54 protein-coding genes (2 of these 54 only partly in view) are annotated in these 56,419 nt (G+C 71.4%); 37 read left to right on the top strand and 17 right to left on the bottom strand.

What is annotated here, in order from left to right; all coding sequences use genetic code 11:
• Positions 1-525: the 5' portion of an IclR family transcriptional regulator gene (locus tag AB0M92_RS13425; protein ID WP_366102262.1), read on the bottom strand. 243 nt of this gene lie to the left of the window's left edge; 525 of the gene's 768 nt are visible here — the first part of the coding sequence; its start codon is at positions 523-525; the stop codon falls past the left edge of the window.
• 252 nt (positions 526-777) lie between these two features.
• Here AB0M92_RS13425 and metH point away from each other — a divergent pair, with 252 nt between their 5' ends.
• From metH to AB0M92_RS13405, 4 genes are all read left to right on the top strand, one after another.
• Positions 778-4,290 carry a methionine synthase gene (gene metH, locus AB0M92_RS13420; RefSeq protein ID WP_366102261.1) on the top strand — a complete coding sequence of 1,171 codons (3,513 nt, stop codon included), beginning with the start codon at positions 778-780 and terminating at the stop codon, positions 4,288-4,290.
• A gap of 115 nt (positions 4,291-4,405) precedes the next feature.
• A complete protein-coding gene (locus AB0M92_RS13415) occupies positions 4,406-5,107 on the top strand; it encodes an HAD family phosphatase (protein WP_366102260.1) in 702 nt (233 codons plus the stop codon).
• 480 nt (positions 5,108-5,587) lie between these two features.
• Positions 5,588-7,192, top strand: a complete 1,605-nt coding sequence (locus AB0M92_RS13410) for an ABC transporter substrate-binding protein (protein ID WP_366102259.1) — start codon at positions 5,588-5,590, stop codon at positions 7,190-7,192.
• 87 nt (positions 7,193-7,279) lie between these two features.
• Positions 7,280-8,866 (top strand): ABC transporter substrate-binding protein, encoded by a 1,587-nt coding sequence (locus AB0M92_RS13405; RefSeq protein WP_366102258.1) that lies wholly within the window; start codon positions 7,280-7,282, stop codon positions 8,864-8,866.
• A 74-nt stretch (positions 8,867-8,940) separates the two neighbouring features.
• On the opposite strand, the gene AB0M92_RS13400 is transcribed toward AB0M92_RS13405, so the two are convergent.
• Together AB0M92_RS13400 and AB0M92_RS13395 are read right to left on the bottom strand one after the other, a co-directional pair.
• Positions 8,941-9,615, bottom strand: a complete 675-nt coding sequence (locus AB0M92_RS13400) for a response regulator transcription factor (RefSeq protein WP_366102257.1) — start codon at positions 9,613-9,615, stop codon at positions 8,941-8,943.
• A 66-nt stretch (positions 9,616-9,681) separates the two neighbouring features.
• A complete protein-coding gene (locus AB0M92_RS13395; RefSeq protein ID WP_366102256.1) occupies positions 9,682-10,623 on the bottom strand; it encodes a PD-(D/E)XK nuclease family protein in 942 nt (313 codons plus the stop codon).
• Between AB0M92_RS13395 and AB0M92_RS13390 the strand changes: the two genes are divergently transcribed.
• The 3 genes from AB0M92_RS13390 (at position 10,520) to AB0M92_RS13380 (ending at position 13,747) form a co-directional block, all read left to right on the top strand.
• Complete coding sequence (locus AB0M92_RS13390) at positions 10,520-12,010, top strand: site-2 protease family protein (RefSeq protein ID WP_366102255.1); 1,491 nt, start codon at positions 10,520-10,522, stop codon at positions 12,008-12,010. The two genes, AB0M92_RS13395 and AB0M92_RS13390, sit on opposite strands and share 104 nt — an antisense overlap.
• A gap of 18 nt (positions 12,011-12,028) precedes the next feature.
• Positions 12,029-12,925, top strand: coding sequence for a tRNA (adenine-N1)-methyltransferase (locus tag AB0M92_RS13385; protein ID WP_030157179.1), 897 nt, complete (start codon positions 12,029-12,031; stop codon positions 12,923-12,925).
• A 303-nt stretch (positions 12,926-13,228) separates the two neighbouring features.
• Positions 13,229-13,747 (top strand): hypothetical protein, encoded by a 519-nt coding sequence (locus tag AB0M92_RS13380; protein WP_366102377.1) that lies wholly within the window; start codon positions 13,229-13,231, stop codon positions 13,745-13,747.
• Between the two features lie 4 nt (positions 13,748-13,751).
• Here the strand turns inward: AB0M92_RS13380 and AB0M92_RS13375 are convergent, their stop codons facing one another.
• The gene (locus tag AB0M92_RS13375; RefSeq protein WP_366102254.1) at positions 13,752-14,072 is read right to left on the bottom strand and encodes a ferredoxin; all 321 of its coding nucleotides are present in this window, start codon (positions 14,070-14,072) and stop codon (positions 13,752-13,754) included.
• 264 nt (positions 14,073-14,336) lie between these two features.
• On the opposite strand from AB0M92_RS13375, the gene arc reads away from it, so the two are divergent.
• The 6 genes from arc (at position 14,337) to prcA (ending at position 20,465) form a co-directional block, all read left to right on the top strand.
• The gene (gene arc, locus AB0M92_RS13370) at positions 14,337-16,103 is read left to right on the top strand and encodes a proteasome ATPase (protein ID WP_366102253.1); all 1,767 of its coding nucleotides are present in this window, start codon (positions 14,337-14,339) and stop codon (positions 16,101-16,103) included.
• A 246-nt stretch (positions 16,104-16,349) separates the two neighbouring features.
• Positions 16,350-17,861 carry a depupylase/deamidase Dop gene (gene dop, locus AB0M92_RS13365; protein WP_366102252.1) on the top strand — a complete coding sequence of 504 codons (1,512 nt, stop codon included), beginning with the start codon at positions 16,350-16,352 and terminating at the stop codon, positions 17,859-17,861.
• A 170-nt stretch (positions 17,862-18,031) separates the two neighbouring features.
• Positions 18,032-18,244 (top strand): ubiquitin-like protein Pup, encoded by a 213-nt coding sequence (locus tag AB0M92_RS13360; RefSeq protein ID WP_030016348.1) that lies wholly within the window; start codon positions 18,032-18,034, stop codon positions 18,242-18,244.
• 188 nt (positions 18,245-18,432) lie between these two features.
• Positions 18,433-18,840, top strand: a complete 408-nt coding sequence (locus AB0M92_RS13355; RefSeq protein ID WP_366102376.1) for an endonuclease VII domain-containing protein — start codon at positions 18,433-18,435, stop codon at positions 18,838-18,840.
• Positions 18,821-19,660, top strand: a complete 840-nt coding sequence (gene prcB / locus AB0M92_RS13350; RefSeq protein WP_366102251.1) for a proteasome subunit beta — start codon at positions 18,821-18,823, stop codon at positions 19,658-19,660. The genes AB0M92_RS13355 and prcB overlap by 20 nt, the downstream gene beginning before the upstream one ends.
• Before the next feature lie 40 nt (positions 19,661-19,700).
• Entirely contained in the window at positions 19,701-20,465 is a 765-nt protein-coding gene (prcA, locus tag AB0M92_RS13345) for a proteasome subunit alpha (protein ID WP_366102250.1), read from the top strand.
• Positions 20,466-20,534: 69 nt separating this feature from the next.
• Here the strand turns inward: prcA and AB0M92_RS13340 are convergent, their stop codons facing one another.
• Positions 20,535-21,533: a LacI family DNA-binding transcriptional regulator gene (locus AB0M92_RS13340; protein WP_366102249.1), complete on the bottom strand. Its 999-nt coding sequence runs from the start codon at positions 21,531-21,533 to the stop codon at positions 20,535-20,537.
• Positions 21,534-21,679: 146 nt separating this feature from the next.
• Here AB0M92_RS13340 and AB0M92_RS13335 point away from each other — a divergent pair, with 146 nt between their 5' ends.
• The 12 genes from AB0M92_RS13335 to AB0M92_RS13280 all read left to right on the top strand — a co-directional run bounded on the left by AB0M92_RS13335 (position 21,680) and on the right by AB0M92_RS13280 (position 34,075).
• The gene (locus AB0M92_RS13335) at positions 21,680-22,966 is read left to right on the top strand and encodes an MFS transporter (protein ID WP_366102248.1); all 1,287 of its coding nucleotides are present in this window, start codon (positions 21,680-21,682) and stop codon (positions 22,964-22,966) included.
• A gap of 58 nt (positions 22,967-23,024) precedes the next feature.
• Entirely contained in the window at positions 23,025-24,386 is a 1,362-nt protein-coding gene (pafA, locus tag AB0M92_RS13330) for a Pup--protein ligase (protein WP_366102247.1), read from the top strand.
• A gap of 104 nt (positions 24,387-24,490) precedes the next feature.
• Entirely contained in the window at positions 24,491-25,429 is a 939-nt protein-coding gene (locus AB0M92_RS13325) for an FKBP-type peptidyl-prolyl cis-trans isomerase (RefSeq protein ID WP_366102246.1), read from the top strand.
• 42 nt (positions 25,430-25,471) lie between these two features.
• On the top strand, positions 25,472-25,849 hold the full coding sequence (locus tag AB0M92_RS13320) for an FKBP-type peptidyl-prolyl cis-trans isomerase (protein ID WP_366102245.1): 378 nt from the start codon (positions 25,472-25,474) through the stop codon (positions 25,847-25,849).
• 154 nt (positions 25,850-26,003) lie between these two features.
• Positions 26,004-26,960, top strand: a complete 957-nt coding sequence (locus AB0M92_RS13315; RefSeq protein ID WP_359166016.1) for a WYL domain-containing protein — start codon at positions 26,004-26,006, stop codon at positions 26,958-26,960.
• 128 nt (positions 26,961-27,088) lie between these two features.
• Complete coding sequence (locus AB0M92_RS13310; protein ID WP_030860247.1) at positions 27,089-28,057, top strand: YafY family protein; 969 nt, start codon at positions 27,089-27,091, stop codon at positions 28,055-28,057.
• 123 nt (positions 28,058-28,180) lie between these two features.
• Positions 28,181-28,429: a hypothetical protein gene (locus AB0M92_RS13305; protein WP_366102244.1), complete on the top strand. Its 249-nt coding sequence runs from the start codon at positions 28,181-28,183 to the stop codon at positions 28,427-28,429.
• A 26-nt stretch (positions 28,430-28,455) separates the two neighbouring features.
• A complete protein-coding gene (locus AB0M92_RS13300) occupies positions 28,456-28,656 on the top strand; it encodes a hypothetical protein (protein WP_366102243.1) in 201 nt (66 codons plus the stop codon).
• Positions 28,657-28,871: 215 nt separating this feature from the next.
• On the top strand, positions 28,872-29,168 hold the full coding sequence (tatA, locus tag AB0M92_RS13295; RefSeq protein ID WP_366102242.1) for a Sec-independent protein translocase subunit TatA: 297 nt from the start codon (positions 28,872-28,874) through the stop codon (positions 29,166-29,168).
• 73 nt (positions 29,169-29,241) lie between these two features.
• Positions 29,242-30,207, top strand: coding sequence for a twin-arginine translocase subunit TatC (gene tatC, locus AB0M92_RS13290; RefSeq protein ID WP_366102241.1), 966 nt, complete (start codon positions 29,242-29,244; stop codon positions 30,205-30,207).
• 43 nt (positions 30,208-30,250) lie between these two features.
• A complete protein-coding gene (locus AB0M92_RS13285; protein ID WP_366102240.1) occupies positions 30,251-31,156 on the top strand; it encodes a diacylglycerol kinase in 906 nt (301 codons plus the stop codon).
• Positions 31,157-31,234: 78 nt separating this feature from the next.
• Positions 31,235-34,075 carry a DEAD/DEAH box helicase gene (locus AB0M92_RS13280; RefSeq protein ID WP_366102239.1) on the top strand — a complete coding sequence of 947 codons (2,841 nt, stop codon included), beginning with the start codon at positions 31,235-31,237 and terminating at the stop codon, positions 34,073-34,075.
• On the opposite strand, the gene AB0M92_RS13275 is transcribed toward AB0M92_RS13280, so the two are convergent.
• The 4 genes from AB0M92_RS13275 to AB0M92_RS13260 all read right to left on the bottom strand — a co-directional run bounded on the left by AB0M92_RS13275 (position 34,072) and on the right by AB0M92_RS13260 (position 38,534).
• Positions 34,072-35,046 (bottom strand): pseudouridine synthase, encoded by a 975-nt coding sequence (locus AB0M92_RS13275; protein ID WP_366102238.1) that lies wholly within the window; start codon positions 35,044-35,046, stop codon positions 34,072-34,074. The two genes, AB0M92_RS13280 and AB0M92_RS13275, sit on opposite strands and share 4 nt — an antisense overlap.
• Positions 35,047-35,070: 24 nt before the next feature.
• Positions 35,071-36,612, bottom strand: a complete 1,542-nt coding sequence (locus AB0M92_RS13270; protein WP_366102237.1) for a serine hydrolase — start codon at positions 36,610-36,612, stop codon at positions 35,071-35,073.
• A 133-nt stretch (positions 36,613-36,745) separates the two neighbouring features.
• On the bottom strand, positions 36,746-37,579 hold the full coding sequence (locus AB0M92_RS13265) for a siderophore-interacting protein (protein WP_366102236.1): 834 nt from the start codon (positions 37,577-37,579) through the stop codon (positions 36,746-36,748).
• A 49-nt stretch (positions 37,580-37,628) separates the two neighbouring features.
• A complete protein-coding gene (locus tag AB0M92_RS13260) occupies positions 37,629-38,534 on the bottom strand; it encodes a 5'-3' exonuclease (RefSeq protein ID WP_366102375.1) in 906 nt (301 codons plus the stop codon).
• A 259-nt stretch (positions 38,535-38,793) separates the two neighbouring features.
• On the opposite strand from AB0M92_RS13260, the gene AB0M92_RS13255 reads away from it, so the two are divergent.
• The gene (locus tag AB0M92_RS13255; protein WP_048476971.1) at positions 38,794-39,405 is read left to right on the top strand and encodes an XRE family transcriptional regulator; all 612 of its coding nucleotides are present in this window, start codon (positions 38,794-38,796) and stop codon (positions 39,403-39,405) included.
• On the top strand, positions 39,402-40,154 hold the full coding sequence (locus tag AB0M92_RS13250) for a helical backbone metal receptor (RefSeq protein WP_366102235.1): 753 nt from the start codon (positions 39,402-39,404) through the stop codon (positions 40,152-40,154). The genes AB0M92_RS13255 and AB0M92_RS13250 overlap by 4 nt, the downstream gene beginning before the upstream one ends.
• Here the strand turns inward: AB0M92_RS13250 and AB0M92_RS13245 are convergent.
• Entirely contained in the window at positions 40,123-41,247 is a 1,125-nt protein-coding gene (locus AB0M92_RS13245) for a TDT family transporter (RefSeq protein WP_366102234.1), read from the bottom strand. The genes AB0M92_RS13250 and AB0M92_RS13245 overlap by 32 nt on opposite strands.
• A 70-nt stretch (positions 41,248-41,317) precedes the next feature.
• Here AB0M92_RS13245 and AB0M92_RS13240 point away from each other — a divergent pair, with 70 nt between their 5' ends.
• Both AB0M92_RS13240 and AB0M92_RS13235 read left to right on the top strand, forming a co-directional pair.
• Positions 41,318-42,241 (top strand): LysR family transcriptional regulator, encoded by a 924-nt coding sequence (locus tag AB0M92_RS13240; protein ID WP_366102233.1) that lies wholly within the window; start codon positions 41,318-41,320, stop codon positions 42,239-42,241.
• Positions 42,242-42,351: 110 nt separating this feature from the next.
• The gene (locus tag AB0M92_RS13235) at positions 42,352-42,702 is read left to right on the top strand and encodes a hypothetical protein (RefSeq protein WP_366102232.1); all 351 of its coding nucleotides are present in this window, start codon (positions 42,352-42,354) and stop codon (positions 42,700-42,702) included.
• Here the strand turns inward: AB0M92_RS13235 and AB0M92_RS13230 are convergent.
• Entirely contained in the window at positions 42,692-42,907 is a 216-nt protein-coding gene (locus AB0M92_RS13230; protein WP_366102231.1) for a DUF397 domain-containing protein, read from the bottom strand. The genes AB0M92_RS13235 and AB0M92_RS13230 overlap by 11 nt on opposite strands.
• Positions 42,908-43,038: 131 nt before the next feature.
• Between AB0M92_RS13230 and AB0M92_RS13225 the strand changes: the two genes are divergently transcribed.
• A complete protein-coding gene (locus tag AB0M92_RS13225) occupies positions 43,039-43,332 on the top strand; it encodes an ATP-binding protein (protein ID WP_366102374.1) in 294 nt (97 codons plus the stop codon).
• A gap of 98 nt (positions 43,333-43,430) precedes the next feature.
• Here AB0M92_RS13225 and AB0M92_RS13220 read toward each other — a convergent pair whose 3' ends face one another.
• The 4 genes from AB0M92_RS13220 to AB0M92_RS13205 form a co-directional block, all read right to left on the bottom strand.
• Positions 43,431-43,631 (bottom strand): DUF5988 family protein, encoded by a 201-nt coding sequence (locus tag AB0M92_RS13220; RefSeq protein ID WP_366102230.1) that lies wholly within the window; start codon positions 43,629-43,631, stop codon positions 43,431-43,433.
• Positions 43,632-43,676: 45 nt separating this feature from the next.
• A complete protein-coding gene (locus AB0M92_RS13215; protein WP_366102229.1) occupies positions 43,677-44,381 on the bottom strand; it encodes a gamma-glutamyl-gamma-aminobutyrate hydrolase family protein in 705 nt (234 codons plus the stop codon).
• A 32-nt stretch (positions 44,382-44,413) separates the two neighbouring features.
• A complete protein-coding gene (eat, locus tag AB0M92_RS13210; RefSeq protein WP_366102228.1) occupies positions 44,414-45,883 on the bottom strand; it encodes an ethanolamine permease in 1,470 nt (489 codons plus the stop codon).
• Positions 45,884-46,005: 122 nt separating this feature from the next.
• Complete coding sequence (locus AB0M92_RS13205) at positions 46,006-46,752, bottom strand: FCD domain-containing protein (protein WP_366102227.1); 747 nt, start codon at positions 46,750-46,752, stop codon at positions 46,006-46,008.
• A gap of 77 nt (positions 46,753-46,829) precedes the next feature.
• On the opposite strand from AB0M92_RS13205, the gene AB0M92_RS13200 reads away from it, so the two are divergent.
• The 4 genes from AB0M92_RS13200 (at position 46,830) to AB0M92_RS13185 (ending at position 51,824) form a co-directional block, all read left to right on the top strand.
• A complete protein-coding gene (locus AB0M92_RS13200; protein WP_366102226.1) occupies positions 46,830-48,194 on the top strand; it encodes a glutamine synthetase family protein in 1,365 nt (454 codons plus the stop codon).
• A gap of 75 nt (positions 48,195-48,269) precedes the next feature.
• Positions 48,270-49,649: an aldehyde dehydrogenase family protein gene (locus AB0M92_RS13195; protein WP_366102225.1), complete on the top strand. Its 1,380-nt coding sequence runs from the start codon at positions 48,270-48,272 to the stop codon at positions 49,647-49,649.
• A 7-nt stretch (positions 49,650-49,656) separates the two neighbouring features.
• Positions 49,657-50,448 carry a 3-oxoacyl-ACP reductase gene (locus AB0M92_RS13190; RefSeq protein ID WP_132760400.1) on the top strand — a complete coding sequence of 264 codons (792 nt, stop codon included), beginning with the start codon at positions 49,657-49,659 and terminating at the stop codon, positions 50,446-50,448.
• An 89-nt stretch (positions 50,449-50,537) separates the two neighbouring features.
• The gene (locus AB0M92_RS13185; protein WP_366102224.1) at positions 50,538-51,824 is read left to right on the top strand and encodes a haloacid dehalogenase-like hydrolase; all 1,287 of its coding nucleotides are present in this window, start codon (positions 50,538-50,540) and stop codon (positions 51,822-51,824) included.
• A gap of 4 nt (positions 51,825-51,828) precedes the next feature.
• Here the strand turns inward: AB0M92_RS13185 and AB0M92_RS13180 are convergent, their stop codons facing one another.
• Positions 51,829-53,034: an amino acid deaminase/aldolase gene (locus AB0M92_RS13180; RefSeq protein ID WP_366102223.1), complete on the bottom strand. Its 1,206-nt coding sequence runs from the start codon at positions 53,032-53,034 to the stop codon at positions 51,829-51,831.
• Between the two features lie 186 nt (positions 53,035-53,220).
• Between AB0M92_RS13180 and AB0M92_RS13175 the strand changes: the two genes are divergently transcribed.
• Genes AB0M92_RS13175 through AB0M92_RS13165 form a run of 3 tightly spaced genes read left to right on the top strand, consistent with a single transcriptional unit; the run spans position 53,221 to position 56,077 of the window.
• On the top strand, positions 53,221-54,009 hold the full coding sequence (locus AB0M92_RS13175) for a hypothetical protein (protein WP_366102222.1): 789 nt from the start codon (positions 53,221-53,223) through the stop codon (positions 54,007-54,009).
• Positions 54,006-55,328: a type VII secretion-associated serine protease mycosin gene (gene mycP, locus AB0M92_RS13170; RefSeq protein WP_366102221.1), complete on the top strand. Its 1,323-nt coding sequence runs from the start codon at positions 54,006-54,008 to the stop codon at positions 55,326-55,328. The genes AB0M92_RS13175 and mycP overlap by 4 nt, the downstream gene beginning before the upstream one ends.
• Before the next feature lie 2 nt (positions 55,329-55,330).
• Entirely contained in the window at positions 55,331-56,077 is a 747-nt protein-coding gene (locus AB0M92_RS13165) for an SseB family protein (protein ID WP_366102220.1), read from the top strand.
• Positions 56,078-56,140: 63 nt separating this feature from the next.
• Here AB0M92_RS13165 and AB0M92_RS13160 read toward each other — a convergent pair whose 3' ends face one another.
• Positions 56,141-56,419 carry the 3' portion of a DUF1844 domain-containing protein gene (locus AB0M92_RS13160; RefSeq protein WP_366102219.1) on the bottom strand. The gene runs 108 nt beyond the window's last position, so the window shows 279 of its 387 coding nt (coding positions 109-387); the start codon falls outside the window, past its right edge; its stop codon occupies positions 56,141-56,143.

Raw genomic sequence — 56,419 nt, 5'->3', positions numbered from 1 at the left:
CTCGAAGCCCGCGCCGTCGGTGACCGTCCGGGGGGTGAACGCCTCGCGCTCCGCCTCCAGTGCCTCCGTATGGGCGACCGGGTCGTACGCGGACAGCACCTTGCCCAGGGCCGTGGAGTGCAGCGGCTGCATGGCCCCCACCTCCAGCACCTGGCGGCTGTCGTCCGGACGGAACACGTGGTGCATGATCAGCACCCCGCTCTTGTGGAGCACGCCCACGTACACGCTCTCGCCGCTCGCCCGGGCCAGGTCGTCCGTCCAGACCAGCGCGCGGGCGCGCAGCTCGTGCACGTCCAGATAGCTGTTGCCCAGGCGCAGCAGCTCCGCGCCCAGCTGGTAGCGGCCCGAGGCGGGGTCCTGCTCCACGAAGCCCTCGGCCTGCAGCGTGCGCAGGATCCCGTGCGCCGTGCCCTTGGCCAGGCCCAGGGAGCTGGCCACGTCCGAGAGGCCCAGGCGGCGCTCACCGCCCGCCAGGAGTCGCAGCATCGCAGCGGCTCGTTCGAGCGACTGGATGTTCCGTGCCATCGCGCAGCCTCCTGCTGACGTAGTTCGACAATGCTGAACAGTATCGGTCCATGTCGACCTTGTGCATGGTTGGGCAACTGTTCAGGCCTCCGTCGGCCAGGACACCCCTGGCAGACCCCCGGGCACAGAATGCAGTCCGCCACGTGGGACGGCACCACCGGGTCCGGTGCCACGCGGTTACCCTGACCGCGTGCACCCTTGACACAGCGAGGGTGCAAAGCCGACAGCCGTCGCATCCCAGGGAGCACAACCATGGCCTCGTTGCCGAACCCGCCCGCTGACACCCAGACCCGGGCCGATGCCCTCCGAGAGGCACTGGCGACCCGCGTGGTCGTCGCCGACGGAGCCATGGGAACGATGCTCCAGGCGCAGGACCCCTCCATGGAGGACTTCCAGCAGCTCGAAGGCTGCAACGAGGTGCTCAACGTCACCCGCCCCGACATCGTGCGCTCCGTCCACGACGCGTACTTCGCGGTGGGCGTGGACTGCGTCGAGACCAACACCTTCGGCGCGAACTTCGCCGCCCTCGCCGAGTACGACATCCCCGAACGCAATTTCGAGCTTTCGGAGTCCGGCGCCCGCATCGCCCGCGAGGTCGCCGACGAGTACACCGCCGCCACCGGGCAGCAGCGCTGGGTCCTCGGCTCCATGGGCCCCGGCACCAAGCTGCCCACCCTCGGCCACATCGACTACGCGACGATCCGCGACGCCTACCAGGTCAACGCCGAGGGCCTGATCTCCGGCGGGGCCGACGCCCTGCTCGTCGAGACCACCCAGGACCTCCTGCAGACCAAGTCCTCCATCATCGGCGCCCGCCGCGCCATGGAGGCCCTCGGCATCTTCGTCCCGCTCATCTGCTCCGTCACCGTCGAGACCACCGGCACCATGCTGCTGGGATCCGAGATCGGAGCCGCGCTCACATCGCTGGAGCCGCTCGGCATCGACATGATCGGCCTGAACTGCGCCACCGGCCCCGCCGAGATGAGCGAGCACCTGCGCCACCTGGCCCGCAACGCGCGCATCCCGCTGTCCTGCATGCCCAACGCCGGCCTGCCCGTCCTCGGCAAGAACGGCGCGCACTACCCGCTGTCCGCCCCCGAGCTCGCCGACGCCCAGGAGACCTTCGTCCGCGAGTACGGCCTCTCCCTGGTCGGCGGCTGCTGCGGTACGACGCCGGAGCACCTGCGCCAGGTCGTCGAGCGGGTCCGCGAGCTCAGCCCGGCCGTCCGCGAGCCCCGCCCGGAGCCCGGCGCGTCCTCCCTCTACCAGACCGTCCCGTTCCGCCAGGACACCGCGTACATGGCGATCGGCGAGCGGACGAACGCCAACGGCTCCAAGAAGTTCCGCGAGGCCATGCTCGACGCCCGCTGGGACGACTGCGTCGAGATGGCCCGCGACCAGATCCGCGAGGGCGCGCACATGCTCGACCTGTGCGTGGACTACGTCGGCCGCGACGGCGTCGCCGACATGAAGGAGCTCGCCGGCCGCTTCGCCACGGCCTCCACGCTGCCGATCGTCCTGGACTCCACCGAGGTCCCCGTGATCCGGGCGGGCCTGGAGAAGCTGGGCGGCCGCGCCGTCATCAACTCGGTGAACTACGAGGACGGCGACGGCCCCGAATCCCGCTTCGCCAAGGTCACCCGCCTCGCCCGCGAGCACGGCGCCGCGCTGATCGCCCTGACCATCGACGAGGAGGGCCAGGCCCGCACCGTCGAGCACAAGGTCGCCATCGCCGAGCGCCTCATCGCCGACCTGACCGGCAACTGGGGCATCAACGAGTCGGACATCCTCATCGACACGCTGACCTTCACCATCTGCACCGGGCAGGAGGAGTCCCGGGGTGACGGCATCGCGACGATCGAGTCGATCCGCGAGCTCAAGCGCCGCCACCCGGACGTCCAGACCACGCTCGGCCTGTCCAACATCTCCTTCGGCCTGAACCCGGCCGCCCGCGTCCTGCTGAACTCGGTCTTCCTCGACGAGTGCGTCAAGGCCGGCCTGGACTCGGCGATCGTCCACGCCTCCAAGATCCTTCCCATCGCGCGCTTCGACGACGAGCAGGTCAACACCGCCCTCGACCTCATCTACGACCGCCGCGCCGAGGGGTACGACCCGCTCCAGAAGCTGATGGCCCTCTTCGAGGGCGTCAACACCAAGTCCCTCAAGGCCGGCCGCGCCGAGGAGCTCTTGGCGCTCCCGCTCGACGAGCGGCTCCAGCGCCGCATCATCGACGGCGAGAAGAACGGCCTGGAGGCCGACCTCGACGAGGCGCTCCAGGACCGCCCGGCCCTCGACATCGTCAACGACACCCTCCTGGAGGGCATGAAGGTCGTCGGCGAGCTGTTCGGCTCCGGCCAGATGCAGCTGCCGTTCGTGCTCCAGTCCGCCGAGGTCATGAAGACCGCGGTCGCCTACCTCGAACCGCACATGGAGAAGACCGACGACGAGGGCAAGGGCACCATCGTGCTCGCCACCGTCCGCGGCGACGTCCACGACATCGGCAAGAACCTCGTCGACATCATCCTCACCAACAACGGCTACAACGTCGTCAACATCGGCATCAAGCAGCCGGTCTCCGCGATCCTCGAAGCCGCGCAGGAACACAAGGCCGACGTCATCGGCATGTCCGGCCTCCTCGTGAAGTCGACCGTGATCATGAAGGAGAACCTGGAGGAGCTCAACCAGCGCAAGCTGGCGGCCGACTACCCGGTGATCCTCGGCGGCGCCGCCCTCACCCGCGCCTACGTCGAACAGGACCTCCACGAGATCTACGAGGGCGAGGTCCGCTACGCCCGCGACGCCTTCGAGGGCCTGCGCCTGATGGACGCCCTGATCGCCGTCAAGCGCGGAGTCCCCGGGGCCTCCCTGCCCGAGCTCAAGCAGCGACGCGTCGCCAAGCGCGACACGCCCGTCCTCCAGGTGGACGAACCGGAGGACAAGGGCGGCCGCTCCGACGTCGCCGTCGACAACCCCGTCCCCACCCCGCCGTTCTGGGGCACCCGCGTGGTCAAGGGCATCCCGCTCAAGGACTACGCCTCCTGGCTCGACGAGGGTGCGCTGTTCAAGGGCCAGTGGGGCCTCAAGCAGGCCCGCGCCGGCGGGGCCACGTACGAGGAGCTCGTCGAGAGCGAGGGCCGTCCGCGGCTGCGCGGCCTCCTCGACAAGCTGCACACCGAGAACCTGCTCGAAGCCGCGGTGGTCTACGGGTACTTCCCCTGCGTGTCCAAGGGCGAGGACCTGATCATCCTCGACGACGACGGCAACGAGCGGACCCGCTTCACCTTCCCGCGCCAGCGCCGCGGCCGGCGCCTGTGCCTCGCCGACTTCTTCCGCCCGGAGGAGTCCGGCGAGACCGACGTGGTCGGCCTCCAGGTGGTCACGGTCGGGTCGAAGATCGGCGAGGCCACGGCCAAGCTCTTCGAATCCGACTCCTACCGCGAGTACCTGGAGCTGCACGGCCTGTCGGTGCAGCTCGCCGAAGCCATGGCCGAGTACTGGCACGCCCGCGTCCGCGCCGAGCTCGGCTTCGGCGGCGAGGACCCGGCGGCCGTCGAGGACATGTTCGACCTGAAGTACCGCGGCGCCCGCTTCTCGCTGGGCTACGGGGCCTGCCCCGACCTGGAGGACCGCGCCAAGATCGCCGACCTCCTCCAGCCGGAGCGGATCGGCGTCCACCTCTCCGAGGAGTTCCAGCTCCACCCGGAGCAGTCCACCGACGCGATCGTCATCCACCACCCCGAAGCGAAGTATTTCAACGCACGCTGACGCGGACCGACGTACACTTGTCGGTCCCATACAGGCCGGTCGCCTGTTCCCCGGGGGAATGCCCATGGGGAAGAGGCGGCCGGCCTTCTCGTCCCCTGAGAGAGGTGTGTGCCGGATGACCAGCACCGTTCCCGCGCCCGTCGCCCGTACGGCCGACGGGCATGCCCTGCAGGCGGTGCTGCTGGACATGGACGGCACCCTCGTCGACACCGAGGGTTTCTGGTGGGAGATCGAGGTCGACGTCTTCGCCGAGCTCGGCCACCGCCTGGAGGAGGCCTGGCGCGACGTCGTCGTCGGCGGGCCGATGACCCGCTCCGCCGCCTTCCTCATCGAGTCCACCGGCGCCGCCATCACCCTTTCGGAGCTGAGCGTCCTGCTCAACGAGCGCTTCGAGGCGCGGATCGCCGATCAGGTGCCGATGATGCCCGGCGCCGAGCGGCTGCTGGCCGAGCTGGCCCGGCACAACGTGCCCACCGCCCTCGTCTCCGCCTCGCACCGCCGCGTCATCGACCGGGTGCTGCGCTCCCTGGGCCCCGAGCGGTTCGCGCTGAGCGTGGCCGGCGACGAGGTGGCCCGCACCAAGCCGCACCCCGACCCCTACCTGCTCGCCGCCCGCACCCTCGGCGCCCACCCCTCGCGCTGCGCGGTCATCGAGGACACCGCGACGGGGGTGGCCTCCGCCGAGGCGGCCGGCTGCCGGGTCGTGGCCGTGCCCTCCGTCGGGGTCATCGCGCCCGCCCCGGGCCGTACGGTCGTCCGCTCGCTGGAGGACGTGGACCTTCCGTTCCTGCGCTCCCTCATCACTCCGATGAACTGATCGCGTACGCTCAGTGCCGAACGGAATCGCGGTGTGACCGAGGTCCCACGGAAGGATCTTCCGTTCCATGGCCTGGAGGCTGAAATTCCATCCTTTCCGTGGCAGTTGGGTCGGGTGACCTTTGTCACCCGACCGGCCCCCGACGCACCTGTCCGGAGGCCTGGAAACCTGCCCTTGTGTCCGGATTGATCAGCTCCTGACCGAATCTGAGGCGACCGGCACATAAACAGCCAGTCCGCACCCATCACCGTGCGATTACGCCCCAACTCCTGCCAGTTCAAGCCATCCCCTCCCAGACCACTAATGTCGACGCGGGCACTACGCCGCACCTCTGCTGTCCCGGACGCACACCCATGTGCCGGAACCGCGTGGACCGATCGTCACAACACCGGCCCGATCGTTCCGCCCTGAACGGGCGACCGCCGCGAAGTGCCCTTTACGCCGCTTTGAGCAAGTGCCGGTCAAGGGAGTACTTCCAGCATGAACCGCAAGACCCTGGTGCTGACGGCCGCGGCCGGACTGCTCACCCCCACGCTCGCCGCCTGCGGCAGCACGAGCGGAGGCGCAGCCGGATCCGGAGTGATCGTCGTCGGAACCACCGACCGGTTCGAGGCGGCCGACTACGCCCCCGCACCGTTCGACCCGGCCTACGCGTACGACGCCGGCGCCTGGAACGTCCTGCGGCAGACCGTCCAGACGCTGATGCACACCCCCCGCGGCGGCGGCCAGCCCGTCCCCGAAGCGGCCTCCGACTGCCGCTTCACCGACGCCGGCAACGAGAGCTACCGCTGCACCCTGCGCCCCGGCCTCAAATTCGCGAGCGGCGAGCCCCTCACGGCCAAGGACGTCAAGTACTCCATCGACCGCGTCCTCGCCATCAAGGACGAGAACGGCCCCTCCTCGCTGCTCTCCACCCTCGACACCGTCGAGGCGAAGTCCGCCGACACCGTCGTCTTCCACCTGAAGACCCCGGACGCGACCTTCCCGTACAAGCTCTCCACCCCCGCCACCGGCATCGTCAGCGAGAAGAACTACGACGCCAAGAAGCTCCGCGAGGGCTTCGCCGTCGACGGATCCGGCCCCTACACGATGAAGGCCGAGGTCAAGGACAACCACCTCGTCCGCGCCGTCTTCAGCAAGAACCCGAACTACAAGGGCGACTTGAAGCTGCAGAACGACAAGGTCGAACTGCGCACCTTCGACGACTCCGCGGCCATGGGCAGGGCCCTGACCGCCGGAACCGTCCACATGGTCTCCCGCACCCTGTCGCCCGCCCAGATCACCGAGTTCGCCGCCAAGCCGCCCAAGGGCGTCAAGCTCGTCCCGATGCCCGGCCTGGAAATCCGCTACATCGGCTTCAACACCGATGCCCCCGGCGTCAAGGACAAGGCCGTACGCCAGGCCCTCGCCGCCGCCGTCGACCGCAACGCGATCATCGACAAGGTCTACGGCAAGGCCGCACAGCCGCTGTACTCCCTGGTCCCCTCCTCGGTCCCCGGCCACGTCAACGCCTTCTTCAACAAGTACGGCGAAGCCAACACCGCCAAGGCCGCCGACCTGCTGAAGACCGCCGGGATCAAGACCCCGGTCAAGCTGACGCTGAACTACACCAAGGACCACTACGGCGACGGCACGGCCACCGAGTTCGAAACCCTCAAGAACCAGCTGAACTCCACCCAGCTGTTCGACGTCACCGTCCAGGGCTCCGACTGGTCCGACTTCCGGCCCGCGCAGAAGAAGGGCGACTACGCCGCCTACGGGCTCGGCTGGTTCCCCGACTACCCGGACGCCGACAACTTCCTCGCCCCGTTCCTGGAGCAGGACAACTTCCTGGGCACGCCGTACGCCAACACCGCGGTGCGCACCAAGCTCATCCCCGAATCCCGGCGTGCCGTCGACCGCAACGTCGCCGCCCCCGCGATCACGGAGATGCAGGACATCGTCGCCGAGGACGTGCCCGTCCTGCCCCTGTGGCAGGGCAAGCAGTACGTCGCCGCACGCGACGGGATCACCGGAGTGGAGTGGTCGGTCAACGCCATCTCCGACCTCCAGCTGTGGGAACTCGGCCGGGGCGTCAGCGGCTGACACCGGCAGTACCGGCAGGACCGGCGGCGGGTGTCGCAGGCCGGCGAAAACGAAACAGTTCGACTGACTGTGAAGGACGTTCGCGTGATGAGACGTAACCAGTGGCTTGCGGCCCCGCTCGGCGCGGCCACCGCTGCCGCACTGCTCAGCGGTTGCGGTTCGACCGGCAGCTCCACCGCCGACGGCGGCGGCAAGGGCGTGGTCATGGGCATATCCGACAAGGTGCGGTCCACCGACCCCGCCTCCGGTTACGACGCCGGCTCCTGGCTGCTCTTCAACAACGTCTTCCAGTCCCTGCTGGCCTTCCCCAAGGGCGGCGGCACCACGCCGGAGCCCGACGCCGCGCAGAGCTGCAACTTCGAGGGCGGCGACAGCAAGCTCTACAAGTGCGTCCTGCGCACCGGCCTGAAGTTCAGCAACGGCCACCCGCTCACCTCCAAGGACGTCAAGTACTCCTTCGAGCGCACGCTGAAGATCAACGACGACAACGGCCCCGCCGTGATGCTCGCGTCGATCGCCGGCATCGACACCCCCGACGACAAGACCGTCGTCTTCCGCCTCAAGACCTCCGACGCGACCTTCCCCAGCAAGATCGCCTCCGGCGCCGGCTCCATCGTCGACCACAGCGAGTACCCCGCGGACAAGCTGCGCACCGACGACAAGGCGATCGGCTCCGGCGTCTACAAGCTGGACTCCTTCAACGAGAAGAGCGCCGGCTTCTCCGTCAACGAGAACTACAGCGGCAAGGCCAAGGCCAAGAACACCGGCGTCACGCTCAAGTTCTTCAACGGCGACCAGGCCGGCCTGAAGAAGGTCCTGGAAGGCGGCGACGTCGACTTCGCCTTCCGCGGCCTCGCCGCCAAGGACATCGCCGCCCTGTCCTCCACCAAGACCGGAGACCACAAGGTCGAGGTCGTCCAGGGCACCGGCGCCGAAGTCGAGCACCTCGTCTTCAACATGAACGACCCCGTCGCCGGAAAGCTCCCGATCCGCAAGGCCATCGCCTACCTCGTCGACCGCGAAGCGATCGTCAAGGAGGTCTACGACGGCACGACGACCGCCCTCTACTCGATCGTCCCGGCCGGCATCGCCTCCCACAACACCGCCTTCTTCGACCGCTACGGCGGCACCCCCCAGCCGAAGAAGGCCGAGGCCGTCCTGCGCGCCGCCGGCATCAAGGACAAGGTGAAGATCACCCTGTACTCGACGACGACGCGCAACGGCCCCTCCACCGACCAGCAGTTCCAGCTCATCGCCAAGCAGCTCAACGAGAGCGGACTCTTCGAGGCCGACGTCAAGTCCGTCGAGTACACGCAGTACGAGAAGGACGTCCAGGACGGCAAGTACGGCGTCTACGTCAAGGGCTGGGTCCCCGACTACCCCGACGCCGACAGCTTCACCCAGCCGTTCTTCGGCCCGGACAACGTCGTGCACAACAACTACGACAACAAGGAGATCAGCGGGACGATCATCCCGTCGACCTCCGCGAAGTCCGACCGCACCGCGGCCAACACCGACTACAACCGCCTCCAGGACATCGTCGCCGACGAGATCCCGCTGCTCCCGCTCTGGCAGAGCAAGCAGTACGCCGTCACCCGCCAGAACGTGACCGGCCTGCAGTGGTCCCTGGACGCCTCCACCGTCTTCCGCTTCTGGGAGATCAGCAAGGGCTGACCCGACCCGCAACGGCGAAGGGGCCGGCGGCCGCGCAACGCGGCCACCGGCCCCTTCGGCCGTTCCCGGCGGCGCTACGCCCCGGCCCCCGGCCGCACCAGACCGCTCTCGTACGCGTACACCGCCGCCTGCACCCGGTCGCGCAGACCCAGCTTCGTCAGCACGTGCCCCACATGCGTCTTCACCGTCGTCTCGCTGACGAACAGGTCCGCCGCGATCTCCGCGTTCGACAGGCCGCGCGCCACCAGCTTCAGCACCTCGACCTCCCGCTCCGTCAGCGTGCCCAGCGTGTCCGGCAGGCTCTCCTCACCCGACGGCAGATGGCCCGCGTACTTGTCCAGCAGCCGCCGCGTGATGCTCGGCGCCAGCATCGCCTCGCCGCCCGCCACCACCCGGATCGCCTGCACCAGCTCCACGGCCGGCGCGTCCTTCAGCAGGAACCCGCTCGCCCCCGCCCGCAGCGCCTCCACCACGTACTCGTCCAGATCGAACGTGGTCAGCACCAGCACCTTCGCCGGACCGTCCCGGCCCGGACCCGTGATCTGCCGGGTGGCCTCCACCCCGTCCATCCGCGGCATCCGGATGTCCATCAGCACCACGTCGGGCTGCAGCGCCCGCACCTGCTCCAGGGCCTGCAGACCGTCCCCGGCCTCGCCGACGACCGCCAAGTCCTGTTCGGCCTCCAGGATCATCCGGAAACCGGTGCGCAGCAGCGGCTGGTCGTCGACCAGTAGGACGCGGATCGCCACGGTGGGGTACCTCGTATTCGTACAGCGGCATCGACGGACGCCGCCCATTCTGCCCTGATCGGCCCCTCAGGATTCCCCGGCCCCGGCCCCGGGCCCAGCCTCAGGCCCGGCCCCGGCCCCGGCCTCGGGCGCGGCCGCGGGCCTCGGGACGATCACCAGCGGATACACCGGGGGAGTCCCGCCGAACTCCGGACACACCGCCCGGTGATCGCACCAGCCGCACAGCTTCGTCGGCCGCGGCCGCCACTCACCCGTCTCCGTCGCCTCCTTGATCGCCTCCCACAGCGCCAGCAGCTTGCGCTCCACCCGCTCCAGATCCGCGACCACCGGGTCGTACGTCAACACGTCCCCACTGCCCAGGTACACCAGCTGCAACCGCCGCGGCACGACCTGCTTCAGCCGCCACACCACCAGCGCGTAGAACTTCATCTGGAACAGCGCACCCTCGGCGTACTCCGGCCGCGGCGCCTTGCCCGTCTTGTAGTCGACGATCCGCACCTCGCCCGACGCGGCCACGTCCACCCGGTCGATGATCCCGCGCAGCCGCAGCCCCGACTCCAGCTCCGTCTCCACGAAGAACTCCCGCTCCACCGGCTCCAGCCGCGTCGGGTCCTCCAGCGTGAACCACCGCTCCACCAGCGCCTCGGCCTCCGTCAGCCAACGCGCCAGCCCCGCCCCCTCGTCCGCCTCGGGAAACAGCTCCACCAGCTCCGGCCTCGACTCCAGCAACCGGTCCCACTGACCCGGGATCAACGCCTTCGCCCGCGGCGCGGTCCGCTCCACCGCCGGATGATCGAAGAGCCGCTCCAGCACCGCGTGCACCAACGTGCCCCGCGTCGCCGCCGCACTCGGCTTCTCCGGCAGCTTGTCGATCACCCGGAACCGGTACAGCAGCGGGCACTGCATGAAATCGCTCGCCCGCGAAGGGGAGAGCGAGGAAGGCGCCACGGCGCGCGGCGCCGCATCCGCATCTGCTGTACCGGGAACCGGACCGGGACTCGTCGTCATGGACAAAACCCTACGACCCGCCGCCGACAGCGCGCGCATACCATCGACGCCGAGCCCCATCGCACTGCATGATCGGAGCATCACACCACGCCACCACGGACCCCACCCCGCACCGAACGTGCACCTGCACCACACTGAGAGAACCGCCGGCCGCAACCCGCCGGACAGCACCGAACGAAGGACAGCCGTGGCAGACACCGACGAAACCGGCGAGCGCGCAGACAAGCGCTCCGGACCGGGCGGCGGCATCCTCATGGGCCGCCCCTTCGGCGTGCCCGTCTACGTCTCGCCCAGCTGGTTCCTCGTCGCCGCCCTCATCACCTGGGTCTTCGGCGACCAGCTCGACCGCGTCCTACCCGACCTCGGCCCAGCCCGCTACCTCGTCTCCCTCTTCTTCGCCGTCGCCTTCTACGCCTCCGTCCTCGTCCACGAACTCGCCCACACCGTCGCCGCGCTCCGCTTCAAACTGCCCGTGCGCCGGATCCAGCTCCAGTTCTTCGGCGGAGTCTCCGAGATCGAGAAGGAGTCCGAGACCCCCGGCCGCGAATTCGTCCTCGCCTTCGTCGGCCCCCTCCTCTCACTCCTCCTCGCCGGCGCCTTCTACCTCGGCATGGAACTCGTCGACCCGGCCAGCGTCCCCGGAGTCCTGCTCGCCGGCCTGATGATCTCCAACCTGCTCGTCGCCGCCTTCAACCTGCTCCCCGGCCTCCCGCTCGACGGCGGCCGCATGCTCCGCGCCGTCATCTGGGGCATCACCGGCAAACCCATGACCGGCACCGTCGCCGCCGCCTGGGTCGGCCGCGCCCTCGCCGTCACCGTCCTCATCGGACTCCCGATGATCACCCACACGGGCATCCTCGGCGCGGGCACCGACGACATCGGCGGCATGAACACCGTCATGGACGCCCTGCTCGCCGCGATCCTCGCCGCCATCATCTGGACCGGCGCCGGCAACAGCCTGCGCATGGCCCGCCTGCGCGAGCACCTCCCCGAACTGCGCGCACGCACCCTCACCCGGCGCGCCGTCCCCGTGGAGAACGCCACCCCCCTCTCCGAGGCCCTGCGCCGCGCCAACGCCCACGGCGCCCGCGCCATCGTCGTCGTCGACGGCCACGGCGACCCGCTCTCCATCGTCCGCGAGAGCGCCATCGCCTCCGTCCCCGAACACCGCCGCCCCTGGGTCGCCGTCAGCACCCTCGCCCAGGAACTCGGCGACGGAATGAAGATCTCCGCCGAACTCTCCGGCGAGGAACTCCTCGACCACCTCCGCGCCACCCCCGCCACCGAGTACCTCGTCCTCGAACCCTCCGGCGAGATCTACGGCGTCCTGTCCACCCTCGACGTCGAGAAGGCCTTCGTGAAGGCCATGGCGCGGCCCCAGTCCTGAAGCCAATACACTGGTCACATGTCCGAACCGACCGGTGCCGCCCGCCGACGCGGGCCCTTCGAGGTCGGGGACCAGGTTCAGCTCACCGACCCCAAGGGCCGCCACTACACGTTCACGCTCGAAGCAGGGAAGAATTTCCACACCCACAAGGGTTCCTTCCCGCACGACGAGCTGATCGGCTCCCCCGAAGGAAGCGTCGTCCGTACCACGGGCAACGTCGCCTACCTCGCGCTGCGTCCCCTGCTCCCCGACTATGTCCTGTCCATGCCCCGCGGCGCCGCCGTGGTCTACCCCAAGGACGCGGGCCAGATCCTGGCCTTCGCCGACATCTTCCCCGGCGCCCGCGTCGTGGAAGCGGGAGTGGGCTCCGGCTCCCTGAGCAGCTTCCTGCTGCGCGCCATCGGCGACCAGGGCATGCTCCACAGCTACGAGCGCCGCGCGGACTTCGCCGAGATCGCCACCGCCAACGTCGAGCGCTACTTCGGCGGCCCCCACCCCGCGTGGCAGCTGACCGTCGGCGACCTCCAGGACAACCTGTCCGACACCGACGTCGACCGCGTCATCCTCGACATGCTCGCCCCCTGGGAGTGCCTGGAGGCCGTCTCCAAGGCGCTGGTGCCCGGCGGCATCCTGTGCTGCTACGTGGCCACCACCACCCAGCTCTCCAAGACCGTCGAGTCCATCCGCGAGATCGGCTGCTTCGCCGAGCCGCAGCCCTGGGAATCGATGATCCGCAACTGGCACGTCGAGGGCCTCGCAGTCCGCCCCGACCACCGGATGATCGGCCACACCGGCTTCCTCGTCACCGCCCGCCGCCTCGCCGACGGCGTCGAGCCGCCCATGCGGCGCCGCCGCCCCGCCAAGGGCGCCTACGGCGAGGACTACGACGGACCCGGCAGCGACCGCTCCGCCTAGACGCGACGGGGCCACCCGGCCCACCCAACACCGAGGCGCTGTGGCGCAGTTCCCCGCACGATCCGGGAACTGCGCCACAGCGCCTTTTCGTTGTCCCACCAGCGACCCCCCATACCGGCCCCAGCCGACACGGACCCGGCCGTTCCGCCCCGGTGTGAGGTGTGGCACGATGCTGGCTCCCCGTCACCCCTCGCACAGGAGACACCCCGCGTGCCGCACCGCCCCGCCGAGCTGACGCCGACACCGGAATTCCTGGCCCACAGCAGCGCCAGGCCGCTCCACTGGCTCGCCACGGCCACCGCCATGGCCGCCGTCGTAGCCCTCGCGGGAATCATCCAGCCGGACGCCTCCGCCACCGGCCACGCCGGCCCCGCAGGCACCTCCGCGGCCCCCGCGAGCGGCCCGCAGGCCACCGCCCCCGACCCGGCGGCCGTCACGTACCCGCTGGACTGCAAGGGCCTGCCGACGGCCGTCACCGCCACCGCCCGGGGCGACCTCGACGGCGACGGCCGCCCCGAGACCGTCGCCGCCGTACGCTGCGACGCCGGATCCGGCACCCCGCCCCACGCGATCTACGTACTCGCCCAGGACAAGACCCCCGGCGCCACCCCGAGGATCGTCGCGACCCTGCTGGAGGCCGGGAAACGACAAACCGCCGCCGATCTCACGATCAGCGACGGAGTCGTCACCGCCAGTCTCCTCGGTTACTCCTCGCCCCAGGTGCCCCGCTACAGCCCCGACGTGAAACAGCTCGCCAAGTGGCGCTGGAGCGGCGGAAAATTCCGCCAGGAGCTGACGAACTCAGACGCCAGGAGTGTTTGAACCGTCACTCCGCGTCTGGACCGAACACCTCGACCCTGTCCGAAACGCGCCTTACGTGAATGCAGTCACCCGGGCACTCCTTCGCCGAGTCCACCACGTCCTGCAGCAGCGTCAGGGGAACCGGAGTCGTCGCCCCCGCCTCCGCCAGAAGCTCGTCCTCGGGGCTCTTCACGTACGCCAGACCATCGATGTCCAGCTCGAACACCTCCGGCGCGTACTGCACACAGATGCCGTCACCGGTGCACAGGTCCTGGTCGATCCACACCTCAAGCGGCTCGCCGGCCTGCCCGGCACCACCCGTGGAAGCCTCCTGCTGCACGGTCATATCTCCTGCCGTTCCCTGCGCTCAGTGATCCGTTTCCGCCACGAGCCGCGGCAAGTCGCGCGAGCCCTGACGGGTGTTGAACACTTCGACCTTACAACCGGCTGCTTTCCGATGTTGATGGGTGGGTATTTCCTTGGCGTGAGGGAGTACGCAAGGGTGAAGATCGGACACACCTCTACCGTCTTTGTGATCTAGGGGTTTCAATCACCACCAGCCCAGGTAGGGTCAGGAAGCGTCCAGCTCCCCTTGGAGGAGGTGAGGACCGTGGCAGCCCACGACGACGACATCAACCGCGGCATCCGGCCGGGGCGAGGGTCTGAAGACCCCGCCGGTCAGGTTGCCTATCTCGAGCAGGAAATCGCCGTCCTGCGACGTAAGCTCGCCGACTCTCCGCGACACACGAGGATTCTCGAAGAGCGGATCGTCGAGCTCCAGACAAACCTGGCCGGCGTCTCCGCGCAAAACGAGCGACTGGCAAATACGCTCCGTGAGGCCCGCGACCAGATCATCGCACTCAAGGAGGAAGTCGACCGGCTCGCGCAGCCGCCGGCCGGCTTCGGTGTCTTCCTTCAGGCGAACGAAGACGGCACCGTCGACATCTTCACCGGCGGCCGAAAGCTCCGCGTGAACGTCAGCCCCAGCGTCGAACCGGAAGACCTCCGGCGCGGCCAGGAGGTCATGCTCAACGAGGCCCTCAACGTGGTCGAGGCCATGGAGTTCGAAAGGGCCGGGGACATCGTCACCCTCAAGGAGATCCTTGAGGACGGCGAGCGCGCCCTGGTGGTCGGGCACACCGACGAGGAAAGGGTGGTGAGGCTCGCCGAGCCGCTCCTGGACATCACCATCCGCCCCGGCGACGCCCTCCTGCTCGAACCCCGCTCCGGCTACGTTTACGAGGTCGTCCCCAAGAGCGAGGTCGAGGACCTGGTCCTCGAAGAGGTCCCCGACATCGACTACGAGAAGATCGGCGGCCTGGGCGACCAGATCGAACTGATCCGCGACGCGGTCGAGCTCCCGTACCTCTACCCCGACCTCTTCAAGGAACACGAACTGCGGCCCCCGAAGGGCATCCTGCTCTACGGCCCTCCCGGCTGCGGCAAGACGCTCATCGCCAAGGCGGTGGCCAACTCCCTTGCCAAGAAGGTCGCCGAAGTGACCGGACAGGCCCAGGGCAAGTCCTACTTCCTGAACATCAAGGGCCCCGAACTCCTCAACAAGTACGTCGGCGAGACCGAGCGGCACATCCGCCTCGTCTTCCAGCGTGCCCGCGAGAAGGCCAGCGAGGGCACCCCCGTCATCGTCTTCTTCGACGAGATGGAATCCCTCTTCCGCACCCGCGGATCCGGCGTCAGCTCGGACGTGGAGAACACCATCGTCCCCCAGCTGCTCGCCGAGATCGACGGCGTGGAAGGCCTGGAGAACGTCATCGTCATCGGCGCCTCCAACCGCGAGGACATGATCGACCCGGCCATCCTGCGCCCCGGCCGGCTCGACGTGAAGATCAAGATCGAGCGCCCCGACGCCGAAGCGGCGAAGGACATCTTCGCCAAGTACCTCAAGGCCTCGCTGCCGCTCCACACCGACGACCTCACCGAGCACTCCGGCTCGCCCGAGGTCGCCGTCCACAGCATGATCCAGACGGTCGTCGAGCAGATGTACGCCGAAACCGAGGAAAACCGCTTCCTTGAGGTCACGTACGCCAACGGCGACAAGGAAGTCCTGTACTTCAAGGACTTCAACTCCGGCGCCATGATCCAGAACATCGTGGACCGGGCCAAGAAGATGGCGATCAAGGCCTTCCTCGAACACAACCAGAAGGGCCTGCGGGTCGCACACCTGCTCCAGGCCTGCGTGGACGAGTTCAAGGAGAACGAGGACCTGCCCAACACCACCAACCCCGACGACTGGGCCCGGATCTCCGGCAAGAAGGGCGAGCGGATCGTATTCATCCGCACCCTCGTCACCGGAAAGCAGGGCGCGGACACCGGACGCTCCATCGACACGGTGGCAAACACCGGTCAGTACCTCTGATCGAACTGGGCGGCTGCGGGTGCCCTGCCCGGGCACCCGCAGCCGACTGCTTTACCGACTGCTTTTCAGCCGGTGACGGAGTGAAGTCAATGACTGAAATGATCTCCCCACCAGCGCGGAGTGGTTCTAGGCTCTTCCGTACCGCCGGTCGCGCAGTGCGGGGACGGGCACCGCACACGCACCGGAGCACCAGCGGTACTTGAGCGCCGCTCCCGAACGGGAGCGCCGCCGGGCAAGGAGGGCCGCATGACCGTACGGCGAGTAATGGGAATCGAGACGGAGTACGGGATCTCCGTCCCGGGGCACCCGAACGCCAATGCCATGCTCACCTCGTCCCAGATCGTCAACGCCTACGCGGCGGCGATGCACCGGGCGCGCCGCGCCCGCTGGGACTTCGAGGAGGAGAACCCGCTGCGGGACGCCCGCGGCTTCGACCTCGCCCGCGAGGCCGCCGACAACAGCCAGCTCACCGACGAGGACATCGGCCTCGCCAACGTCATCCTCACCAACGGCGCACGCCTCTACGTCGACCACGCACACCCCGAATACAGCTCCCCGGAGATCACCAACCCGCTCGACGCCGTCCTCTGGGACAAGGCCGGCGAGCGGATCATGGCCGAGGCCGCCGTACGGGCCGCCCAGCTCCCCGGCGCCCAGCCCATCCACCTCTACAAGAACAACACCGACAACAAGGGCGCCTCCTACGGCACGCACGAGAACTACCTGATGAAGCGGGAGACCCCCTTCTCGGAGATCGTGCGCCACCTGACCCCCTTCTTCGTCTCCCGCCAGGTCGTCACCGGCGCCGGACGGGTGGGGATCGGCCAGGACGGCCGCGAGCACGGCTTCCAGATCAGCCAGCGCGCGGACTACTTCGAGGTCGAGGTGGGCCTGGAGACCACGCTCAAGCGGCCCATCATCAACACGCGCGACGAGCCCCACTCGGACGCCGAGAAGTACCGCCGGCTGCACGTGATCATCGGCGACGCCAACCTCTCCGAGATCTCCACCTACCTCAAGCTCGGCACCACGGCGCTCGTCCTCTCGATGATCGAGGACTCCTTCATCAACGTCGACCTGGCCGTGGATCAGCCCGTCCGGACCCTGCACCAGGTCTCCCACGACCCCGACCTGCAACACCTGATCACGCTGCGCAGCGGCCGCACGCTGACCGCCGTACAACTCCAGATGGAGTACTTCGAGCTGGCCAGGAAGTACGTGGACGAGCGTTTCGGCTCGGACGCGGACGAGCAGACCAAGGACGTGCTGGCCCGCTGGGAGGACGTGCTGGGCCGGCTGGAGAGCGACCCGATGAGCCTGTCGGGGGAGCTGGACTGGATCGCGAAGCGCGAGATCCTGGAGGGCTACCGCAGGCGGGACGGGCTCGGCTGGGACGCCGCCCGGCTCCATCTGGTGGACCTCCAGTACGCGGACGTACGGCCCGAGAAGGGCCTGTACAACCGCCTGGTGGCCCGCGGCAAGATGAAGCGGCTGGTGGACGAGCCGGCCGTGGAGCGGGCGCAGGGCAAGCCGCCGGAGGACACCCGGGCGTACTTCCGGGGCCGGTGCCTGGAGCAGTACGCGGACGACGTGGCCGCGGCCTCGTGGGACTCGGTGATCTTCGACCTCCCGGGCCGCGACTCGCTCCAGCGGGTCCCGACGCTGGAACCCCTGCGGGGTACGCGCAAGCACGTGAAGGAGCTCCTGGACCGCTGCCGCACGGCGGAGGACCTGGTGCGGGTACTGAGCGGGAACTGAGGGCTGAAAAGCCCCCGGTCCGGGAATCATGAAAGCAGCCGCACGTTATGAAAGTGCGGGGACGAATGTCGGGCCCTCCTTGTAGGGTCCGACGTAGGGTCTGATCTTGAGAGATCCCGATCCCGGGGTCTCTCGACATGAGCGCGCGAACCGAGCGGGGTGAGGTAGACATGGCGACCAAGGACACCGGCGGCGGACAGCAGAAGGCGACTCGCTCGACCGAGGAGGTCGAGGAGGCGGCGGTCGAGGAATCGACCGACCTCAAGGAGCGACAGGAAAAGCTCTCCGACGACGTCGACTCCGTACTCGACGAAATCGATGATGTGCTTGAGGAGAACGCCGAGGACTTCGTGCGCTCCTTCGTGCAAAAGGGTGGCCAGTAGGCCCGTTTCTCCTTCGAATTGAAGGTGGCTGGGTGGGTCTGGTTGGGTCGGAGCAAGTGAAGTCGTGTGCCCGATGCGGCGAAGGCAAGCCGCATCGGGAGTTCGCTCCCAAGCGAGCCAACTTGGACGGGCTGCAGAGGCACTGCCGTGACTGCGGCGCTGAGTCTCACAGGAAGCGCGAGGCGGCTATGGGCAGGCGGTCGAGGCCGTCAGCCCCGGAAGGCTACAAGCACTGTCTCGGGTGCGGTGAAGCGAAACCCCAATCCGAATGGCATCGCAACAGCGCGGCCTCTGACGGTCTCGCTACACGCTGCAAGGCGTGCCGTGCAATCGGAAACCGGGTGGGCCACCTTAAGCGGGCCTATGGAATCACCGAGGCTGAGCGTGACGAGATGATCGCCATGCAGGGCGGCGTCTGCTGCATCTGTCTAACGGCTCCAGCCGTGCACGTGGATCACTGCCACGAGACGGGTAGGGTCCGAGGCGTACTTTGTCTCAACTGCAACATGGGCCTCGGCCTGTTGAAGGAGAACCCCGACCGCATCCGTCGGGCCATCCAATACCTGGAGGGAACGCGTGGAAGCCAACACTCGTAGCACGGGGCGTCTACCGGCAGCCTTCCTGACGCCGGGTTCGTCTTCGTTCATGGACTTCCTCGGGGCGCACTCGCCCGAGATGCTGCCGGGGAACCGGAAGCTGCCCGAGGGGGTCGTCGAGGCGCCGCACGGGACGACCATCGTCGCCGCCACCTTCCCCGGCGGGGTCGTGCTGGCCGGTGACCGGCGCGCGACCATGGGGAACATGATCGCGCAGCGGGACATCGAGAAGGTGTTCCCGGCCGACGAGTACTCCGCGGTGGGCATCGCCGGTACGGCCGGTCTGGCCGTGGAGATGGTCAAGCTGTTCCAGCTGGAGCTGGAGCACTTCGAGAAGGTGGAGGGGACGACCCTCTCCCTGGAGGGCAAGGCCAACCGGCTCTCCACCATGATCCGGAGCAATCTGGGCATGGCGATGCAGGGGCTGGCCGTCGTGCCGCTGTTCGCGGGGTACGACGAGGCCAAGGAGAAGGGCCGGATCTTCTCCTACGACGTGACCGGCGGCCGCTCCGAGGAGCACGGCTATGCCGCGACCGGCTCCGGTTCGATCTTCGCCCGGGGCTCCATGAAGAAGCTGTTCCGGCCTGATCTGACGGAGGAGCAGGCCACCACCCTGGTCGTGCAGGCGCTGTACGACGCCGCCGACGACGACTCGGCGACGGGCGGTCCGGACCTGTACCGCCACATCTACCCGATCGTCACGGTCATCACCGACGAGGGCTTCCGCAGGCTGACGGACGATGAGTCGCAGGAGCTCGCCCGTACCGTCACCAACCACCGGCTGGAGCAGCCCGACGGCCCGCGCGCCGCCCTGCTCTGACCACTCCTCTCGTCGCCCAGAAGAAAGGGACGGACAACCGGTGTCGACTCCGTTCTATGTGTCACCCCAGCAGGCCATGGCCGACCGGGCGGAATACGCCCGGAAGGGCATCGCCCGCGGTCGCAGCCTTGTCGTGCTGCAGTACGCCGACGGCATCGTGTTCGTCGGCGAGAACCCGTCCCGCGCGCTGCACAAGTTCAGCGAGATCTACGACCGGATCGGCTTCGCGGCCGCCGGCAAGTACAACGAGTACGAGAACCTGCGGATCGGCGGCGTTCGCTACGCCGATCTGCGCGGGTACACCTACGACCGCGACGATGTGACGGCCCGTGGGCTGGCCAACGTCTACGCGCAGACGCTGGGCACGATCTTCTCCAGCGCAGGCGAGAAGCCGTACGAGGTGGAGCTGGTCGTGGCCGAGGTCGGTGCCACGGCCGCGGGCGACCAGATCTACCGGCTGCCGCACGACGGTTCGATCGTGGACGAGCACGGCTCGGTCGCGGTCGGCGGCAATGCCGAGCAGATCAGCACGTACCTGGACCAGCGCCACCGGGACGGGATGACCCTGTCGGAGGCGCTGAAGCTGGCGGTGCAGGCGCTGTCCAGCCAGGCGAACGGTACGGACAAGACGATTCCGGCGGAGCGGCTGGAGGTCGCGGTGCTGGACCGGACGCGGGCCCAGCAGCGGAAGTTCAAGCGGATCCGGGGGCGGCAGCTGTCGCGGCTGCTGGAGGCGGACGTCACGGCGGCCGTGCAGGCGGATGCCGTGTCGAACGACGAGGCTCCCGAGGACGATTCCGAGTAGGGATCCCGCGCGTGAGCGCCCCCGGCCTTCGGGCCGGGGGCGCTTTCGCGTTCACGGGGTCAGGCGGGGTCAGGCGGGGGCGGGGCCGGTGGAGGCGCGGACGACGAGGTCGACCGGGAGGTCGGGGGCGGTCCAGGGGGCGCCGTCGAGGGCGGCGAGGAGGGCGGTCATGCCCTGTTCGCCTACGCGTTCGGCGGGGAGGTGGACGGTGGTGAGTTCGGGTTCGACGGCGGTGGCGAGGGCGAGGTCGTCGAAGCCGGTGACGGAGAGGTCCTCGGGGACGCGCAGGCCGAGGCGGCGGGCGGCTTTGCAGGCGCCGGCGGCCAGGACGTCGTCGTCGCAGACGACGGCGGTGGGCCTGGCTCCGGGGGCCGCGAGGACCGCCTCCATGGCCGTGTGGGCGTCGGCGACGGTGAGCGGGGCCCGTACGGTGCGCAGCTCGGCGTGGGGGCCCAGCAGGGCGGCCAGGGCTTCGGCGCGGACGTCGAAGGTCCAGGAGTCGACGGCGGAGGCGAGGTGGAGGACGCGGCGGTGGCCGAGGGCGAGGAGGTGCTCGGTGATCTGGCGCATGCCGTCGGCCATGGCGAGGTTGACGTGGGCGGCGGCGCGCGTGGCGGTGGGGTCGCTGTCGAGCATGACGAGGGGGAGTTCGGTGTCGCCGCCGATGGCGTCGAGGGCGTGGGCGGCCATGGAGGAGGCGATGACGCCGTCGAGGGCGGCGCTGGCGGAGGGGAAGGGGTCGCGGGCGGGGCCGGTGCCGTCGGGGGAGGGGTAGAGGACGACGCCGAAGCCGTGTTCGGCGGCGATGCGGGCGGCGCCGGTGTAGACGCGGGCGAAGAACTCGTTGGTGAGGGCGGGGACGACGAGGAGGGCGGTGCGGGTGGAGCCGAGGCGGAGGTTGCGGGCGGCGAGGTTGGGCCGGTAGCCGAGGGTGGTGGCGGCTTCGCGCACCAGGCCGGCGGTGCGTTCGGAGACGCGGCCGCGCCATTTGTCGCCGAGGACGAGGGAGACGGTGGCCTGCGAGACCCCGGCGGCGGTGGCCACGTCCCGGCTGGTGGGTCTCGTCACACCGTGCTCCTGTTGTCCGAGGTCGGAGGGGGTGGGGTGATGGTCGGGTTGGACCCCCGTGGTGTGGCCATGGTACGTATGACCTCCGACGTTATACGTATTACTAGATTGACTCCCGGCTGGACTCCGGGCAGAAGGGGGCGGACATGGCCGCGGGATACGCGGAGCTGCTCAGGACCCGGCATGCCGCGAGGCTGCTGGCGGGCACGCTCGTCGGCCGGCTGCCGAACGCCACCGCGGCGATCGCGATCGTGCTGTTCACGCGCGCGGAGGGCGGCAGCTACAGCCTCGCGGGCGCGCTCGCGGCGGTCTACGGAGTGGCGAACGCGGTGGGTCAGCCGCTGCTGGGGCGGGCCGTGGACCTCTTCGGGCAGCCGCGCGTGCAGCTGCCGGCCGCGGTGCTCTCGGCGCTGGGCATGGCGTGGCTCGCGTTCGCGGGCACCGTGTCGGCGGCGGTCGCGTACGGGGCCGTGGTCGTCGGCGGGTTCTTCGCACCGCCGCTGGAGGGCGGGCTGCGGGCGCTGTGGCCCTCGGTGCTCGGCGGCAAGCAGGAGCGGGTGCACGCCGCGTACGCGATGGACGCGGTGGCGCAGGAGATCATGTACACGGTCGGGCCGCTGCTGGTGACGGTGTGCGTCTCGCTGTGGGATCCGGCCGGCGCGCTGCTGGTGATCCATGCGCTCGGTGTCGTGGGGGCGCTGTCCGTGGTGCTCAGCGAGCCCTCGCGGAAGTGGCGTTCGGAGCCGCGCGAGGCGCACTGGCTGGGCGCGCTGCGCTCGACGGGGCTGCGGGCTCTGCTGGGCGCGTTCTTCTTCGTGGGAATGGCGCTGGGCTCGATCACGGTGGCGGGTGTGGCGTACGCCGATGACCACGGGGGCCAGTCGGTGTACGGCTGGCTGATGGCGGCGCTGGGTCTGGGCGCGCTGGCCGGCGGGGTGCTCTACGGGGCGCGCCAGTGGGCGGGTGCGCCGGAGCGGCGGCTGCGCGTGATCGTGGCGCTGTTGGCGGTGTGCTACCTGCCGCTGGTACTGGTTCCGGGGCCGGTGGCGATGACGGCGCTGGCGGCGCTGGCGGGCGTGTTCCTGGCGCCCGCGCTGGCGTGCGCCTTCATCGTCGTGGACCGGCACGCTCCGGCGGGAACGGTGACGGAGGCGTTCTCGTGGCTGGTGACCTTCTTCGGTGTGGGCGCGGCGATCGGCACGGCCGCGGCGGGTCCGGCGGTGGAACTGGGTGGTTCGGCGAGCGGGTTCGCCGTGGCGTGTGTAGCGGGTGCGTCGGCGTTGCTGGTGCTGACGCTCACTCAGCGCGTCATGGCCGCTCCGGGCCGGACCCGTACGGTGACGGGTTCGCCCGCCGTGGCCGCGGAAGGCGTCGGCGGGGGCGTGCCGGAGGGCCCGTCGGGCGGTCCGGCGGAGCGGCTCGTCGGCAACTGATCGAAACGGCGTTCACGAACCCGGTTTCAGAACAGTGCGGAAGGCGTAATGTTCAGTCATGGACCGCCGCATTTTCGGGCTGGAGAACGAGTACGGCGTCACGTGCACGTTCAGGGGACAGCGCCGACTGTCTCCTGACGAAGTGGCGCGCTACCTCTTCCGCCGTGTTGTGTCATGGGGCCGCAGCAGCAATGTCTTCCTGCGGAACGGCGCCCGCCTGTACCTCGACGTGGGTTCGCATCCGGAATATGCAACTCCCGAATGTGACAACGTGACGGAACTCGTCACGCACGACAAGGCAGGCGAGCGCATTCTCGAAGGTCTGCTCGTCGACGCCGAACGCCGCCTGCACGAGGAGGGAATCGCGGGCGACGTCTATCTCTTCAAGAACAACACCGACTCGGCGGGCAACTCGTACGGCTGCCACGAGAACTATCTGGTGGCCCGGCACGGGGAATTCTCCCGCCTGGCGGACATCCTCATTCCGTTCCTCGTCACGCGCCAGCTGATCTGCGGCGCGGGCAAGGTGCTGCAGACCCCCCGGGGTGCGGTCTACTGCGTGAGCCAGCGGGCCGAGCACATCTGGGAGGGCGTCAGTTCCGCGACGACCCGGTCGCGGCCGATCATCAACACCCGGGACGAGCCGCACGCGGACGCCGAGCGCTACCGCCGCCTGCACGTGATCGTCGGGGACTCGAACATGTCCGAGACGACCATGCTGCTGAAGGTCGGTGCGACCGACCTGGTGCTGCGCATGATCGAGGCGGGCACGGTGATGCGGGACCTGACCCTGGAGAACCCGATCCGGGCGATCCGCGAGGTCAGCCACGACATCACGGGCCAGCGCAAGGTGCGTCTGGCGAGCGGCCGCGAGGCCTCGGCGCTGGAGATCCAGCGCGAGTACTACGACAAGGCCGTGGACTTCGCCGAGCGCCGGGGGATCCGTACCGGCACCGTGGACCAGGTGCTGGAGCTGTGGGGCCGCGCCCTCGACGCGATCGACGCGGAGGACCTGGACCGGATCGGGACCGAGATCGACTGGGTCATGAAGTACCAGCTGATCGAGCGGTACCGGGCCAAGCACGGCATGACCATGTCGAACCCGCGGGTGGCGCAGATAGACCTCGCGTACCACGACATCCACCGCCGGCGCGGGCTGTACTACCTGCTGGAGCGCAAGGGGCAGGCGGCGCGGATCTGCAACGACCTCAAGATCTTCGAGGGCAAGTCGGTGCCGCCGCAGACGACGCGGGCGCGGCTGCGCGGCGATTTCATCCGCCGGGCGCAGGAGCAGCGGCGGGACTTCACGGTCGACTGGGTGCACCTGAAGCTGAACGACCAGGCGCAGCGGACCGTGCTGTGCAAGGACCCGTTCCGGTCGGTGGACGACCGGGTGGAGAAGCTGATCGCGGGGATGTGAGATCCCGCTGATCTTGGGCAGGGCCCCGTACGGATCTCGTACGGGGCCCTGCCCACGGCTTAGAGTGGCGTCGACCGCACCGCCGTCTGAGATCTGAGGAACACGTGCGCCGACTTGCCGGCCTGCTTGTCGTACCCCTTCTGCTGCTGTCGACAGCAGCCTGTGGCGACAGCGGCTCCGACTCTGCCGAGATGAAGAACGGGGCGCCCGCGATCACCAAGGGTGCCAAGTTCGGTGAGACCCCGACCCTGTCGAAGGGCAAGGGGGACCCGCCGAAGGAACTGAAGGTCGTGACCGTCAGCGAGGGCGACGGCCCGGTGCTGAAGAAGGGCGATGTCGCCCAGGTCAACTACCTCGGTCAGGTCTGGGACGGCAAGGAGCCGTTCGACCAGAGCTTCGGCAAGGGCAAGCCGTTCGAGGTGACCATCGGTGCCGGAATGGTCATCAAGGGCTGGGACCAGGGCCTTGAGGGCAAGAAGGTCGGCAGCCGCCTGGAGCTGGTGATCCCGCCGGACCTCGGTTACGGCGACAAGGGCTCCGGCGACAAGATCAAGCCGAACGCCACGCTGGTCTTCGTCGTGGACATCGTCAAGGGCACCTCGGTCCCGGCCTCGGCCAAGGGCAAGGAGGTCGCGCAGGACGACAAGGACCTGCCGAAGATCGGTACGAACACGGACGGCAAGGAAGTCTCCGTGACCGTTCCGAAGGACGTGACGCCGCCGGCGAAGCTGGTCTCGAACTACGTGCTGGAGAGTGACGGCGCGGCCGTCAAGGACACCGACAGCGTCGTGGTCAAGTTCAACGGCAAGACGTGGAAGGACGACAAGACCTTCGAAAGCACGTACGCCACGGACCAGACGGTGACCTGGCCGATGGACCAGCTCTCGGTCAAGGGGCTCAAGGAGGGCCTGGTCGGCAAGAAGGTCGGCAGCCGCATCCTCCTGGTCATCCCGCCGGACCAGGGCTTCGGCGACAAGGAGACGGGCACCATCCCGGCCAACTCGACGCTGGTCTTCAGCCTCGACATCCTCGCCGTGATGTAAGACTGTCCGGGTTGGCCTGATTCAGTTTTGAGGAGCAGTTCCGTGAGCAACCAGCTCGAAAAGCCCGAGATCGACTTCCCCGACTTCCCGGTCCCGGCCGACCTGGTCATCGAGGACATCTGGGAGGGCGACGGTCCCGTGGCCGAGGCCGGCAAGAAGGTCTCCGTCCACTACGTGGGCGTGTCCTATTCCACCGGTGAGGAGTTCGACGCCTCCTGGAACCGCGGCGCCCCGCTGCAGTTCATCCTGGGCATCGGTCAGGTCATCGCCGGCTGGGACCAGGGTGTCCAGGGCATGAAGGTCGGCGGCCGGCGCAAGCTGGTCATCCCGGCCCACCTGGCGTACGGCGACAACAGCCCGACCTCCGCGATCAAGCCGGGCGAGACGCTGATCTTCGTCTGCGACCTGATGGGCGTCTGATCCGACGACCTGCGATCGTAAAAGGGGCCCCCGCCGTCAGGCGGGGGCCCTCGCTTTTGCCGGGGCCCGCCGGGGCGGTACGGTCAACGGTCACGGGGCGTGTCCTGCGTGCCGTGGGTGCAACGTGTGGGCGGAGAAGGGCGGAAGGGCGTCGATGGCGATTGCCAAGGCCGAGCGGCTGATGAATCTGGCGCTGTGTCTGCTGGGGACCCGCCGGCCGCTCAGCAAGCGCGAGCTGCGCGGTTCCATCGAGGCGTACATGGAAGCCGGCAACGACGAGTCGTTCAACCGCATGTTCGAGCGGGACAAGGACGATCTGCGTGAACTCGGCCTGGTCATCGAGACGGTGGAGAACCTGGAGGGCGAGACCGGCTACCTCGCCCGCCGCGACAGCAACCGGCTGCCGCCCGTCTCCCTCGACGCCGAGGAGGCCGCGGCCCTGGGACTCGCGGCCAAGGTCTGGCAGCAGGCCCGCCTCGCCGGAGCCGCCAGTGGCGCCCTGCAGAAGCTGCGGGCGGGCGGGATGCCCGAGGCGGGGGACCCGTACGAGGGCCAGCACAGTGCCATCGAGCCGCGCATCCCGGTCCACGAGGCGGCCTTCGAGCCGCTGATGCTGGCCTGCCGCGACCGCCGGCCGGTGGTCTTCGACTACCGCAAGTCGACCGCCGCGCGCCCCGAGACCCGGCAGGTGGAGCCGTGGGCGCTGGAGTGCTGGCGCGGCCACTGGTACCTGGCCGGATACGACCGCGACCGCGGGGCGGAGCGCGTGTTCCGCCTCTCCCGGATCACCGGCAAGGTCAAGTCCCGGTCGGCCAAGTACACCGCCGAGGTGCCGGACGTGGTCACCGTACGGGAGACCGTGGCGAGCTGGGCCGGCGAGAGCGCGGACCGCTCGGCGCTGATCCGGCTGCGCAGCGGCGCCGGGTACCCGCTGCGGGCCAAGGCCACCGCCGTGCGCGAGGGCGGGGACGGCTGGGACGAGCTGGAGATCCCGTACGGGCACGGGCTCGACGCCTGGCTGGTCGAGTTCGGGCCGGACGTGGTGGTCGTGGAACCCGCCGACCTGCGGGCGGACGTCGTGGACCGGCTGCGCGCCGTGGCCGCGGGCTGAGGCCGCCCGGCGGACCGGACGGGGCGGATCCGGTCCGCCGGGCCCGGCCCGGCCACCGCCCGTCACGCCGCACCGATCGCACCACCGCACCGTTCGCAAGACGTGCCCTGAGGGGGAGACGTACCAGCATGGCTGCCAACGCCATCGACCAGACCCGCCGGATGCTGTCCCTGGTGACGTACCTGCGCGAGCGCCCCGGGGCACACGTCGCCGACGTCGCCCGGGCCTTCGGGATCACCGAGGACGAGCTGATCTCGGACCTCGACGTGCTGCCCATGTGCGGGACCAGCTTCCGCGGCGGGGACCTGCTCGACATCGACACCGACGGGGAGCGCATCTGGTGGCGCAACCCAGACGCCTCGGGGGAGTCCACCGCCGAGCCGCTGCGCCTGGCCGCCGACGAGGCCACCGCGCTGCTGGTCGCCGCCCGCGCCGTGGCCACGCTGCCAGGGCTGCGCGAGAGCGACCGCGACGCCCTGCTGCGGGCCACCGCGAAGCTGGAGGCGGCCGCGGGGGAAGCGGCCGGGGCCAGCTCCCGGCTCTCGGTGACCTTCGAGGCGGAGGGCGGGGTCTTCGCGGACGTCGACCGGGCCATCGCCGAGCGCCGGCGGCTGTGGCTGCGCTACTACTCGCCGGCCCGGGACGAGCTGACCGAGCGCAAGGTCGACCCGATCCGGCTGTTCGCGGTGGGCCACACGTACATGGAGGGCTGGTGCCACCTCTCCGAGGCCCGGCGCACCTTCCGCCTCGACCGCGTCGCCGAGATCCGGCTGCTGGACGAGCGGGCCGAGCCGCCCGCCATCGAGCCGCGCGACCTGTCCGAGGGGCTCGTCCAGCCGGCCGCCGAGGACCCGGAGGTCGTGGTCGAGGTCGGGCCGGGCGGCCGCTGGGTCGCCGAGTACTACCCGCACGACAGCGCCGAGGAGCTGTCCGACGGCGGCCTGCGGATCACGCTGCGCAGTCCGGACCCGGCCTCGCTGCGCCGGCTCGCGCTGCGGCTGGGCCGCGAGGGCCGGATCGTGGCGCCCGCGGAGCTGGCCGACAGCGCGCGGCAGGCGGCGCGGGAGGCGCTGGCCGGTTACGGGGAACAGGGCTGAAGCAGCGGTACGAGCAGGGCTGGGCAAGGGGAGGCGGCGGGGCCGGGCGGTTCGGGCCCTGCCGCATGGGAGCCGCGCCGTCCGCCAGGGACGGTCTGAGGGGAGCGCCGAGCGATGTCGCCAATGTCCGGTTCACGGAAGGTGCAGGCCGCATCGGGGCCGCCGGTCTCCTTCAAAGCCGCCTGTTCGGACTGCCGGGCCCGCTTCGAGCTGGACGCGGGGGCCCTGCGGCTGGTGATCGGCGGGAGCCGGCGCACCACGTTCTACTCGTTCACCTGTCCCGCCTGTGGGGCCTCGGTGCGCAAACCGGCCGGTGAGCGCATCGTGGAACTGCTGACCGGCGGCGGCGTGAGCACCCTGCGCAGCGTCTGAGGCGGCCGGTGGCCTAGGCTCGACCCATGCTGTGGCCGATGCTCGCAATCGCCCTGGGTTTCCTCGGGCTCGCCGTTCTCGCCGTCCTCGCCGTACGGGTCTTCGTGGAGGTGCGGCGGCTGTCCGGCCAGGTCGAGCTGGCCAGCCGGCGGATCGCGGACGCCTCGGGGGACCTGGAGCGCGCGGCGGGCGACCTGGCGCGGACGGGCGGCGCCGCCCGTCCATAAAACCGGTACAAACCGCAGGATCGTGGCCCGCAGGTCTCTGGAAAGTGCGGGTCAGGACCCGTACCGTCGGTCCCAGCCGCACGCAAGGCGGGATACCCCCGGGGATTGCCGGGCGTTAACCCCCGGGGGTTACGATCCTTGCCTGAGCGGTCACGGATCAGCATCCGCGGCCGCCGACACCACAACCAGCCGTTTCGGTGAGAAGGAAGTCAGACATGATCGGCAATCTGAAGCCTCTTGAGATCCTCCTGATCATCGCCGTGATCTTCCTGCTGTTCGGTGCCAAGAAGCTCCCCGACATGGCGCGCTCCCTCGGCAAGTCGGCCCGCATCCTCAAGAGCGAGGCCAAGGCCATGAAGGCGGAGAGCGCGGCGGAGGACAACGCCACCGCCGCGACGGTCGCCGACCAGGCCCCGCCGCAGGCCGCCGCCCCGCGCACCATCAAGGCCGCCCCCGGCGACGTGACCAGCTCCCGTCCGGTCAACGAGCCGAACCACACCACCCAGGGCTGATCGCCCGGCCGCCGGGCGGAGCGCCCGCGGCCCGGATCGCGCCGGTCATCTGCAACGAGACAAGGGACGTGGGTTGCTCAAGTCTGCCCGCAAGCAGGAGAAGCAAGGCAAGCAGGGCAAGGACGCCGAAGGGCGGATGCCGCTTGTCGAGCACCTGCGTGAGCTGAGAAACCGCCTGCTGAAGTCGGTCCTGGCGATCCTCGTGATCACCATCGTGGCGGCGTTCTACTACAAGGACCTGATCGACTTCATGCTGAAGCCGATGCTGGACTCCGTCGGCTGCACCAACGGGGTGGTCTCGCAGCGCAACGGCCGGCCCTGCGCCGACATGACCGTGAACGGCCTCATCGCCCCCTTCTCGATCGCCCTCAAGGTTTCGCTCACCGCCGGTGTGGTGCTCTCGGCGCCCGTGTGGCTCTACCAGCTGTGGGCCTTCGTCGCCCCCGGCCTGCACAACCACGAGAAGCGCTACGCGGTCGGCTTCGTGGCCGTCGGCGCTCCGCTGTTCGCCGCGGGCGGGGTGCTCGCCTACAAGCTGCTGCCGCAGACCGCGACGATCCTTCTCGAATTCACCCCGGACAACGCGCGCAACCTGCTCCCGGTCGACGACTACCTCGACCTGGTCACGCGCATGGTCGTCGTCTTCGGCCTCGCCTTCGAGCTGCCGCTGCTGCTGATCCTCCTCAACTTCACCGGGGTCCTGACCGCGAAGCGGCTGGCGAGCTGGTGGCGGGCCATGGTGCTGGGCATCACGATCTTCGCCGCGTTCGCCACGCCCACCGGTGACCCGCTGACCATGATCTCGCTGGCCGCGCCGATCGTCGCCCTCTACTTCATCGCCCTCGGAATCTGCCTGGTCAACGACCGCAGGCGGCGCCGCGGCAACCCGGACGCGCTGCTCGACGACGACGAGGCCTCCGAGGTGGACCTGACGCCCGCGCCGATCGGCGAGATGGAGCCCGTCCAGGCCCCGACCGCCCTTCCGGAGCAGGCCGACGGCGGGCGCAGGCAGATCAACGGTTACGACGACGCGACCTGACAGGTACATTCCTCCCCCATGAACACGTACGCGGGGACCCCTGGTGAGCGCTGAGATCACCCTCTTCGTCAATCCCACCGCGGGGCGCGGCCGGGGCGCGCACGCCGCGCAGCCGGCCGCTTCGGCGCTGCGGGCCGCGGGATTCTCCGTACGGACGGTGCTCGGCGCCGATGCCGGGGACGCGCTGGCCCGGCTGCGGGCCGCCGTCCGGGAGGGCACGGGGGCGGTGATCGCGGTGGGCGGCGACGGGGTGGTCTCCCTGGCCCTGCAGGCGCTGGCCGGGACGCCGGTACCGCTCGGGGTGGTCGCCGTGGGCACCGGGAACGATTTCGCGCGGGCCATGGGTCTGCCCGTACGGGAGCCCGCCCGGGCGGGGCGGCTGGCCGCCGACGCGCTCAAGGAGGGCCGGATCCGCGAGATCGACCTCGGACGGCTGGCGGGCTCCCCGGGCCGGGCGCAGGCCTGGTACGGGACCGTGCTGTGCTCCGGCTTCGATTCGCGGGTCAACGACCGCGGCAATCGGATGCGGCTGCCGGCCGGCCGGTTCAAGTACGACCTGGCGATCCTGGCGGAGCTGGCCTCCTTCCGGCCGTTCCCGTACCGGATCACCCTCGACGACGGCCCGGTCATCGAGACCGAGGCCACGCTGGTGGCCGTCGGCAACAGCTCCTCGTACGGCGGGGGCATGCGCATCTGCGCGGACGCCGTCCCCGACGACGGGCTCTTCGACGTCGTGGTCGTGGGCGACTGCAGCCGGACCACCCTGCTGAAGGTCTTTCCGCAGGTCTACAAGGGGACGCACCTCGGTCACCCGAAGGTGACCGTCCACCGGGCCGCGAAGATCACGCTGGAGGCCGCCGGGATCACCGCGTACGCCGACGGCGAGCCGCTGGGAGCGCTGCCGGTGAGCGCGGAGTGCGTCCCGGGGGCCCTGCGGCTCCTGGTGTAGCGGCCGCGGCGGCGGCCGCGCGGTCCGTATAAATGATCGCGACTGTTGTCAGGGGCGGCGGGTAGGCTCGAAGACAAGATGACCGAAGAACTCTCACCGGCGGAGCGGTACGCCGCTGCCCGGATCCGCGCCGCCGAAGAAGCCACCGCCCTGGCCCCCTTCCGCGAGATGTACGAATTCGACCTGGACGCGTACCAGGTCGAGGCCTGCAAGGCACTGGAGGCCGGCAAGGGCGTCCTCGTCGCCGCCCCGACCGGCTCGGGCAAGACGATCGTCGGCGAGTTCGCCGTGCACCTCGCCCTCGGACAGGGCCGCAAGTGCTTCTACACGACGCCCATCAAGGCGCTGTCGAACCAGAAGTACGCCGACCTCGTCAAGCGCTACGGCGCCGACAAGGTGGGGCTGCTGACCGGTGACAACAGCGTCAACTCCGAGGCGCCCGTGGTCGTGATGACCACCGAGGTGCTCCGCAACATGCTCTACGCGGGCTCGCAGTCGCTGCGCGGCCTCGGCTACGTCGTGATGGACGAGGTGCACTACCTCTCCGACCGGTTCCGCGGAGCCGTCTGGGAGGAAGTGATCATCCACCTCCCCGAGTCGGTCACGCTGGTGTCCCTGTCGGCCACCGTGTCCAACGCCGAGGAGTTCGGCGACTGGCTGGACACCGTGCGCGGCGACACCGAGGTGATCGTCTCCGAGGAGCGGCCCGTCCCGCTGTGGCAGCACGTCATGGCCGGCCGCAAGATCTACGACCTCTTCGAGGAGGAGTCCGACCACGGAGGCCGCGGCTCCGCGCGCCGGGAGGTCAACCCCGACCTGCTGCGCATGGCGCGCGAGGAGAACACCCGTACGTACAGTCCGAAGGACCGGCGGCGCGGCAAGATGGTCCGCGAGGCCGACCGCGAGCGCGAGCGGCGCTCCCGCGGCCGGATCTGGACCCCGAGCCGGCCCGAGGTCATCGCCCGGCTCGACGGCGACGGGCTGCTGCCCGCCATCAACTTCATCTTCAGCCGGGCCGGCTGCGAGGCCGCCGTCCAGCAGTGCCTCTTCGCCGGCCTGCGGCTCAACGACGACAGCGCCCGCCTGAGGGTGCGTGAGATCGTCGAGGAGCGGACCGCCTCCATCCCCACCGAGGACCTGCACGTCCTCGGGTACTACGAGTGGCTCGAAGGCCTGGAGCGGGGCATCGCCGCGCACCACGCCGGCATGCTGCCCACCTTCAAGGAGGTCGTGGAGGAGCTGTTCGTCCGCGGCCTCGTCAAGGCCGTCTTCGCCACCGAGACCCTGGCGCTGGGCATCAACATGCCCGCGCGCACGGTGATCCTGGAGAAGCTGGTCAAGTGGAACGGCGAGCAGCACGCCGACATCACACCCGGCGAGTACACGCAGCTCACCGGCCGGGCCGGGCGGCGCGGCATCGACGTCGAGGGCCACGCCGTGGTGCTGTGGCAGCGGGGCATGGACCCGGCGGGGCTCGCCGGGCTCGCGGGCACCCGGACGTATCCGCTGCGCTCCAGCTTCAAGCCCTCGTACAACATGGCCGTGAACCTGGTCAGCCAGTTCGGGCGGCACCGCTCGCGCGAGCTGCTGGAGACCTCCTTCGCGCAGTTCCAGGCCGACCGCTCGGTCGTCGGGATCTCGCGGCAGGTGCAGCGCAACGAGGAGGGCCTGGAGGGCTACCAGGAGGGCATGACCTGCCACCTCGGGAACTTCGAGGAGTACGCGCAGCTGCGCCGCGACCTCAAGGACCGCGAGACGGACCTGGCCAAGCAGGGCGCGGCCCAGCGCCGGGTGCAGGCGGCCGGTTCGCTGGAGAAGCTCAAGCCGGGCGACATCATCCACGTGCCGACCGGCAAGTTCGCCGGGCTCGCCCTCGTCCTGGACCCGGGCGTGCCGGCCGGTCGGGTCAACGGGCACCGGGGGTACGAGTACGCCGAGGGCCCGCGCCCGCTGGTGCTGACCGCGGAGCGGCAGGTCAAGCGGCTCGCCGCGATCGACTTCCCGGTCCCGGTCGAGGCCATCGAGCGGATGCGGATCCCCAAGACGTTCAACGCGCGCTCGCCGCAGTCCCGTCGGGACCTGGCCTCCCAACTGCGGGCCAAGGCCGGGCACATCGCGCCGGAGCGGCGCGGGCGGGGCCGGGCCGCGGCCGCCGACGACCGCGAGATCGCGCGGCTGCGCGCCGAGCTGCGGGCGCACCCCTGCCACGGCTGCGACGAGCGCGAGGACCACGCGCGCTGGGCGGAGCGCTACCACCGGCTCAAGCGGGACACCCAGCAGCTGGAGCGGCGCATCGAGGGGCGGACGAACACGATCGCCCGCACCTTCGACCGGATCCACGCGCTGCTCACCGAGCTGGACTACCTGCGCGAGGACGAGGTCACCGTGCACGGCAAGCGGCTCGCCCGGCTGTACGGGGAGCTGGACCTGCTGGCGTCAGAGTGTCTGCGCGAGGGCGTCTGGGAGGGACTGTCCCCGGCGGAACTGGCCGCCTGCGTCTCGGCGCTGGTGTTCGAGGCGCGGCAGTCCGACGACGCGGTGGCGCCGAAGGTGCCGGGCGGCGCGGCCAAGGCCGCGCTGGGCGAGATGGTCCGGATCTGGGGCCGCCTCGACGCGCTGGAGGAGGAGCACCGCATCAACCAGGCGGAGGGCGTGGGCCAGCGCGAGCCGGACCTCGGCTTCGCGTGGGCGGCCTACCAGTGGGCCTCCGACAAGAGCCTGGACGAGGTGCTGCGGGAGGCGGAGATGCCGGCCGGCGACTTCGTGCGCTGGTGCAAGCAGGTCATCGACGTGCTGGGGCAGGTCGCGGCCGCGGCGCCCTCGGCCTCGGGCGACAGCGGGAGCACGGTGGCCCGCAACGCCCGCAAGGCCGTCGACGCGCTGCTGCGCGGCGTGGTGGCCTACAGCTCGGTCGGCTAGCCGGCTTCGGGGCCCTCGGGACCTCGCCAGGCGGCGAGGTCCTCCCAGGCCCCGAGGCGCAGGCCGCTCTCGAAGCGGCGCGGGACGCCGGTGACCGGGTCGGTGAACGCCACCGTGCGGGCCAGGAGCTGGAGCGGCCTGCGGTAGTCGTCCGGGGCCGGGTCGGTGACCTGCGGGTAGAGCGGGTCGCCGAGGATCGCCAGCCCGAGGCCGTTCATGTGCACCCGCAGCTGGTGGGTGCGGCCCGTGTGCGGGGTCAGCCGGTAGCGGCCCAGTTCCCCTTTGGTGTCGAGGAGTTCGACCAGGCTCTGCGCGTTCGGCTCCGCGCCGGGGACCTCGGTCGCGGCCAGCACCCCGCGGGTCTTCTCGATGTGGCTGCGGACGGTGCGCGGGAGTGCGACCGCCGGATCGTGGCGGGCCAGGGCCTCGTACCGCTTGAGCACGCGACGCTCCTGGAACATCAGCTGGTACGCGCCGCGGTCCTCGGGGCGGATGCTGAACATCACCAGTCCGGCGGTCAGCCGGTCCAGCCGGTGCGCCGGGCTGAGCTCGGGCAGGTCCAGCTCGGTGCGCAGCCGGGCCAGGGCGGTCTGCGTGACGTGGCTGCCGCGCGGGGTGGTGGCGAGGAAGTGCGGTTTGTCGACGACGAGCAGGTGCGCGTCGCGGTGGACGACGCGGATCGGGAACGGCACCACGGGCTCGGGTTCCATGTCCCGGTGGAACCACAGGTAGGCGCCCGGCTCGTACGGGTCCTGCGCGCCCAGTACCCGCCCGCCGGGCCCGAACACCCGACCGGCGCCGAGCAGGTGGGCGATGGACCCGGCGCCGCGGGTGCCGGCGTAGCGCGCTGCGAGGTAGCCGCCGAGGTCGGGCCAGCGCCCGTCGGGGTCGGCGGGCAGCCGCAGCCGGACCGGGTCGATGCCGGCGACCTGGGGCAGGGGCGAAGGGGGTGCCTGGGTTCTGCGTCTCATCGGGTCCAGGCTATGCGCCGGTGCCTACTGCTTGGTGAAGGTGCCCAAGTGGTTGGCGTCCAGGTACTCGATGCGGACCGTGCCGTCCTTGAAGGTCACCCCGGTGCGGCCGACGGCGTTCTCGCCGGCGGTCACGTAGCTGAAGGTGTCCCCGTCGTAGTGGGTGAGCGGGAAGCGCATCGGCTGCGGGCCGAGGGAGAGGGTGAGACCGCCCTTGCCGCCCGCGTTCGCCGTGACGGTCAGCTTCCCGTAGTACGGGCTCACGTAGGTGCCGGTGTACGCGCTGTCGGCGCGGGCCGGCTTGGCGCCCGCGGGCGGGTGCGCGTAATCGGTGGCGGAGGGGCCGGGGCCCAGTTGCTGGGCGTAGAGCTCGGCGAAGAGGGGGAGCCAGTCGGTGGTCGGCCCGCCGTGCTCGGCGGTGTCGAAGAAGTCCATCGCGATGGCGTCGGCCATGCCGACCGGGGCGCCGTTGGTGAGGACCACGATGCCGAGCTTCTCCAGCGGGAGCATGGTGACGTTGGTGTTGGCGCCGAGTTCGAAGCCGCCGGAGTGGCTCAGGCGCAGCCGTCCCGCGTCGTCGTACGAGACGTTCCAGCCGAGCCCGTAGAAGCCGGTGTGGTCCAGGGGCGGGGTCGGCGCCTGCGAGACGATGTGCGGAAGGCGCGTGGCCGCGAGGGTGCCTGCGGGGACGATCCGCTTCCCGTCGAGGGTGCCGTCGGCGAGCTGGAGGCGCAGCCAGCGGGCCATGTCGGTGGCGGTGGAGCTCACGCCGCCGGCCGGTGCCTGGGCGTCGGGGTCGCGCACGTAGCGCGGGGACCAGGTCCCGTCCGGGTTCTTGACGTGGGTGGCCGCGTGGTCGGGGGCGTTCGCGAAGGCCGAGAACTCGGTGCTGGTGTGCGTCATCCCGGCGGGCTTGAACAGGACGTCCTGGTTGAGCTTCTCCCAGGTGGTGCCCTTCTGCCGGGCGACGGCCTCGGCGGCCGCGGTGAGGCCGAAGTTTGTGTAGTTGTAGCTGGCCCGGAAGGGGGTGAGGGGCTCCAGGCGGAGGTGGTCGAGGATGTACGCCTGGTCGTAGCCGAGGTCTTCGAGGAGGTCACCGGCGTGGTCGGGGAGGCCGCTGCGGTGGGAGAAGAGGTCGGCGGTGGTGACGTGGCCGGTGACCCAGGGGTCCTTCAGCGCGAAGCCGGGGAGTTCGGTGCGGTCGTTCCAGTCGGCGGGGTCCTTGAGGGCTCCGGCCACCACCGTGGAGGAGATCGGCTTGGAGACGGACGCGACCTGGAAGACGGTGTCGGGGCCGATGGCGCCGGGCGCGTCGGTGCGCCGGACCCCGAAGCCCTTGAGGTAGACGACCTTGTCGTCGTGGACGACGGCGACGGCGGCCCCGGGGACCCCGGTGCTGCGCATGGCGGCGGTGACGAAACCGGGCAGGCGCGCGAGCGCGGCATTGACCTCCGCGTCCGTGATCTGGGGTTTCGGCGCGGGCGGCGGGCTGGGCGCGGCGGCTGCGCCGGTCGCGGCGAACACGACGGCGGCTCCTGCTGCGCCGAGCAAGCGGAGCGTACGCATGGCGACATTGTCCCGCCGAACGGGCGACCGCGCCCCGCGAAGCGCAGTGGGACGCCGGGCGGGGGGCCGCGGCTGCGGTGGGACGCGCGGGGCCGGGCCGCGCCCTTGGGTCAGGGCGGGGCCCGGCGGGTGGTCAGGCCGCGGATTCCTGCTCGGCCATCACCTTGGCGTTCCAGTCGCGCTTGATCGCCCGCCAGCCCTCGTCCGTCTCGCCGAGGCGCCAGTAACCGGAGATCGACAGCCGCTCCTTGGGGATGCCCCGCTCCAGGCGCAGGTGGCTGCGGAGGTCCTTCACGAAGCCCGCCTCGCCGTGCACGAAGGCGTGGACGTCGCGGGAGGGGAACTCCAGGGACCTGACCGCCTCGACGAGCTTCGCGCCGACCGGGCCGGATCCGCGGTGCAGCCAGACCGGGACGACACCGTCCGCAGTGGCGACCTTCTGCTCGTCGTCCGGCCCTTCGACCTCCACGAACGCGCGCACCCGCGCGCCCGCCGGCATCTGCTCCATCGCGGCCGCGATGGCCGGCAGGGCGCTCTCGTCGCCCACCAGCAGGTGCCAGTCGGCCGCCGGGTCCGGGGCGTAGGCGCCGCCCGGGCCGAGGAAGCGGACGAGTTCACCCGGCTGGACGCGGGCCGCCCAGGGACCGGCCAGCCCCTCGTCGCCGTGGACGACGAAGTCGAGCGTCAGCTCCAGGTGCGCGGGGTCCCACGCGCGGACCGTGTACGCCCGCTGGCGCGGCCAGGCGTCCCGCGCGTACTCGGCGCGGATCCGGTCCAGGTCCCACGGCGAGGGGTAGGTGACCCCTTCGGGGGCGAAGAGGAGCTTGATGTAATGGTCCGTGAACTCGCCCGCACTGAATCGGACCAGTCCGGCGCCGCCCAGCACGACGCGCACCATGTGCGGCGTCAGCCGCTCTGTGCGCACGACGACTGCGGTGCCGATTTTGCGGGCGCGTCCTTCTGCCACGGCGTCTCCTGTTGCTCCCCTGAAACTTAGGATTACCTAAGTTAGCACCTCAAGGGCGCAGCGCGCTGCCGAGGCGCGACACCGCTCCGCCCAGACCCCACCGGCGCGCCAGCGCGTCGACGAGTTCCGGCTGCGCCGGCGCCGCGGGAAGGGCCGGGTCGAACTCCGGAAGGGGGACGTCGGAAGCCACCTGGACCACCTTCGGAGCCACCGCCAGATACGGCCGGGATTCGTCCAGCCGCTTGCGCTGCGTGGGTGTCAGCTTCGACTTCGGGTCGTCGATGGCCGCGATGATCCCGGCCAGCGAGCCGTACGCGTCCAGCAGCTTCGCCGCCGTCTTCTCGCCGATCCCCGGCACTCCCGGCAGTCCGTCGCTCGGGTCACCGCGCAGCAGCGCGAGGTCCGCGTACCCCGAGCCGTCCACCCCGTACTTCTCGCGCAGCCAGGCCTCGTCCGTCACCTGGAGCGTGCCGACGCCCTTGAGCGGGTACAGCACGCGCCGCCGCCGGGCGTCGTCCACCAGCTGGTACAGGTCCCGGTCGCCGGTGACGATGTCCACCGGGCCCGTGGCGCGCGCCGTGAGCGTGCCGATCACGTCGTCGGCCTCGTACCCGGCGACGCCCACGCGGGCGATGCCGAACGCGTCCAGCGCCGCCTCGATGATCGGCACCTGCGGGGACAGCGTGTCGGGGGTCTCCTCCACGTCCGGGCCGCTCTCGGTCTCCTCGGCGACCCGGTGGGCCTTGTACGAGGGGATCAGCTCCACCCGCCAGGCCGGACGCCAGTCGGCGTCCATGCACGCCACCAGATCGTCGGGACGGTGGTCCTGGACGAGGCGCCCGATGAAGTCGAGCAGCCCGCGCACGGCGTTGACCGGGGTGCCGTCCGGGGCCTTCACGGAGTCCGGTACGCCGAAGTACGCGCGGAAGTAGAGGGAGGCGGTGTCCAGCAGCATCAGGCGTCGAGTCGTCGTCACGGTGACGATGATGCCGCACCCCGCGCACGCGCCCGCAGTCGGCGGTTGCGCCCGCAGGCGGGAGAAGTGGCCGCAAGAGCGCTCGAAAACGGCACGGGAGTTTCACCCGGGGCGTACCCTTGTCGGCTCTTGCACGCGAAACCGGGGGCGGTTGCTGCGTAAGGTGCTTACAGCACTCCGATGTGCGCCGGACGCCGACGTACGCCGACGGACCAGACAAGGGGAGGGCAGCCCCGCCATGGACGACAGGGACGGCTCGGACGACAAGGAACGGGACAAGGACGCCAAGGAACCGCTCCGGGTGGGCGTGGCCGTGCGCAAGCGGCGCCGGGCGCTCCACCTGACCCTCGCCGCCGTATCGGCGCGCAGCGGTCTGTCGGTGCCCTTCCTCAGCCAGATAGAGAACGAGCGGGCCCGGCCCAGCATGCGCTCCCTGGAACGGGTCGCGGACGCGCTGGAGACCACGGCCGTCGAGCTGCTGGCCGCCTCCGACACCGCGCGCACGGTCGACCTCGTACGGGCCGGCGACGACTCCGGGCTCACGCCGGTCCCCGGCGTGCGTCCCCTCGTACGCGGACACCACCAGCTGCACGCGCTGGAGTTCACCGGGGACCAGGACGCCGGCCGCGAGTACCAGCACCGCAACGACGAGCTGATGTACGTGGTGTCGGGCGCCTGCCAAGTGGAGGCCGAGGGGCGGGCGTACCGGCTGGAGAGCGGGGATGCGCTCTTCCTGTCCGGCGGAGTGCGCCACCGCTGGCGGGCCGTCTCCGAGGACACCCGGCTCCTGGTCGTGGCGGTCGGCGAGCACATCCACGCGACCTCCGAGCCCCCCTCTCCCGGGCAGTGAGCCGCGCCCGGACGCGCGTCGTCTCGCTCGTGCCCTCGCTGACCGAGGCGGTGGCCGTGAGCGCTCCCGGGCTGCTCGTCGGGGTGACCGACTGGTGCACGCACCCCGGCGACCTCGACGGGCGCGGCGCGGTGCGCATCGGGGGTACGAAGAACCCCGACGTGGAGCGGATCACGGCGCTGCGCCCCGACCTGGTGATCGCCAACGAGGAGGAGAACCGGGCCCCCGACCTGGCGGCGCTGCGCGCGGCCGGGGTGGAGGTGCTGGTCACCGAGGTGCGGCAGCTGCCGCAGGCGCTGACCGAGCTGGACCGGGTGCTGGTGGGGGCCCTCGGGCTGACGCGGCCGAAGTGGCTGGACGAGGCGGAGGCGGCCTGGGCGGGCGTGGAGCCGGCCGGTGCGCTGCGGGCCTTCGTGCCGATCTGGCGACGGCCCTGGATGGTGCTCGGCCGGGACACCTTCGCGGGCGATCTGCTGGCCCGGCTCGGCGTGCACAACCTCTACGCCGGGCACGCCGAGCGGTATCCGCGCGTTCCGGTGGAGGAGCTCGCCGCCGCCGACTGCGATCTGGTGGTGCTCCCGGACGAGCCGTACCGCTTCACGCGCGAGGACGGCCCGGAAGCCTTCCCGGACCGTCCCTGCGCGCTGGTCAGCGGACGCCACCTGACCTGGTACGGACCCTCGCTGGCCGAGGCCCCGGCGGTCCTGTCGGCGGCGATCAGGCGGCCTTCGGCAGCAGCCGGCCGCTGAACAGCCCCCGCAGGGTGTGGGCGGCGGCCACCAGCCAGGCCGTGACCAGCCCGAGGAAGAGGACGGCGGCGAGCCAGGCGAAGGAGTCCAGGCCGGTGTGGCGGGCCAGGCCGGCGGCGCCGGTCACGCAGGTGCCCACGGGGAAGGTCAGAGCCCACCAGGTCATGGCGAAGCCCATTCCGCCCCGGGCGGCCCGGACCAGCATCGCGGCGGCGAGCGCCAGCCACAGGAGGGCGAACCCCATCACGGGCACTCCGTAGACGACCCCGAAGGCGCCGAGGGCGTGGGCGTAGGGGGCGTCGATGGCGCCGGGCGCCACGTCGGCGAGCTGGTTGACGGCGGTGGTGGACTGCCCGAGGGGGCCCAGCACCAGGAACAGGGCCGGAGTCAGGGCCAGGGGCAGCGGACCGTTCAGGATCAGCCGTCCGAAGATCAGGGGCAGCATCAGCAGGGTCGCCATCAGGCTGATGCCGAACATGGCGTAGCAGGCCAGCAGCAGGGCCTCGCGGGGCTGGCCCGCGGGCAGGTGGGGTATCAGCAGGGGGCCCACGGCGGCGGAGACCATCGGGGAGACCAGGGGCAGCAGCCACACGGGGGTGGCCTGCGCGGCCTCGACCTTGTGCCGGACCACCATCAGATAGGGCACCACCACGGCCATGAGCAGGCCGATCGCGGTGCCGGCGGTGAAGAGCACGGCGTCGGCGGCGACGGCGGCGGGTACGCCGATGAGGTCCTTGCCGACGATCAGGGTGCCGCCGCCGACGGCCAGCAGGGCCATCGACAGGCACCCGTAGAAGGGGGCCACGGCGGGGTCGAGGAGGTGGGCGCGCGCCTGGTCGCGGTGGTGGAGCCAGTGCCCGGCGCGGGCGGTGAGCAGGACGGCCAGGGCCGCCGCGGACAGCGCCCAGACGATCTGGCAGGCCACGCGCTGGCCGGGCAGCTGGTACGGCAGGGTGGCCCCGGCGTTGGCGACGATCGCCGTGCCCATGACGGCGGCGTACCAGTTGGGGCCGAGGTGACGCAGCGCGGGGACCTTGTGGGTCCGGGGCGCGAGGGGGACTACGGTGCGGGGTCGCACGAGGGTGGTGGCCATGGATCCAGCCTGCGGACGGGCCCGACCGCACGGCAGGGGCCACCTCTCTATAAGGCCATAAACTGACTTTATGGGTAACGAGGAGTGGGTTCCGCTGGCACACCGGGTACCGGACCTGGGGGCGCTGGAGCTGCTGCTCGCGGTCGCCCGGGTCGGCAGCCTGAGCGCCGCGGCCAAGCACATGGGCATCACCCAGCCCGCCGCGAGCAGCCGGATCCGGGCGATGGAGGCGCGGCTGGGCGTGGCGCTGGTGGACCGCTCGCCGCGGGGCTCGACCCTGACGGCGGAAGGGGCGCTGGTGACGGACTGGGCCCGGCAGGTGGTGGAGGCGGCCGAGGCCTTCGACGCGGGGGCGCAGGCGCTGCGCGGGCGGCGCGATTCGCGGCTGCGCGTGGCCGCCAGCATGACCATCGCGGAATACCTGCTGCCGGGGTGGCTGATCGCGCTGCGCGCGGACCGGCCGGACACGGCGGTGTCGCTGCACGCGGGGAACTCGGCCGACGTCGCCCAGCGGGTCCTCGTGCACGAGGCGGACCTCGGCTTCGTGGAGGGCCTGAGGGTGCCGGACGGCCTGGACTCGACGGTCATCGCGCAGGACCGCCTGGTGGTGGCGGTGGCCCCGACGCACCCCTGGGCGCGGCGCTCGAAGGGCATCGAGGCCGCGGAGCTGGCGGGGAGCCCGCTGATCCTGCGGGAACGCGGCTCCGGCACCCGCCAGGTCCTGGACGCGGCCCTCGCGGCGGCCGGCGGCCTGGCGGCGCCGCTGCTGGAACTCGCGTCCACCACCGCGGTGAAATCGGCGGCGGTCAGCGGCGCCGGCCCGTGCGTTCTGTCGGAGCTGGCCCTGGGGGACGAACTGGCGGCCCGCCGCCTGGTGGAGGTCCCGGTGCCGGACGCCGGCCTCGGCCGCGCCCTGCGGGCGGTCTGGCCGGCGGGCGCCCGCCCGGCGGGCCCGGCGCGCGACCTGCTGTCGCTGACCCGGCGCCGTCCGTAGGCCGTTCGGGCGAGGAGGGATCGATTCGCCGCGGGGCGGACGGTGACCCGGGGAGGGTCCCACCGGAAGGGTGGCACGTGCACGTTGTTGCTCTTCCGAGGGGAAACCTGATGCGTCTCCGCAATGCCGCCGTCGCCGCTTTCGGCGCGTTCACCCTGCTCCTGGCCGTCCCGACGTCGGCCTCGGCCGCAGTGGGGGAGTTCGAGTACGCGTACGTCGGTCTGGACGGCGCCACGCACCACGCGCGCCTGCTCGACCCGGCGGGCGGCGAGTGCCACACCCTGCCGGAGGTGGCGGACCCGGGTGCCAGCGAGCCCGCCCACTCGCCGCGCAACCGGACCACCGCGACGGCGACCGTGTTCACCGAACCGGACTGCGAGGGTGACTACTTCACGCTGCGGCCCCTCACGGGCCGGGGCTCGGAGCGGCTGAAGCTGCGGTCGGTCGCCTTCAGCAGCTGATCTGCGACAGGAACGCCCGCCAGGCCGAGGACGGGACGGCGAACGCCGGCCCGTCCTCGCCTCGCTTGGAGTCCCGGACGTGGACGGTGTGGGTGGAGTGGGCGACCTCGACGCAGTCGCTGCCCTCCCAATCGCTGTACGTCGACTTGCGCCAGTCGAGGGCGACTTCCACGCAGTTGCCGCCGTACCGCCACGCCTCGCTCATCGCGCCCCCGCCCGTACCGCTGTCCGCCCCGGCCCTTACCCCCGGGCGGGCCCGGCACACCGCAGGTCACTCCAACGAGTGCGTCCTTGGCCGGTACCGGACGGGTACAACCGCCCCTGCCCACCGGGCCGTTGCTCGTCGGCGCGCGGGGCCCGGCGGGCCGGGAAGTCTGGATGCGGGCCGAGTGGGTGGACGGCCGGCTGCGGGTGGAGGTGCTCGACGCGAGCCGCGAGCTGCCGGTGCGGCGCGAGGCCGCGCCCGACGACGAGGCCGGGCGGGGGCTGGCCATCGTCGCGGCGCTGGCCGCGGACTGGGGTGCGCACCCGCGCGGCTGCGGCATCGGGAAGGTGGTGTGGTTCGAGCTGTGGACCGGGGCTCGGCGCCCGCGCCGGGTCGGGTCCCCGGTGTCCTGGGACCGGCCGTAGCCGGTGCGCGGCATCCTGGGGGCCTCGCCGAGTGCGACCAGGTCCCGGTCGGCGGCGCGGACCTTCCACTGCGCGGTGTGCGTCATGGCAGCACCCCGTCATCCGGCGATTTCGGTCCGCTCCCACCACTCGAACACGCGCAGCGAGCCCAGCGGGCCGTCCTGGACCCGCGCCGTAGGCCGGTAGTGCTCGTACCCGCCGCGGAACGGGATCTTCAGGTCCTCGCCGGAGGACGGGGCGTCGACCACCCGGTCGGGCAGGTCGGCCGGTCCGCCCTCCAGTACGGCTTTGTCCCTCATGCCTCCAGTCTTCCGACCCGGAGGGCGGCGCGCACGTCGGCGCCCTCAGACCCGCAGGGCCGGGGCCATCGCGGCGGCCTCGACCAGGGCCGCCATGACGCGGGTGTCCTTGTCGCGCTCAGGGTGCCACTGGACGCCGAGGACCCAATGGGCGGGATCGGGCAGCTCGATAGCCTCGACCGTTCCGTCGACCGCGTGCGCCGAGGCGATCAGGCCCTCGCCGAGGCGGTCGACGGCCTGGTGGTGGTAGGTCGGCACCTCCGCCTCCTCCGGGACCAGGGCCGCGTACCGGGTGCCCCCGACCGGGCGGACCGGGTGCCAGGACATGACGCCCGGGGCGACCGCGTGGCCGTCGATGTGCTGGATCAGCGTGCCGCCGAGGGCCACGTTCAGCGCCTGCATGCCCCGGCAGATGCCCAGCACCGGCAGGCCCGCCGCCAGGGCCGCCCCGATCAGGGAGAGTTCCCACTCGTCGCGCCGGGTCGCGGGAGCGCCCGTACACGGGTCCCGGTCGGCCCCGTAGCGGACCGGGTCCACATCGGGGCCGCCCGCGACGACCAGGCCGTCCAGCCGGCTCAGCACCTCCGCCGCCGCACCGGGCTCGTCCGGCGGGAGCAGCACGGCCGCGCCGCCCGCCGCCTGGACGAGTTCGTAGTACCCGGTGGGTACGAGGGACGTGGGGACGTCCCACACCCCGTAGCGGGTGGATTCCTCCACGTAGGTCGTGATGCCGATGAGCGGCCTGGGCACGGTTGCCACCTCCAGGGGATGGGGAACGACGGTCAGTCCCGGGTGAGTTCGGCCTCGGCCTGCGCCAGCGCCGCGAACTCCTCCTCCGGTGCGGAGGCCACGAGGTGGTGCCGACTGTAGAACGCGAAGTAGGCGAGGGCGACGGCGTACACACCGAGGGCGATGAACGCCGCGTCCTTGTCCACCAGGAACGTGGCGACGAGCGCCGAGAGGGCGAGGACGAAGGCCACCGAGGAGGTGGCGATGCCGCCGGGCGTGCGGTACGGGCGCTCCAGCCCCGGCTCCCGCTTGCGGAGCACGATGTGGGAGAGGGCCATCAGCGCGTACGAGATGGTCGCGCCGAACACCGCGATGTTGAGCATGCGCGGGCCGTTGCCGGTGGCCGCGGCGAGCGCGAAGCCGATCGCGCCGGGGATGAGCAGGCCCAGGTACGGGGCCTTGCGCTTCGAGGTGAGCGAGAGGAAGCGCGGCAGGTATCCCGCCCGGGAGAGGGCGAAGAGCTGGCGGGAGCCGGCGTAGATGAGCGAGAAGAAGGAGGCCACGAGGCCCGCGAGACCGGCGTAGTTGACGAAGGTCTTCAGCCAGGAGAGGCCGGGGTTGCCGTCGAGGGCGACGACCAGCGGGTTCCCGGCGTCCTTGATGGCGTCGGCGCCGCGGGCCCCGGTCGAGGCCAGGAAGGTGACCAGGGCGAGCAGGACGAGGATGCCCATGGAGATCGACAGGGCCCGTGGCATGGAGCGCACCGGGTCCTTGGCCTCCTCGGCGGCCAGCGGTACGCCCTCGACGCCGAGGAAGAACCACATGCCGAAGGGGAAGGCGGCCCAGATGCCGAGGAAGCCCAGCGGCAGCCAGGAGCTCGCTCCCGCGGCGGTCGTGTCCACGGCGATGTCGTCGAGGTTCGAGGGGTCGAACTCGGTGAAGGCGCCCAGCGCGAAGACGATCAGCGCGAGCACGGCGACGGCGGTGACGACGAGGGAGAAGCGCAGGGCCTCGCCGACGCCCCAGAGGTGGATGCCGATGAAGACCGCGAAGCAGGCGAGGTAGACCGGCCAGCCGGAGGTGAGGCCGAAGAGGTTCAGGGACTCGACGTAGTCGCCGATGAAGATGGAGATCGCGGCCGGGGCCAGGATGTACTCGATCAGGATCGCGGTGCCGGTGAGGAAGCCGCCCCAGGTGCCGAGCGCCCGGCGGGCGAAGCCGTAGCCGCCGCCCGCCGTGGGCAGGATCGCGGAGAGTTCCGCGAGGGAGAAGACGAGGCAGGCGTACATCGCGCCCATCAGGGCGGTGGCGATGGCGAGCCCGCCGAAACCGCCCTGGGCGAGGCCGACGTTCCAGCCGGAGAAGTCGCCGGAGACGACGTAGGCGACGCCGAGGCCGGTCAGCAGCAGCCAGCCGGCGCTGCCGCGGCGCAGCGTACGCCGCTCCAGATAGCCGTCGCCGCCCTCTGTCGATGTGGTGGGTTCGGGTACGGCCGTGAGCCGTGCCTCGATGTCGTCGGCCATGTGCGCTCCTGCCTAGGGCAATGGTTGTGGGGCGTACCTTTGCCGTAGGGGAGTGGAGTGCGCAAGACCCCTGCGTTAAACAGGGGTTACGAAAAGCTCACGGGCCGCCCCGGGCCCACCCGCTAGGCCAGGAATCCGCGCAGCAGGGCGGCCGTTCCGCAGCAGTGCTCGCGCATCACCTCGCGCGCCGCGTCGGCGTGGTGTTCCAGCACCGCCTCCACGAGCGCGCTGTGCTGCTGCTGGGAGTGCTCCAGGTTGCGCACGAGCAGCGGGATGCAGTCCAGCAGGTCGTTCACGGTGGCCCGGACGGCGGCGTACTGGGCCGTGAGGGTGGCCGAGCCGGCGAGCTCGCACAAGGTGAGGTGGAACAGGGTGTCCTGGCGGCGGTAATCGGTCAGCGGGGCGTCGTGGGTGGCGGCCAGCGCGCCGAGCAGCCGCTCGGAGCCCTCCTCGGTCAGCCCCTGGGAGGCGCACAGTCCGGCCGCGCCCACCTCCAGGACCTCGCGGAACCGCAGGACGTCCTCGATGTCCACCCCGACCACGCGCCGGCGCAGCTCGTCCTCGGTGCCGCCGGCCGGGGTGTCGGGGCGGGGCAGCACGAACGTTCCCCCGTACCGCCCGCGCCGGGCCTCCACCAGGCCTTGGTCCTGGAGCACCTTCAGCACCTCGCGCAGGGTGACCCGGCTGATCCCCATCCGCTCGGCCAGCTCCCGCTCGGGCGGCAGCCGTTCGCCGCCCGGCACCAGACCCAGCCGGACCACCTGGAGGATCTGCTCCAGGGCCTCCTCGAAACCGTTGCCCGCCCGCACCTGCCGCAGTACCGGATTCAGCCGCGCGATCGCGCCGCCTTCGCTCGCCGTGTCGGTCATCTCGGCTCCTCCCCTTCCCAAGCAATGGTTCTGTTCAATACCTTAGGCCTTCTCGGCTCACCGAAGGAGAGATTCCAGTGGTAGACCGCAAGCCGCCGCTCGCGCCCGAAGAGCTCCGCGCTCTCGTGGCGAGCGGCGAGATCGACACCGTCGTCCTGGCCTTCCCCGACATGCAGGGGCGCCTCCAGGGCAAGCGGTTCGCCGCACAGTTCTTCCTCGACGAGGTCCTCGCCCACGGCACCGAGGGCTGCAACTACCTCCTCGCCGTCGACACGGACATGAACACCGTCGACGGATACGAGATGTCCTCCTGGGACCGCGGCTACGGGGACTTCGCCATGCACCCCGACCTCGCCACCCTGCGCCGCATCCCCTGGAACCCGGGCAGCGCCTTCCTCCTGGCCGACCTCGCCTGGAACGACGGCTCGCCCGTGGTCGCCGCACCCCGCCAGATCCTGCGCCGCCAGCTGGAACGCCTCGCCGAGCACGGGTACACGGCCATGGTCGGCACCGAGCTGGAGTTCATGGTCTTCCAGGACACCTACGAGCAGGCCTGGAACTCGGGCTACCGCGGGCTGACCCCGGCCAACCAGTACAACATCGACTACTCGGTCCTCGGGACCGGCCGCATCGAGCCGCTGCTGCGCCGGATCCGCAACGAGATGCAGGCCGCGGGGCTGACCGTCGAGTCCGCCAAGGGCGAGTGCAACCTCGGCCAGCACGAGATCGCCTTCCGTTACGACGAGGCGCTGACCACCTGTGACCAGCACGCCGTCTACAAGACGGGCGCCAAGGAGATCGCCTCCCAGGAGGGCGTCTCGCTCACCTTCATGGCGAAGTTCGACGAGCGCGAGGGCAACTCCTGCCATATCCACCTCTCGCTCGGTGACGCCGACGGGCACAACGCGATGGCCGGCGACGGCCCAGGCGGAATGTCACCGGTGATGCGGCACTTCCTGGCCGGCCAGCTGGCCGCGTTGCGCGACTTCTCCCTTCTCTACGCCCCGAACATCAATTCGTACAAGCGTTTCCGGCCGGGATCCTTCGCGCCGACCGCCGTCGCCTGGGGCGTGGACAACCGGACCTGCGCTCTGCGGGTCGTCGGCCACGGCCGCTCCATGCGCTTCGAGAACCGCCTCCCCGGCGGCGACGTCAACCCGTACCTCGCCGTCTCCGGCCTGGTCGCGGCCGGGCTGTACGGCATCGAGCACCGGCTCGAACTGCCCGAGGCCTGCGCGGGCAACGCGTACACCGCCGACTTCGCGCACGTTCCCACCACCCTGCGCGAGGCGGCCGAGCTCTGGGAGAACAGCGAGATCGCCAAGTCCGCCTTCGGACCCGAAGTGGTCGCCCACTACCGCAACATGGCCCGCGTGGAACTGGACGCCTACGACTCCGCCGTCACCGACTGGGAGCTGCGGCGCTCCTTCGAACGCCTGTAGTCATCCGGCCATCCGGTCGCCACCCGGCCGACCGGTCACCGCCAACCCTGCCCCCGAAAATCTGTGAGGCAATACGTGTCCGACGCGCTGGCCCCCGACAAGCTGACAGTCTTGAACCCGGCCACCGAGGAGGTCGTCGCCATCGTCCCGGCCGCCACACGGGACGATGTCGACGCCGCCGTCACGCGGGCCGCGGCGGCCCAGCGCGGCTGGGCGGCGGCCGCCCCCGCCGACCGGGCCCGGCTGCTGCGCCGCTTCGCCGCGGTCGTCGACGGGCACATCGAGGAACTCGCCCGGCTGGAGGTCCGCGAGGCCGGGCACACCATCGGCAACGCCCGCTGGGAAGCCGGCAACGTCCGGGACCTGCTCGAATTCGCCGCCGGGGGAGTGGAGCGGCTCTCCGGGCGGCAGATCCCCGTCGCCGGCGGCATCGACGTCACCTTCCTCGAACCCCTCGGCGTCATCGGGGTGATCGCCCCGTGGAACTTCCCCATGCCGATCGCCGCCTGGGGCCTGGCCCCCGCCCTGGCCGCCGGCAACGCCGTGCTGCTCAAGCCCGCCGAGACCACCCCGCTCACCGCCCTGCGCCTGGCCGAACTCGCCCTCGAAGCCGGGATCCCCGAGCACCTCTTCCAGGTGCTCCCCGGCCGCGGGAGCGTCGCCGGCGACGCGCTCGTCGAGCACCCGGGCGTCGCGAAGATCGTCTTCACCGGGTCCACCCCGGTCGGCAAGCAGATCATGGCCAAGTGCGCCGACCGGGTGAAGCGCGTCACCCTCGAACTCGGCGGCAAGAGCCCCAACATCGTCTTCGCCGACGCGGACCTCGAAGCGGCCGCCGCGGCTGCGCCGATGTCCTTCCTCGACAACACCGGCCAGGACTGCTGTGCCCGTACGCGGATCCTCGTCCAGCGCTCCGCCTACGACCGGTTCCTGGAGCTGGTCGCCCCCGGCATCGAGGGCGTCGTCGTCGGCGACCCCGCCGACGAGAAGACCCAGATGGGCCCGCTGATCTCCCGGGTGCAACTGGACCGCGTACGGTCGTTCGTCACCGACGACCTCACCGCCGTCCGCGGCTCCGCCCCCGGGGGCCCCGGCTTCTGGTACCCGCCGACCCTCGTCACGGACGTCGCCCCCACCGCGCCCGTGGCGGCCGCCGAGGTCTTCGGCCCCGTCGCCGTCGTCCTCCCCTTCGAGGACGAGGATGACGCCGTACGCCTGGCCAACGCCACCGAGTACGGGCTCTCCGGCTCCCTCTGGACCCGCGACATCGGCCGCGCGCTGCGCGTCTCGCGCGCCGTCGCCGCGGGCAACCTGTCCGTCAACTCCCACAGCAGCGTCCGCTACTGGACCCCCTTCGGCGGCTACAAGCAGTCCGGACTCGGCCGCGAGCTCGGACCCGACGCCCTCACCGCATTCACCGAGACCAAGAACGTCTTCATCAGCACGGAGGCCTGAGCCCATCATGACCACTTCTGACACCGAGATCGTCTGCCGCCGCCTGGTCGGCCGTACCGCCGTCATCACCGGAGCCGGCAGCGGCATCGGCCTCGCCACCGCCCGCCGCCTGGCCTCCGAAGGCGCCAACGTGGTCTGCGCCGACATCGACGAGAGCGCCGGCAAGGCGGCCGCCGAAGAGGTCGGCGGGCTCTTCGTGAAGGTCGACGTCACCAGCCCGGAGGAGGTCGAGGCCCTCTTCAAGACCGCCTTCGACACCTACGGCTCCGTCGACATCGCCTTCAACAACGCGGGCATCTCGCCCCCGGACGACGACTCGATCCTCACCACCGGCCTGGAGGCCTGGAAGCGGGTCCAGGACGTCAACCTCACCTCCGTCTACCTGTGCTGCAAGGCCGCCCTGCCGTACATGCAGCGCCAGGGCCGCGGCTCCATCATCAACACCGCCTCCTTCGTGGCCATCATGGGCGCCGCCACCTCGCAGATCTCTTACACCGCCTCCAAGGGCGGCGTGCTCGCGATGTCGCGCGAGCTCGGCGTGCAGTTCGCCCGCGAGGGCATCCGCGTCAACGCGCTGTGCCCGGGGCCGGTCAACACCCCGCTGCTGCAAGAGCTGTTCGCCAAGGACCCGGAGCGCGCGGCCCGGCGCCTCGTGCACATCCCGCTGGGCCGGTTCGCCGAGCCCACCGAGATCGCGGCCGCCGTCGCGTTCCTCGCGAGCGACGACTCCTCGTTCATCAACGCCACCGACTTCCTGGTCGACGGCGGCATCTCGGGCGCGTACGTCACCCCCCTGTAGGCGACCCGTTCCGCGTTCCGCATCCCCCGACAGCCGGGCGTCGCGCGACGCCCGGCTGTTCCACGACCCCCGAGGGAGTGTTCACCTCCGTGACCCCACGCAGCACCGCACGACGGCTCCAGGCCGTCGGGGCCGCCGCCGCGATCGCCGCCGGCGCCCTCGTCGCCGCCGCGCCCGCCGCCCAGGCGGCCCACTGCACCACCCCGCGGCTCGCGGCCGGCTGGTACGGGGACAACCAGGCCCGGCTCCAGCAGCTGATCGACCGGTACGGCGCGTGCAACCCGTACCGGCCCGGCCGCGCCAAGCCCGTCGCCGTCTTCGACTGGGACAACACCGTCGTCAAGAACGACGTCGGCGACGCCCAGATGTACTGGCTGCTGCGCAACGGCAGGATCCGCCAGCCCGCGGGCGGGGACTGGACCACCACCAGCCGCCACCTCACCCCCGCCGCGGCCCGGTCCCTCGCCGACGCCTGCGCCGCGCTCGCCCGCCCCGGCTCCCCGCTGGCGACGGGCACCCCCGCGGGCGCGGGCTGCGCCGACGAGATCGCCGCCGTCTACGGCACCGCCGCGACCCGCTCGGGCGCCGCCGCCTTCGCCGGCTGGGACCACCGCACCACCGAGCCCGCGTACGCCTGGCTGCCCCAGCTGATGCAGGGCTGGACCGCCCGCGAGGTCCGCGGTTTCGCGGCCGCCGCGCGCGCCGAGAACCTGGCCGCGCCGATCGGTGCCACGCAGCAGGTCGGCAGCGCCTCCGTCACCGGCTGGGTCCGCTACTACGACCAGCAGAAGGACCTCATCGACGGCCTGCGCAAGGCCGGCTTCGACGTCTGGATCAGCTCGGCCTCGCCGCAGCCGGTCGTCGAGGTCTGGGCCAAGGGCGCCGGCATCGCCGCGGACCACGTCCTCGGCATCCGCAACACGACCACGTCCGGCGGAAGGTTCACCGCGCACCTCAAGGGCTGCGGGTCGGTCAAGGACGGCGCCGACACGATGATCACGTACGTCGACGGCAAGCGCTGCTGGATCAACCAGGAGGTCTTCGGCGTGCGCGGCGCGGCCGCCGAGAAGGTCCAGCCGGCCGCCCGCCGCCAGGTGTTCGCCGCGGGTGACTCCGACACCGACGTCTCGTTCCTGCGGGACGCGACTGCGCTGCGGCTGGTGGTGAACCGGAACAAGAACGAGCTGATGTGCCGCGCGTACGACGACAGCGACGGCAAGTGGATCGTGAACCCGATGTTCATCGAGCCGAAGAAGCAGAAGGCCGCGCCGTACCCGTGCTCGACCACGGGCTACGTCGACCACGACGGCACGCCGGGGCCCGTCCGCCGGGGCGACACGAGCGTCGTCCCCGACCAGACGGACTCGGTGTTCTAGCCGGTCAGAGGAAGGTGCGGCCCTCGCCCCGGTACGTCGGGACGGTGGCCGTCACCCGGTCGCCCTCGACGAGGTGCAATTCGTCGAAGCGCTCGCACAGTTCCCCCGCCTTGGCGTGGCGGAACCAGACCCGGTCGCCGATCAGCAGATCGTCGGCCGGGCCTCCGAGCAGCGGAGTCTGCACCTCGCCGGCCCCCTCCTGGGGGTCGTAGCGCAGGCCCTGCGGGAGGTACGGGACCGGCAGCCGGTCCGCGCCGGCCGCACCGGAGGCGGGGTACCCGCCACCGAGGACGGTGACCACGCCGACGCCGGGCCTGCGGACCACCGGCTGGGCGAACAGCGCCGCCGGGCGGCCCCGGAAGGACGTGTAGTTGTCGAACAGCCTCGGCACGTAGAGCCCCGAGCCGGCGGCGATCTCCGTGACCGCGTCCTCGGAGGCCGTCTGCTGGACGCTGCCGGTGCCGCCGCCGTTGACGAACTCCAGGTCCGGCACGATCGCGCGGACGGCCCGTACGGCCTCGGCGCGGCGGGCCGCGAGCTCCTTGCGGGCGGCGGCCTGCATGAGCCGGATGGCCCGGGAGCGCAACGGGCGCCCGGCGAGGGCGTCTCCGACGCCGGCGACGTGGCCCTCGTAGCCCATGATCCCGACGACCCGGAAGCCGGGGCGGGCTCGGACGGTACGGGCGAGGTCCGCGAGCTGGGCCGGCTCGCGGAGCGGCGAACGGCGGGCGCCGACGCGGAACCTGCCGCCGAGGAGGTGGAGGGCGGTGTCCAGCTCCAGGCAGACACGGATCTCCTGGGTCCCCCCGTCACGCGCCCCCTCGATCAGCTCCAACTGGGCGGGGTCGTCCACCATGACGGTGACGGCCGCGGCCAGCTTGGGGTCACCGGCCAGCTCGGCGAAGCCGGTGCGGTCGGCGGAGGGGTAGGCGAGGAGCACGTCCTCGAATCCCGAGCGCGCCAGCCAGATGCTCTCGGCGAGGGTGTACGACATGATCCCGGCGAAACCGGGCCGGGCCAGGACCCGTTCGAGGAGCGCGCGGCAGCGGACGGACTTGCTGGCGACCCGGATCGGCTTGCCGGCCGCGCGGCGGACGAGATCGTCGGCGTTGGCGTCGAAGGCGGCGAGATCGACGATGGCCAGGGGCGCGTCGAGGTGCGCGGTGGCCCGGTCGTAGCGGGCTCGGTCTCCACCGGCGGGAAGATTCATGGGCGGCAGCCTGCCAGATGGTCTTACCGGTGGGTAGGGGTCAGCGGCCGCGGCCCGGGCCCGGCCTTCGCCCGGAGAGCCGTCCCGGCCTTCGCCCGGCGAGCCGTCCCGGCCCCGGGGCCGGGACGGCGAGGGCGCGTAGAGTACGGGGTGGCAGCCGGACGGAACGGGGGGCGGAGCCGCCGGATGAGTGCGTCTACACCGCAGGCCGCGGCCTGGTCCGAGCCCGTGGCCGAATCCGAATCCGAATCCGGATCAGGGCGGTGCGGGGCCGGTCGCGGCGTCGCCGTCGTGGTGTGCGCCGTACTGGGGGTCGCCCTCCTCGGCGGAGCCGGGGTCGGCGGATGGGCGCAGCAGCGCGACGCCCAGCGGCCCCTGGCCGCCGCGGCCGCCTATCGCAAGGCCGGATCCCTGTGGCGCGAGACGCCCGTGGACACCCTGGTCCCGCCCGTCCTCGACGGCGCCGACGCCGGCCCCGGCGGGGCCGACCGGACCTGGATCCGGGTCGCGCTCGCCCCCGACTCCGACTGCGGGCCCGCGCTCGCCGCCGACTGGCGGGCGGCCCTCGCCGCCACCGGATGCACCCGCGTCCTGCGCGCCACCTACAGTGACGCCACCCGCAGTTCACTCGTCACCGTCGGCCTGGTCTTCACCCCCGCCGACGCCGCCGGGATGGCGACCCTGCGCGGACGCCTCCCCGCCCCGCCCGGCTACGGCTTCGCCGACAGCCAGCGCGCCGCCTGGACCGCGTCCGTGGTTCCCGACGCCCCCGTCGTCGTCTACGCCGTCTCCGCGTTCACCGACGGCCGCACGCTCGACTCCCCCCGCCCCGCCGAGGACATGATGCGCAAGGACGCCACCGGAGCCGTCGCCCAAGCGGGCCTCGGCCACGCCGCCCAGGCCGTCGCCGAGCGCATGGAGCGCGCCGTACACACCCTCGCCGCACCCACCGCCCCTGCCGGAAACCCGCGATGACCCGCCGGTGGACCGCCGCGCCGGCGGCCGGCGCCCGCCCCGCCGGACGCGCCGAGCGCCGAGCCCTTCAGGTCCGTTCCGCCCGTCCGTTCCGTTCCGCCGGTTCCGCCCGTTCCACCCCGACGGCTCGCTCCCGGGCCGCCGTCGGCCTCGTGCTCGGGGCCCTGTTCGTCGGCGCCGGCGCCGCTCCGGCCGCCGCCGACAACATCCGCGAGCGGCAGTGGGCCCTCACCGCGCTGCGGGCCGAGGAGGCCTGGGGGATCACCCGGGGCGCCGGGGTCACGGTCGCCGTACTCGACACCGGGGTCGACGGCACCCACCCCGACCTCGCCGGGCAGGTCCTGGAAGGGGCCGACCTCATCGGCATGGGCGCCGGGCGCGGCGACCGCGCCTGGGCCCGGCACGGGACCGCCATGGCGGGGATCATCGCCGGGCACGGCCACGGCGGCAACCGCCGCCAGGGCGTCCTCGGCATCGCCCCGCTGGCCAAGATCCTCCCCGTCCGCGTGATCCTCGAAGAGGGCGACCCCGGCCGGGCCGAGGCCCGCGAGAGCAAGGGCGGCGCGCTCGCCGAGGGCATCCGCTGGGCCGCCGACCACGGCGCGAACGTGATCAACCTTTCCCTCGGCGACGACAGCGACTCCGCCCACCACGAGGCCGCCGAGGACGAGGCCGTCCAGTACGCCCTCGCCAAGGGCGTGGCCGTCGTCGCGTCGGCCGGCAACGGCGGGCGCCAGGGCGACCACGCCTCCTACCCGGCCGCCTACCCCGGGGTCATCGCCGTCACCGCCGTCGACCGCGGCGGCAAGAAGGCCCCCTTCTCCACCAGCAACTGGTACGCCACCGTCAGCGCCCCCGGCGTCGACGTCGTCATCGCCGACCCCGACCGCTCCTACTACGAGGGCTGGGGCACCAGCGCCGCCTCCGCCTACGTATCCGGCGCCGTCGCCCTCGTCAGGGCCGCCCGCCCGGACCTGTCCCCGGCCCAGCTCAAGAGGCTGCTGGAGGAAACCGCCTCCGACGCCCCGCCCGGCGGGCGCGACGACTCCCGCGGCCACGGCCTCGTGGATCCCGTCGCCGCCCTCCAGGCCGCCGACGCACTGCGCGCCGAGCCGCCGGTCCCCGCGCCGGTCGCCGCCGGGCGGCCGTACTTCGGCCCCGGCCCCGAGCCGGTACGGGCCGCCGATCGCGGCGCCCGCCTCGGGGTCCCGGTGGCCGCGGCCACCGGGCTGGCGCTGCTCGTCCTGGCCGCCGTACTGGCCCGGCGTCCGCGGGGCGCCCGGCGGGACCGCGGCCGGGGCCGGGATAGGGTCGGGTAACTGTGGCGAACAAAAACATTCCCGACCCCGGCTTCTCCGACGACGACGGCTCCGCCGACCCCCGGTTGAGCGCGGCCCTGGCCGCCTGGTCCGAGGACCGGGCGAAGGAGCCGGAGCTGCTGGCCGCCCTCAGGGGCGCCCGCCTGCTGGTCCCGGTCGTCGCCGTGCTCGGCGAGGTCGAGACCGACCCGGAGAGCGGCCTGAAGCGCGAGAAGACCAGCGACATGGCCGTGCCGACCCTGCGGGCGGGGGACCGGCGGGCGCTGCCCGCGTTCACCTCGACCGCCTCGCTGGCCCTCTGGGACCCGGCCGCCCGCCCGGTCGCCGTACCCCTGCACCAGGCATTGGCCGCCGCCGCGCACGAGAAGGCCGACACGGTGGTCCTGGACCTGGCCGGCCCGGTCACCTACCAGCTGACCGGCCCCGCACTGCTCGCGCTCGCCGAGGGCCGCACCGACGCCGGCCCACTGGCCGATCCCGCGGTGCGGGAAGCCGTACGGGCCGCCGTGTCCGCCGAGCCCGCCGTGCTCCGCGCCCACCTCGGCCCGGGCGGGGCGGACGCCGACGGAACCCTCGCGATCGTGCTGGGCGCCGGGGCGCAGGGGGCCCAGGCCGCCGCGGCCCGCCGCCTGGCCGAGGCCCTGGCCGCCGACGAGACCCTGCGGGCCCGCCTCGTACGCGGACTCGACCTGGCGCTGCTCCCCCAGGAGGCCCCGGCCCCGGCCGGGGAGCCGCTCTTCACCCGCTGAGCACCGGGAACGCGGGAAGGGCCGGGGCAATGCCCCGGCCCTTCCCCGTGTACGGCGTACGGCTCAGCCGAAGACCGGGCCCGTGAACTTCTCGCCCGGACCCTGGCCCGGCTCGTCCGGGACGATCGAGGCCTCGCGGAAGGCGAGCTGCAGCGACTTCAGGCCGTCGCGCAGCGGAGCCGCGTGGAAGGAGCTGATCTCGGTGGCGCTCGCCGTGACCAGGCCGGCCAGGGCCGTGATCAGCTTGCGGGCCTCGTCGAGGTCCTTGTGCTCCGAGTCCGGCTTGTCCAGGCCCAGGTTGACCGCCGCGGCGCTCAGCAGGTGCACGGCCACCGTGGTGAT

The sequence above is a fragment of the Streptomyces sp. NPDC051582 genome (assembly GCF_040681715.1).
Lineage (GTDB): Bacteria > Actinomycetota > Actinomycetes > Streptomycetales > Streptomycetaceae > Streptomyces.
This window is presented reverse-complemented; position numbering and strand designations above follow the sequence as displayed.

What these genes read in the sequence shown, in the direction of transcription:
- AB0M92_RS13205 (WP_366102227.1), bottom strand. Translation starts at nt 46,752, where the DNA reads ATGACCGACACGGCGAGCGAAGGCGGCGCGATCGCGCGGCTGAATCCG.
- AB0M92_RS13335 (WP_366102248.1), top strand. Translation starts at nt 21,680, where the DNA reads ATGGCCGCGGGATACGCGGAGCTGCTCAGGACCCGGCATGCCGCGAGG.
- AB0M92_RS13275 (WP_366102238.1), bottom strand. Translation starts at nt 35,046, where the DNA reads ATGAGACGCAGAACCCAGGCACCCCCTTCGCCCCTGCCCCAGGTCGCC.
- AB0M92_RS13385 (WP_030157179.1), top strand. Translation starts at nt 12,029, where the DNA reads ATGTCCGAACCGACCGGTGCCGCCCGCCGACGCGGGCCCTTCGAGGTC.
- AB0M92_RS13410 (WP_366102259.1), top strand. Translation starts at nt 5,588, where the DNA reads ATGAACCGCAAGACCCTGGTGCTGACGGCCGCGGCCGGACTGCTCACC.
- pafA (WP_366102247.1), top strand. Translation starts at nt 23,025, where the DNA reads ATGGACCGCCGCATTTTCGGGCTGGAGAACGAGTACGGCGTCACGTGC.
- mycP (WP_366102221.1), top strand. Translation starts at nt 54,006, where the DNA reads ATGACCCGCCGGTGGACCGCCGCGCCGGCGGCCGGCGCCCGCCCCGCC.
- eat (WP_366102228.1), bottom strand. Translation starts at nt 45,883, where the DNA reads ATGGCCGACGACATCGAGGCACGGCTCACGGCCGTACCCGAACCCACC.
- dop (WP_366102252.1), top strand. Translation starts at nt 16,350, where the DNA reads ATGACCGTACGGCGAGTAATGGGAATCGAGACGGAGTACGGGATCTCC.
- AB0M92_RS13395 (WP_366102256.1), bottom strand. Translation starts at nt 10,623, where the DNA reads ATGACGACGAGTCCCGGTCCGGTTCCCGGTACAGCAGATGCGGATGCG.
- AB0M92_RS13375 (WP_366102254.1), bottom strand. Translation starts at nt 14,072, where the DNA reads ATGACCGTGCAGCAGGAGGCTTCCACGGGTGGTGCCGGGCAGGCCGGC.
- AB0M92_RS13380 (WP_366102377.1), top strand. Translation starts at nt 13,229, where the DNA reads ATGGCCGCCGTCGTAGCCCTCGCGGGAATCATCCAGCCGGACGCCTCC.
- AB0M92_RS13240 (WP_366102233.1), top strand. Translation starts at nt 41,318, where the DNA reads ATGGGTAACGAGGAGTGGGTTCCGCTGGCACACCGGGTACCGGACCTG.
- AB0M92_RS13355 (WP_366102376.1), top strand. Translation starts at nt 18,433, where the DNA reads ATGGGCAGGCGGTCGAGGCCGTCAGCCCCGGAAGGCTACAAGCACTGT.
- AB0M92_RS13245 (WP_366102234.1), bottom strand. Translation starts at nt 41,247, where the DNA reads ATGGCCACCACCCTCGTGCGACCCCGCACCGTAGTCCCCCTCGCGCCC.
- AB0M92_RS13315 (WP_359166016.1), top strand. Translation starts at nt 26,004, where the DNA reads ATGGCGATTGCCAAGGCCGAGCGGCTGATGAATCTGGCGCTGTGTCTG.
- AB0M92_RS13235 (WP_366102232.1), top strand. Translation starts at nt 42,352, where the DNA reads ATGCGTCTCCGCAATGCCGCCGTCGCCGCTTTCGGCGCGTTCACCCTG.
- AB0M92_RS13255 (WP_048476971.1), top strand. Translation starts at nt 38,794, where the DNA reads ATGGACGACAGGGACGGCTCGGACGACAAGGAACGGGACAAGGACGCC.
- AB0M92_RS13270 (WP_366102237.1), bottom strand. Translation starts at nt 36,612, where the DNA reads ATGCGTACGCTCCGCTTGCTCGGCGCAGCAGGAGCCGCCGTCGTGTTC.
- AB0M92_RS13305 (WP_366102244.1), top strand. Translation starts at nt 28,181, where the DNA reads ATGTCCGGTTCACGGAAGGTGCAGGCCGCATCGGGGCCGCCGGTCTCC.
- AB0M92_RS13390 (WP_366102255.1), top strand. Translation starts at nt 10,520, where the DNA reads ATGAAATCGCTCGCCCGCGAAGGGGAGAGCGAGGAAGGCGCCACGGCG.
- AB0M92_RS13230 (WP_366102231.1), bottom strand. Translation starts at nt 42,907, where the DNA reads ATGAGCGAGGCGTGGCGGTACGGCGGCAACTGCGTGGAAGTCGCCCTC.
- AB0M92_RS13415 (WP_366102260.1), top strand. Translation starts at nt 4,406, where the DNA reads ATGACCAGCACCGTTCCCGCGCCCGTCGCCCGTACGGCCGACGGGCAT.
- tatA (WP_366102242.1), top strand. Translation starts at nt 28,872, where the DNA reads ATGATCGGCAATCTGAAGCCTCTTGAGATCCTCCTGATCATCGCCGTG.
- AB0M92_RS13180 (WP_366102223.1), bottom strand. Translation starts at nt 53,034, where the DNA reads ATGAATCTTCCCGCCGGTGGAGACCGAGCCCGCTACGACCGGGCCACC.
- AB0M92_RS13280 (WP_366102239.1), top strand. Translation starts at nt 31,235, where the DNA reads ATGACCGAAGAACTCTCACCGGCGGAGCGGTACGCCGCTGCCCGGATC.
- AB0M92_RS13220 (WP_366102230.1), bottom strand. Translation starts at nt 43,631, where the DNA reads ATGAGGGACAAAGCCGTACTGGAGGGCGGACCGGCCGACCTGCCCGAC.
- AB0M92_RS13190 (WP_132760400.1), top strand. Translation starts at nt 49,657, where the DNA reads ATGACCACTTCTGACACCGAGATCGTCTGCCGCCGCCTGGTCGGCCGT.
- AB0M92_RS13260 (WP_366102375.1), bottom strand. Translation starts at nt 38,534, where the DNA reads ATGCTGCTGGACACCGCCTCCCTCTACTTCCGCGCGTACTTCGGCGTA.
- AB0M92_RS13405 (WP_366102258.1), top strand. Translation starts at nt 7,280, where the DNA reads ATGAGACGTAACCAGTGGCTTGCGGCCCCGCTCGGCGCGGCCACCGCT.
- metH (WP_366102261.1), top strand. Translation starts at nt 778, where the DNA reads ATGGCCTCGTTGCCGAACCCGCCCGCTGACACCCAGACCCGGGCCGAT.
- AB0M92_RS13360 (WP_030016348.1), top strand. Translation starts at nt 18,032, where the DNA reads ATGGCGACCAAGGACACCGGCGGCGGACAGCAGAAGGCGACTCGCTCG.
- AB0M92_RS13300 (WP_366102243.1), top strand. Translation starts at nt 28,456, where the DNA reads ATGCTGTGGCCGATGCTCGCAATCGCCCTGGGTTTCCTCGGGCTCGCC.
- AB0M92_RS13310 (WP_030860247.1), top strand. Translation starts at nt 27,089, where the DNA reads ATGGCTGCCAACGCCATCGACCAGACCCGCCGGATGCTGTCCCTGGTG.
- AB0M92_RS13175 (WP_366102222.1), top strand. Translation starts at nt 53,221, where the DNA reads ATGAGTGCGTCTACACCGCAGGCCGCGGCCTGGTCCGAGCCCGTGGCC.